Annotated in this window: 54 protein-coding genes and 1 other RNA gene (2 of these 55 only partly in view); 27 read left to right on the top strand and 28 right to left on the bottom strand. The window is 69.5% G+C overall.

What is annotated here, in order from left to right; translation table 11 throughout:
- Positions 1-709 carry the 3' portion of an SDR family NAD(P)-dependent oxidoreductase gene (locus tag T333_RS16035; protein ID WP_355000648.1) on the top strand. It extends 101 nt beyond the left edge of the window, so 709 of the gene's 810 nt are visible here — the last part of the coding sequence; its start codon lies off the left edge, out of view; it ends in the stop codon at positions 707-709.
- Between the two features lie 10 nt (positions 710-719).
- Here the strand turns inward: T333_RS16035 and T333_RS16030 are convergent, their stop codons facing one another.
- From T333_RS16030 to T333_RS16020, 3 genes are all read right to left on the bottom strand, one after another.
- Complete coding sequence (locus T333_RS16030; RefSeq protein ID WP_245910181.1) at positions 720-857, bottom strand: hypothetical protein; 138 nt, start codon at positions 855-857, stop codon at positions 720-722.
- 171 nt (positions 858-1,028) lie between these two features.
- Positions 1,029-1,544, bottom strand: coding sequence for a gamma carbonic anhydrase family protein (locus T333_RS16025; RefSeq protein WP_141812470.1), 516 nt, complete (start codon positions 1,542-1,544; stop codon positions 1,029-1,031).
- Positions 1,541-2,536: a GlxA family transcriptional regulator gene (locus tag T333_RS16020; protein WP_496424942.1), complete on the bottom strand. Its 996-nt coding sequence runs from the start codon at positions 2,534-2,536 to the stop codon at positions 1,541-1,543. The genes T333_RS16025 and T333_RS16020 overlap by 4 nt, the downstream gene beginning before the upstream one ends.
- Before the next feature lie 71 nt (positions 2,537-2,607).
- On the opposite strand from T333_RS16020, the gene T333_RS16015 reads away from it, so the two are divergent.
- The 3 genes from T333_RS16015 (at position 2,608) to ald (ending at position 5,106) form a co-directional block, all read left to right on the top strand.
- Positions 2,608-3,375, top strand: coding sequence for an MBL fold metallo-hydrolase (locus tag T333_RS16015; protein WP_496424941.1), 768 nt, complete (start codon positions 2,608-2,610; stop codon positions 3,373-3,375).
- A 301-nt stretch (positions 3,376-3,676) separates the two neighbouring features.
- On the top strand, positions 3,677-3,814 hold the full coding sequence (locus T333_RS16010) for a hypothetical protein (RefSeq protein WP_496424940.1): 138 nt from the start codon (positions 3,677-3,679) through the stop codon (positions 3,812-3,814).
- A gap of 176 nt (positions 3,815-3,990) precedes the next feature.
- Positions 3,991-5,106: an alanine dehydrogenase gene (gene ald, locus T333_RS16005; RefSeq protein ID WP_496424939.1), complete on the top strand. Its 1,116-nt coding sequence runs from the start codon at positions 3,991-3,993 to the stop codon at positions 5,104-5,106.
- A 148-nt stretch (positions 5,107-5,254) separates the two neighbouring features.
- On the opposite strand, the gene sigJ is transcribed toward ald, so the two are convergent.
- Complete coding sequence (gene sigJ, locus T333_RS16000) at positions 5,255-6,199, bottom strand: RNA polymerase sigma factor SigJ (protein WP_496424938.1); 945 nt, start codon at positions 6,197-6,199, stop codon at positions 5,255-5,257.
- A gap of 128 nt (positions 6,200-6,327) precedes the next feature.
- Here sigJ and T333_RS15995 point away from each other — a divergent pair, with 128 nt between their 5' ends.
- Positions 6,328-7,269 carry a cobalamin biosynthesis protein gene (locus T333_RS15995; protein ID WP_496424937.1) on the top strand — a complete coding sequence of 314 codons (942 nt, stop codon included), beginning with the start codon at positions 6,328-6,330 and terminating at the stop codon, positions 7,267-7,269.
- A 211-nt stretch (positions 7,270-7,480) separates the two neighbouring features.
- Here T333_RS15995 and T333_RS15990 read toward each other — a convergent pair whose 3' ends face one another.
- Positions 7,481-8,323, bottom strand: coding sequence for an alpha/beta fold hydrolase (locus T333_RS15990; protein ID WP_496424936.1), 843 nt, complete (start codon positions 8,321-8,323; stop codon positions 7,481-7,483).
- A 158-nt stretch (positions 8,324-8,481) separates the two neighbouring features.
- On the opposite strand from T333_RS15990, the gene T333_RS15985 reads away from it, so the two are divergent.
- On the top strand, positions 8,482-9,300 hold the full coding sequence (locus T333_RS15985) for a class I SAM-dependent methyltransferase (RefSeq protein ID WP_496424935.1): 819 nt from the start codon (positions 8,482-8,484) through the stop codon (positions 9,298-9,300).
- Between the two features lie 370 nt (positions 9,301-9,670).
- On the opposite strand, the gene T333_RS15980 is transcribed toward T333_RS15985, so the two are convergent.
- Positions 9,671-10,564, bottom strand: coding sequence for an SURF1 family cytochrome oxidase biogenesis protein (locus tag T333_RS15980; protein WP_496425309.1), 894 nt, complete (start codon positions 10,562-10,564; stop codon positions 9,671-9,673).
- Entirely contained in the window at positions 10,564-11,067 is a 504-nt protein-coding gene (locus tag T333_RS15975) for a low molecular weight protein-tyrosine-phosphatase (protein ID WP_355000636.1), read from the bottom strand. Before T333_RS15975 ends, T333_RS15980 begins: the two co-directional genes overlap by 1 nt.
- Positions 11,068-11,111: 44 nt before the next feature.
- Here T333_RS15975 and cobC point away from each other — a divergent pair, with 44 nt between their 5' ends.
- The 6 genes from cobC to T333_RS15945 all read left to right on the top strand — a co-directional run bounded on the left by cobC (position 11,112) and on the right by T333_RS15945 (position 17,906).
- Positions 11,112-12,155, top strand: a complete 1,044-nt coding sequence (cobC, locus tag T333_RS15970; RefSeq protein ID WP_496424934.1) for an Rv2231c family histidinol phosphate aminotransferase CobC — start codon at positions 11,112-11,114, stop codon at positions 12,153-12,155.
- Between the two features lie 359 nt (positions 12,156-12,514).
- Entirely contained in the window at positions 12,515-13,639 is a 1,125-nt protein-coding gene (locus T333_RS15965; protein ID WP_496424933.1) for a Nif3-like dinuclear metal center hexameric protein, read from the top strand.
- Positions 13,640-13,693: 54 nt separating this feature from the next.
- A complete protein-coding gene (locus tag T333_RS15960; RefSeq protein ID WP_496424932.1) occupies positions 13,694-14,338 on the top strand; it encodes a hypothetical protein in 645 nt (214 codons plus the stop codon).
- A 427-nt stretch (positions 14,339-14,765) separates the two neighbouring features.
- Entirely contained in the window at positions 14,766-15,503 is a 738-nt protein-coding gene (locus T333_RS15955) for a zinc ribbon domain-containing protein (RefSeq protein ID WP_357254609.1), read from the top strand.
- Between the two features lie 37 nt (positions 15,504-15,540).
- Positions 15,541-16,929, top strand: coding sequence for a bifunctional RNase H/acid phosphatase (locus tag T333_RS15950; RefSeq protein WP_496424931.1), 1,389 nt, complete (start codon positions 15,541-15,543; stop codon positions 16,927-16,929).
- Positions 16,930-17,216: 287 nt separating this feature from the next.
- Complete coding sequence (locus tag T333_RS15945) at positions 17,217-17,906, top strand: chymotrypsin family serine protease (protein ID WP_355001137.1); 690 nt, start codon at positions 17,217-17,219, stop codon at positions 17,904-17,906.
- Here T333_RS15945 and T333_RS15940 read toward each other — a convergent pair.
- Positions 17,820-18,734 carry a helix-turn-helix domain-containing protein gene (locus T333_RS15940; protein WP_496424930.1) on the bottom strand — a complete coding sequence of 305 codons (915 nt, stop codon included), beginning with the start codon at positions 18,732-18,734 and terminating at the stop codon, positions 17,820-17,822. The genes T333_RS15945 and T333_RS15940 overlap by 87 nt on opposite strands.
- A 108-nt stretch (positions 18,735-18,842) precedes the next feature.
- On the opposite strand from T333_RS15940, the gene T333_RS15935 reads away from it, so the two are divergent.
- Both T333_RS15935 and T333_RS15930 read left to right on the top strand, forming a co-directional pair.
- The gene (locus T333_RS15935) at positions 18,843-19,247 is read left to right on the top strand and encodes a hypothetical protein (protein ID WP_496424929.1); all 405 of its coding nucleotides are present in this window, start codon (positions 18,843-18,845) and stop codon (positions 19,245-19,247) included.
- Positions 19,244-19,756: an SgcJ/EcaC family oxidoreductase gene (locus T333_RS15930; RefSeq protein WP_496424928.1), complete on the top strand. Its 513-nt coding sequence runs from the start codon at positions 19,244-19,246 to the stop codon at positions 19,754-19,756. Before T333_RS15935 ends, T333_RS15930 begins: the two co-directional genes overlap by 4 nt.
- A gap of 198 nt (positions 19,757-19,954) precedes the next feature.
- Here T333_RS15930 and T333_RS15925 read toward each other — a convergent pair whose 3' ends face one another.
- A complete protein-coding gene (locus T333_RS15925) occupies positions 19,955-20,539 on the bottom strand; it encodes an NUDIX hydrolase (protein ID WP_496424927.1) in 585 nt (194 codons plus the stop codon).
- 87 nt (positions 20,540-20,626) lie between these two features.
- On the opposite strand from T333_RS15925, the gene T333_RS15920 reads away from it, so the two are divergent.
- On the top strand, positions 20,627-20,947 hold the full coding sequence (locus T333_RS15920) for a hypothetical protein (RefSeq protein WP_357254621.1): 321 nt from the start codon (positions 20,627-20,629) through the stop codon (positions 20,945-20,947).
- Between the two features lie 156 nt (positions 20,948-21,103).
- Here the strand turns inward: T333_RS15920 and T333_RS15915 are convergent, their stop codons facing one another.
- Together T333_RS15915 and T333_RS15910 are read right to left on the bottom strand one after the other, a co-directional pair.
- Positions 21,104-21,622, bottom strand: coding sequence for a TrmH family RNA methyltransferase (locus T333_RS15915; protein ID WP_357254623.1), 519 nt, complete (start codon positions 21,620-21,622; stop codon positions 21,104-21,106).
- Between the two features lie 144 nt (positions 21,623-21,766).
- Positions 21,767-22,654, bottom strand: a complete 888-nt coding sequence (locus tag T333_RS15910) for an alpha/beta hydrolase (protein WP_355000617.1) — start codon at positions 22,652-22,654, stop codon at positions 21,767-21,769.
- Positions 22,655-22,718: 64 nt separating this feature from the next.
- On the opposite strand from T333_RS15910, the gene rnpB reads away from it, so the two are divergent.
- Positions 22,719-23,134, top strand: an RNA gene (gene rnpB, locus T333_RS15905) — RNase P RNA component class A.
- A 113-nt stretch (positions 23,135-23,247) separates the two neighbouring features.
- On the opposite strand, the gene T333_RS15900 is transcribed toward rnpB, so the two are convergent.
- Positions 23,248-23,634 (bottom strand): hypothetical protein, encoded by a 387-nt coding sequence (locus T333_RS15900; protein WP_355000616.1) that lies wholly within the window; start codon positions 23,632-23,634, stop codon positions 23,248-23,250.
- Positions 23,635-24,050: 416 nt separating this feature from the next.
- On the opposite strand from T333_RS15900, the gene T333_RS15895 reads away from it, so the two are divergent.
- Both T333_RS15895 and T333_RS15890 read left to right on the top strand, forming a co-directional pair.
- The gene (locus tag T333_RS15895; protein WP_141812492.1) at positions 24,051-24,383 is read left to right on the top strand and encodes a hypothetical protein; all 333 of its coding nucleotides are present in this window, start codon (positions 24,051-24,053) and stop codon (positions 24,381-24,383) included.
- Between the two features lie 11 nt (positions 24,384-24,394).
- Positions 24,395-25,831 (top strand): RNB domain-containing ribonuclease, encoded by a 1,437-nt coding sequence (locus tag T333_RS15890; RefSeq protein WP_496424926.1) that lies wholly within the window; start codon positions 24,395-24,397, stop codon positions 25,829-25,831.
- A 162-nt stretch (positions 25,832-25,993) separates the two neighbouring features.
- Here the strand turns inward: T333_RS15890 and T333_RS15885 are convergent, their stop codons facing one another.
- The 4 genes from T333_RS15885 to panB form a co-directional block, all read right to left on the bottom strand.
- Positions 25,994-26,863 (bottom strand): CHAD domain-containing protein, encoded by an 870-nt coding sequence (locus T333_RS15885; protein WP_496424925.1) that lies wholly within the window; start codon positions 26,861-26,863, stop codon positions 25,994-25,996.
- A gap of 3 nt (positions 26,864-26,866) precedes the next feature.
- Complete coding sequence (gene pip / locus T333_RS15880; protein ID WP_357254849.1) at positions 26,867-27,829, bottom strand: prolyl aminopeptidase; 963 nt, start codon at positions 27,827-27,829, stop codon at positions 26,867-26,869.
- The gene (locus tag T333_RS15875) at positions 27,829-28,275 is read right to left on the bottom strand and encodes a hypothetical protein (protein ID WP_496424924.1); all 447 of its coding nucleotides are present in this window, start codon (positions 28,273-28,275) and stop codon (positions 27,829-27,831) included. The genes pip and T333_RS15875 overlap by 1 nt, the downstream gene beginning before the upstream one ends.
- A 160-nt stretch (positions 28,276-28,435) precedes the next feature.
- The gene (gene panB, locus T333_RS15870; protein WP_355000612.1) at positions 28,436-29,293 is read right to left on the bottom strand and encodes a 3-methyl-2-oxobutanoate hydroxymethyltransferase; all 858 of its coding nucleotides are present in this window, start codon (positions 29,291-29,293) and stop codon (positions 28,436-28,438) included.
- 208 nt (positions 29,294-29,501) lie between these two features.
- Between panB and T333_RS15865 the strand changes: the two genes are divergently transcribed.
- The 3 genes from T333_RS15865 (at position 29,502) to T333_RS15855 (ending at position 35,727) form a co-directional block, all read left to right on the top strand.
- The gene (locus T333_RS15865; RefSeq protein ID WP_496424923.1) at positions 29,502-31,034 is read left to right on the top strand and encodes an alpha/beta hydrolase; all 1,533 of its coding nucleotides are present in this window, start codon (positions 29,502-29,504) and stop codon (positions 31,032-31,034) included.
- Between the two features lie 305 nt (positions 31,035-31,339).
- A complete protein-coding gene (gene glnA / locus T333_RS15860; RefSeq protein ID WP_496424922.1) occupies positions 31,340-32,680 on the top strand; it encodes a type I glutamate--ammonia ligase in 1,341 nt (446 codons plus the stop codon).
- A gap of 35 nt (positions 32,681-32,715) precedes the next feature.
- Positions 32,716-35,727 (top strand): bifunctional [glutamine synthetase] adenylyltransferase/[glutamine synthetase]-adenylyl-L-tyrosine phosphorylase, encoded by a 3,012-nt coding sequence (locus T333_RS15855; RefSeq protein WP_496424921.1) that lies wholly within the window; start codon positions 32,716-32,718, stop codon positions 35,725-35,727.
- Between the two features lie 6 nt (positions 35,728-35,733).
- On the opposite strand, the gene T333_RS15850 is transcribed toward T333_RS15855, so the two are convergent.
- Positions 35,734-36,006, bottom strand: a complete 273-nt coding sequence (locus T333_RS15850; protein WP_357254641.1) for an HPr family phosphocarrier protein — start codon at positions 36,004-36,006, stop codon at positions 35,734-35,736.
- Between the two features lie 107 nt (positions 36,007-36,113).
- Here T333_RS15850 and T333_RS15845 point away from each other — a divergent pair, with 107 nt between their 5' ends.
- Positions 36,114-37,055 (top strand): endonuclease/exonuclease/phosphatase family protein, encoded by a 942-nt coding sequence (locus T333_RS15845; RefSeq protein WP_496424920.1) that lies wholly within the window; start codon positions 36,114-36,116, stop codon positions 37,053-37,055.
- Between the two features lie 272 nt (positions 37,056-37,327).
- Positions 37,328-38,782, top strand: a complete 1,455-nt coding sequence (locus T333_RS15840) for a neutral zinc metallopeptidase (protein ID WP_355000606.1) — start codon at positions 37,328-37,330, stop codon at positions 38,780-38,782.
- Between the two features lie 21 nt (positions 38,783-38,803).
- Here T333_RS15840 and T333_RS15835 read toward each other — a convergent pair whose 3' ends face one another.
- The 4 genes from T333_RS15835 to T333_RS15820 form a co-directional block, all read right to left on the bottom strand.
- Entirely contained in the window at positions 38,804-39,271 is a 468-nt protein-coding gene (locus T333_RS15835) for a 6,7-dimethyl-8-ribityllumazine synthase (RefSeq protein ID WP_355000605.1), read from the bottom strand.
- A 9-nt stretch (positions 39,272-39,280) separates the two neighbouring features.
- Complete coding sequence (locus T333_RS15830) at positions 39,281-40,120, bottom strand: alpha/beta hydrolase (RefSeq protein WP_355000604.1); 840 nt, start codon at positions 40,118-40,120, stop codon at positions 39,281-39,283.
- Positions 40,117-41,493, bottom strand: a complete 1,377-nt coding sequence (locus T333_RS15825; RefSeq protein ID WP_357254644.1) for a M20 family peptidase — start codon at positions 41,491-41,493, stop codon at positions 40,117-40,119. Before T333_RS15825 ends, T333_RS15830 begins: the two co-directional genes overlap by 4 nt.
- A gap of 87 nt (positions 41,494-41,580) precedes the next feature.
- Positions 41,581-43,230: a CocE/NonD family hydrolase gene (locus tag T333_RS15820; protein WP_355000602.1), complete on the bottom strand. Its 1,650-nt coding sequence runs from the start codon at positions 43,228-43,230 to the stop codon at positions 41,581-41,583.
- A gap of 375 nt (positions 43,231-43,605) precedes the next feature.
- On the opposite strand from T333_RS15820, the gene T333_RS15815 reads away from it, so the two are divergent.
- Positions 43,606-44,046 carry a TY-Chap domain-containing protein gene (locus T333_RS15815; RefSeq protein ID WP_357254648.1) on the top strand — a complete coding sequence of 147 codons (441 nt, stop codon included), beginning with the start codon at positions 43,606-43,608 and terminating at the stop codon, positions 44,044-44,046.
- A gap of 52 nt (positions 44,047-44,098) precedes the next feature.
- Here T333_RS15815 and T333_RS15810 read toward each other — a convergent pair whose 3' ends face one another.
- Positions 44,099-44,989 (bottom strand): tyrosine-protein phosphatase, encoded by an 891-nt coding sequence (locus T333_RS15810; RefSeq protein ID WP_357254650.1) that lies wholly within the window; start codon positions 44,987-44,989, stop codon positions 44,099-44,101.
- 285 nt (positions 44,990-45,274) lie between these two features.
- A complete protein-coding gene (gene glnA, locus T333_RS15805; RefSeq protein ID WP_141812510.1) occupies positions 45,275-46,711 on the bottom strand; it encodes a type I glutamate--ammonia ligase in 1,437 nt (478 codons plus the stop codon).
- A 310-nt stretch (positions 46,712-47,021) separates the two neighbouring features.
- Here glnA (T333_RS15805) and T333_RS15800 point away from each other — a divergent pair, with 310 nt between their 5' ends.
- Complete coding sequence (locus T333_RS15800) at positions 47,022-47,474, top strand: RDD family protein (protein WP_141812511.1); 453 nt, start codon at positions 47,022-47,024, stop codon at positions 47,472-47,474.
- Between the two features lie 289 nt (positions 47,475-47,763).
- Here the strand turns inward: T333_RS15800 and T333_RS15795 are convergent, their stop codons facing one another.
- The 3 genes from T333_RS15795 to T333_RS15785 all read right to left on the bottom strand — a co-directional run bounded on the left by T333_RS15795 (position 47,764) and on the right by T333_RS15785 (position 51,491).
- On the bottom strand, positions 47,764-48,315 hold the full coding sequence (locus T333_RS15795; RefSeq protein WP_355000599.1) for a dihydrofolate reductase family protein: 552 nt from the start codon (positions 48,313-48,315) through the stop codon (positions 47,764-47,766).
- 174 nt (positions 48,316-48,489) lie between these two features.
- Complete coding sequence (locus tag T333_RS15790) at positions 48,490-49,233, bottom strand: DUF4191 domain-containing protein (RefSeq protein ID WP_355000598.1); 744 nt, start codon at positions 49,231-49,233, stop codon at positions 48,490-48,492.
- 56 nt (positions 49,234-49,289) lie between these two features.
- Positions 49,290-51,491 carry an elongation factor G-like protein EF-G2 gene (locus T333_RS15785; RefSeq protein WP_496424919.1) on the bottom strand — a complete coding sequence of 734 codons (2,202 nt, stop codon included), beginning with the start codon at positions 51,489-51,491 and terminating at the stop codon, positions 49,290-49,292.
- Positions 51,492-51,911: 420 nt separating this feature from the next.
- Here T333_RS15785 and T333_RS15780 point away from each other — a divergent pair, with 420 nt between their 5' ends.
- Entirely contained in the window at positions 51,912-53,756 is a 1,845-nt protein-coding gene (locus T333_RS15780) for a vWA domain-containing protein (protein ID WP_496424918.1), read from the top strand.
- Positions 53,757-53,829: 73 nt separating this feature from the next.
- Here T333_RS15780 and T333_RS15775 read toward each other — a convergent pair whose 3' ends face one another.
- On the bottom strand, positions 53,830-54,279 hold the full coding sequence (locus tag T333_RS15775; protein ID WP_496424917.1) for a hypothetical protein: 450 nt from the start codon (positions 54,277-54,279) through the stop codon (positions 53,830-53,832).
- A gap of 287 nt (positions 54,280-54,566) precedes the next feature.
- Here T333_RS15775 and T333_RS15770 point away from each other — a divergent pair, with 287 nt between their 5' ends.
- A complete protein-coding gene (locus T333_RS15770) occupies positions 54,567-56,003 on the top strand; it encodes a nuclease-related domain-containing protein (RefSeq protein ID WP_496424916.1) in 1,437 nt (478 codons plus the stop codon).
- 33 nt (positions 56,004-56,036) lie between these two features.
- Here T333_RS15770 and T333_RS15765 read toward each other — a convergent pair whose 3' ends face one another.
- On the bottom strand, positions 56,037-56,217 hold the 3' portion of the coding sequence (locus T333_RS15765) for a hypothetical protein (protein ID WP_496424915.1). Its footprint extends 332 nt past the window's final position; 181 of the gene's 513 nt are visible here — the last part of the coding sequence; its start codon lies beyond the right edge, outside the window; its stop codon occupies positions 56,037-56,039.

The following is a 56,217-nucleotide window of genomic DNA, read 5'->3' as shown; positions in this document are numbered from 1 at the left end:
GCTGTCCGACAAGTCCGATCACGCCGTCGCGACGACTGGGAAGCTTTGCGCCGCAGTCGGTTTCACCCCGACCGTGACCGTCCTCGATGTCACCGACCGGGACGCGGTGCTGGCCTATGCCGAAGGGACCGCCGCGCACTACGGGCGGGTGGAGGCGCTGTTCAACAACGCCGGGATCCTGCACGTCGGCGGGGTCGCGGAATCCCCGTTCGCGCATTTCGAGCAGGTGATGGACGTCGACTTCTGGGGAGTGGTCAACGGCACCAAGGCGTTTCTGCCGTATCTCCAGGCGGCCGAGCGCGCCAACGTCGTCAATGTGTCGTCGGCGTTCGGTCTGGTCGCGGTGGCGGGGCACGGACCGTACAACTCGGCCAAGTTCGCGGTGCGCGGGTTCACCGAATCGCTGCGCCAGGACATGCGCGCCGCGGGCGGGCGGGTGCGGGTCACCGGCGTCTATCCCGGCGGCGTGCTCACCACCATCGCGCGCACGGCGCAGTTCGCGCCGGGCATCGATGGGGCCGCGGTGGCCAGGCGGTTCGAGGACGAAGTCGCGCGAACAAGCCCCGAGGCCGCCGCCCGCACCATCCTGCGCGGCGCTGCGCGCGGGCACGCGAAGGTGCTCGTCGGACTCGACGCGCTATTGGCCGACCTGGTCACCCGGTACGCCGGGTCCTGTCACGAACGGGTGCTCGACTTGGTCTTCCGTTGAAGTCGCGGGGTCACTGCCGGGGCAGATCCAAATCCGCCATTTCCTTCTCGATTGCGTTCGCGGCGAAATCCACCCCGCGGGAACGCAATTCGTGGACGCGGCGATGAAGCGCCTCGATCCCGCCCGGTTGGGCCGCGATGTCGGCCACGCTGATCCGCCCCTTCGGCCGGTGCATACTCGAGTACGACACCGTGATACCTCCTGCCTGTCACGCATCACGCTCGCCGTGCCGACGGTCTCGTCGAGCCGCCGCACGCCGAGCATGCAGGCAAAATGCTATCAGCCGTTCTTGCTGGACACTTGATCAGTGTGTGCTGTATCACAGCACTTTCGCGCTGCGGTGGTTGGCCATGTTGTGTAGGTAGACCGCGCCGTTGAGCCGGATGCCGTCCTGCTCCGCCTCGCTCAGTTCGCGGCGCACCTTGCCGGGCACACCGGCCACGAGCGAGCCGGGCGGGATCTGCGCGCCCTCGGGAATCAGCGCGTTGGCGGCGATCAAGCTGCCCGCGCCGATCACCGCGCCGTTGAGCACCGTGGCGCCCATGCCGACGAGCACGTCGTCGCCGACGGTGCATCCGTGCAGAATCGCGTTGTGTCCCACCGACACTCCGCTGCCGACGGTCAGCGGGAAACCGGGGTCGGCGTGCAGCACGCAGCCGTCCTGGATGTTGGTGCGCGCGCCGACGGTGATTTGTTCCAAGTCGCCGCGCAGCACAGCGCTGTACCACACGCTCACCTCGGCGCCGAGCCGCACGCGCCCGATCACCGTGGCGTTGGGGGCGAGCCAGGCGCTCTCATCGATCTCCGGCGCGAAACCGCCGACCTCAATCCTCATGCTGGCAACGTAGCCGCGCGACGCCCGCCGTCGCGCACGGGGGCGTCGGCCGCGGCGCGGAAGAGGGCGCGGTGTGCGGCGGGACTGGCGCCGAGCAGGCGGCGGAAGTGGTGGCGCAGGCTCACCGCTGTCCCGAAGCCGGTCTCGGCGGCGATGCGGTCCACGGTGTCGTCGGTGGACTCGAGGAGCAGCCGGGCGCGGTCGGCGCGCTGGTGCAGCAACCACTGCTGCGGGCTGCTTCCGGTGCGTTCGCGGAAACGCCGGGTGAAGGTCCGCCGCGCCATCACCGCGACCGCTGCCCACGCGTCCAGATCGATCGGGTCGCCGAGATGCGTTCGCGCCCAGACCATGGCGCGCTCGATCGGATCGTTCTCGGCTTGGTCGGGCACGGCCACCGGGATGTACTGCGCTTGTGATCCGCTGCGGTGCGGCGCGGTGACCAGCGCCCTGGCCAGCTCGGTGGCGGCGCGGCTGCCGTGATCCTCCCGGACCAGGTGCAGGCAGCAGTCCAGTGCCGCGGCCACGCCCGCGGAGGTGATGACGTCGCCCAGATCGGACCACAGCGTGTCGGCGCGCACCCGCACCGCGGGATAGGCGCGGGCCAGGTCGGCGGCCGTGGCCCAGTGCGTGGTGATTTCCCGGCCGTCGACGAGACCGCTCGCGGCGATTGCCCAGGCGCCGAGGCACAGGCCGACGATCCGGGCACCGCGCGCGTGCGCCTGCTGTAGCGCGTCCCGCAGGTTTTCGGAGATGCCCGCGCCGCGCGTCCAGCTGGGCACGACGACGGTGTCGGCGCGCTCGAAGGCGGCGAGGCCGTCGGCGACGTGGATGTCGAAACCGCCTGGAGTGCGCAGGATTCCGGGATGTTCGGCGCAGACCCCCACCGTGTAGGGCGCCCGTCCGCCCGCGCCGACCCGGCCGAAGACCAGACCGGGTACGGAGAGGTGGAAGGGACTGATCCCGTCGTAGGCGAGCACGGTCACCGTATGCATGGCCCGATATTAGCGGTCCAAGGCTCACGGGCCACTGTTTGCGCGATCGTCCGGCGGCGACGATCGACGTCATGACCGAAACGATCGAACGCGCCGCCCTGGAAGTCCTGCACATCGGCGGCCCGACCATCCGCTTCCGCTACGGCGGTAGCGTCTGGCTGACCGATCCCACCTTCGACGAACCCGGTGACTACCCGGGCCTGGTCACCCTGCACAAGCTGACCGGCCCCGCCGTGCCGGTCGAGGAGGTCGGCCCGGTCGACGTCGTGCTGCTCTCGCACGATCAGCACGCCGACAACCTGGACACCGCGGGGCGTGCCTTCCTGGCCACCGTCGACACGGTGCTCTCCACCACCGAAGCGGCCACCCGAATGAAGGGCGTTCGAGGCCTGCACAATTGGGAGAGCTTCCGGGTCGGCGCGGTTACCGTTACCGGCGTGCCCGCGCTGCACGGGCCGGAAGGATGCGAGCCGCTGAGCGGGCCGGTCACCGGTTTCGTGCTGGAGGCCGCGGGGGAACCGACCATCTACGTATCCGGCGACAACGCGTCGGTGGACGTGGTCGCCGAGATCGCGCAGCGGTTCCCGCGGATCGACATCGCGTTGCTGAACGTCGGGGCGGCGAACGTCGGACGGTTCGGCGACAGCGACCTGACCCTGAACGCGCGGACCGCGGTGCGGGCGGCGAAGTCGCTCGGCGAAGCGGTGATCGTTCCGGTGCATGCGGAAGGGTGGGCGCACTTCACGGAAACGCTCGACTACCTGGCGCGAGTTTTCGGGTACGCGGGTCTGGCCGATCGGTTGCGCGTTCCGGTGACCGGGGAGGTCATCAGCGTCTGAAGTGGATCGTCCTCGGGCAGCATCCCGTCCACGTCGACGGCCCCGGTCGATCCGAATTCCGGTGGTGGCGGATGTGTCGGGTTCCGGGCCGGGTGCCCGCCGGTCGATCCGACCACGCCGCCGGTCCCGACGGTCCCCGTCGATCCCAACCCCGGTGGCGGCGGATGTGTTGGGTTCCGGGCCGGTTGCCCGCCGGTCGATCCGACCACGCCGCCGGTCCCGACGGTTCCCGTCGATCCCAACCCCGGTGGTGGCGGTTGCGGCGGGTTCCGGGCCGGTTGCCCGCCGATCCGATCCGCCCGTGCCGACGCCGCCATCGGTGCCGACCGTGCCCTCCGTGCCGACCGCGCCGGTCGATCCGAACCCGGGTGGTGGCGGTGTGTGCGTCGGCATTCCGGTCTGCCCGGCCGCGCTGCCTGCCGCCCCGGCGATCCGCTGACCCCTCCTTCGGTAGCGGGAGCCGTGGCCGCCCGTTGATCGGACGGCGAACAATTTTCGGCCGTGGGGTCGCGATGGCGTGCGGAGCCGCGGTTCCGGGCGTGTCGGACGGAACTTCTCCGCCCGGCTATGCGCGCCGTCGTGGCGAACCGTCCGCGGGTGGGCCACGATGGCGATATGAGGATCGGAGTGCCGCGGGAGGTCAAGGAGCAAGAATTCCGGGTCGCGCTCACGCCCGCCGGTGCCGGGGAGTTGGTTCGGCACGGGCACCGGGTGCTGTTCGAATCGGGCGCGGGCGTCGGGTCGGGGTTCGCCGATCGACACTATGCCGACGCGGGAGTCACCCTGGTGGACGGACCCGACGCGGTGTGGGCGGACGCCGAGTTGATCCTGAAGGTGAAAGAGCCGATCGCGCAGGAATACCCGCGGATGCGCCGCGACCAAGTGCTGTTCACCTACCTGCACTTGGCCGCCTCGCGGGACTGCACCGAGGCCATTCTGCGCTCCGGCATCACGGCCCTCGCCTACGAAACGGTGCGCGCCGCCGACGGCTCGTTGCCATTGCTCGCGCCGATGAGCGAGGTCGCGGGCAGGTTGGGTCCGCAGGTCGGCGCGTATCACCTGATGGCGCCGCTCGGCGGGTCCGGCGTGCTGCTCGGCGGAGTGCCCGGCGTGCGGCCCGCCGAGGTGGTCGTCCTCGGTGGCGGCGTGGCGGGGACCAACGCCGCGACCATGGCCGCGGGGATGGGCGCGCGGGTCAGCGTGCTCGACACCAACCTGGTGAAGCTGCGCGAACTCGACGAGCGGTTCCAGGGGCGGATCACCACGGTGGCGTCGAATGCCGCCGAGGTCGAGCGCGCGGTGCTCGGCGCCGATCTGGTCATCGGGTCGGTGCTCGTGCCGGGTGCGCGCGCCCCGAAGCTGGTCAGCGAGGAGATGGTCGCGGCGATGCGGCCCGGCACGGTGCTGGTCGACATCGCCATCGATCAGGGCGGCTGCTTCGCGGGTTCGCGGCCGACCACGCACGCGGATCCGACCTTCCGGGTGGCGGACGCGCTGTACTACTGCGTCGCGAACATGCCGGGCGCGGTCCCGCACACCGCCACCGTCGCCCTGACCAACGCCACCCTCCCGTACGTGCGCGCCATCGCCGACCAGGGATGGCGCGACGCGTGCACCACCCACCCCGACCTCGCCCACGGCCTTGCCGCCGATGGTGGCCGCTTGCTTTCCGCCGAAGTCGCGGCGGCCCACGGCTATCCCGTCACGCCGACGGTCGGCCTCGCCGGTTGACCGAGAGAAAAAGCAGTGCCACTCCCGCACCACCCGCACGGTGCACGCGCGCGAATGCACCGGCGGCCCGCTCCCACACATCGGCCGCACACCTCACAGAGTCGATGCCTATGCGAGGCGTGCGGGGACTGTGTGGGACCAGCCGCGGCTAGCTCTGGTCCGGGCCGAGGAACCAATCGGGGGTGTCGGTTTCCGGGAGTTCGCGCAGCTTGTCCGGGTTGCGGACGATGTGCAGGGCGACGATGCGGCCCTCGTCGACGGTGAAGGAGAAGACGCCGGTGTGGGCGCCGTCGAAGACGACCAGGCCGGGCTGGCCGTTGACCAGCACCGAGCGGCCCCACGCCCCGCGCGCGGACGGCGCGTTGTACCAACCGAGCAGCAGCTTCGCCACCAGCTCGGCGCCCCGCACGCCCTTGCGGATGGCGGGCACCTTGCCGCCGCCGTCGGCGGTCAGGCTGACGTTGGCGTCGAGTACGCCGAGCAGCGCGCTGAGATCCCCGGACCGCCACGCCACCGCGAACGCCGACACCACTTTCTCCTGCTCGTCGGGCGAGGCGGGGAAGCGGGGCGTTCCGTCCTCGACCCGTTTGCGGGCGCGTGAGGCGAGCTGACGGACCGCGGCCGGGGTGCGCCCCACCACCTCGGCGACCTCCGGACCGCTCATCCCGAACACGTCTTGCAGGACGAACGCGGTGCGCTCGGCGGGGGAGAGGGATTCCAGCACGACGAGCAGCGCGGTGGTGACCCGCTCGTCCTGGGTGATCCGATCGGCCGGATCGTCCACGGTGGTGACCTCCGGCTCGGGCAGCCAGTCCCCGACGTACTGTTCGCGGCGGGCACGGGCCGAGCCGAGCTGGTCGAGCGCCAACCGGCCGGTCACGGTGGTCAGCCAGGCGCGCAGGTTGTCGATCTCGGCCGCGGTCCCTGCCTCGTGCTGGCGCTGCAACCGCAGCCAGGCCTCCTGCACCACGTCGTCCGCGTCGGCGAGGCTGCCCAGCGTGCTGTAGGCGAGCCTGCGCAGATACGGCCGATGCTCCTCGAAGCGGCGCGCCAGCTCGGCGGCGTCGAGGGGCTCGGGCTTCTCGGCTGTCACTGCAACCACCGTTCGGTCGGGCGGCCCCGTGGCGGGGTCGTAGCGGGCGTCATCGGTATGACGAGGCAGGACCACTGAGTGTGACATCCCGGCGGTCGCTGCGGTCGTGCGCCCGCTAGTCTCGCCAGGTGCACACGGGGATCTCGGCCGGTGGCGGTCTGCTGCTCGGCTTCGCGCTGGATCGCGCGTTCGGCGACCCGCGCCGGTGGCATCCGGTGGCCGGATTCGGTTCGGCGGCAAGCGCGCTCGAATCCCTGACCTACGCCGATCGACGGACGGCGGGGGTGTTGCACGAGGCGGTCGCGGTCGGGGCCGTGGTCGGTCTCGGGCTCGCGGCGCGGCGGGGCGGCATCGTCGCCACCGCGCTCGCCACCTGGACCGTGCTCGGCGGACGCAGTCTGGCGGCCGCCGGTCGCGCCATGGCCGATCATCTGGAGTCGGGCGATCTGACCGCGGCCCGCGCGCTACTGCCCTCGCTGTGCGGGCGAGACCCGTCGGCGCTCGACGCCGACGGATTGGCCCGCGCCGCACTGGAATCCATCGCCGAGAACACCTCCGACGCCACCGTCGCACCGTTGTTCTGGGGCGCGGTGGCCGGCGTGCCCGGTCTGCTCGGCTATCGGGCGATCAACACCCTCGACGCGATGGTCGGTTACCGAAACGACCGCTACCACCGCTTCGGCTGGGCGGCCGCCCGGCTCGACGACGTCGCGAATCTAGCTCCCGCCCGCGTCAGCGGACTGCTCACCGCAGGGCTCGCGCCATTGGTCGGCGGACGCCCCGGCGCGGTGCTGCGCGCTTGGCGGCGCGACGCGGCAAGACATCCCAGCCCGAACGCGGGCGTCGTCGAGGCCGCGATGGCGGGTGCGCTCGGGGTTCGGCTCGGCGGGCGCACGCAGTACCGGTACGGGACGGAACTGCGGCCCACACTCGGCGACGGGCCCGCGCCGACGGTTCCGGATCTGCGCCGGGCGGTGCGGATGTCGGAGGCCGTTCAGGTTGGGGCGGTGGTGTTCGCGGCGGGGGCGGCATGGGGTCTGCCGACGCTGCTTCGGCGGCTCTCGCGCTGAATTCTGGGTGCTCGGCCGTACGCCGACTTTCCGCTGCTGTGGCTTTCGCGTGTCCGCTTCGGTGGCCGAACCCCGAAACCCCTCGGCGTCGGATCTACCGACGGCGAGGGGCAAGCGATGGCATGTCACCGCGAAGAAGTCGAGGGACACCACAGCGGCTGTTCTATTCGGCTGGTCGTGCGCGAAGGCGCTGTCGCTGTGGTTCGTTCGCTCACGCGCCCGTCAGCACCTCGCGCAATCTGGCGTCGAATGCGACGGGATCACCCATGGGCGCCCCCGCGAAACCCGTGTGATCGCCGGGGAACAGGGTCGGTTCGAGGTCGAGCAGATCCGCAAGCGCCCGCGACGAGCGGTCGCAGAACTGCCCGGCGGATTCTTCGCCGATACCGATCACCAGGCGCGTCGGTATCGAGCGCAACCGCTCGAGGTTCGGCTCCCACGACGTGGTGCCGCGGATTTCGTGGTTGAACCAGTAACTCTCGCTGGCTACCTGAGCCGGATCTCGATCGCCGCCGAACATCTGCGCCAAGACCGGCTCGGGCATCGAGATATCGGCGTTGACGAAGAACTGTCGCCACGCGCCGATCACATCGCCGCTGCGGTAGCTGGCGATCAAGTCCTCGACACCCTGACGTAATGCGTCGCGATCATCGAGCACCGCGTTGAGCGGCGGTTCATGTGCGATCGCGGTGCTGACCAGTTCGGGATGGTCCTGCGCCAGCGCCAGCGTCGTCACCGCACCCCCGCTCGAGCCGAACACCACGGCGGGGCCCGCGTCGAGGTGGGTGATGAGCCGGGCCAGGTCGTCGGCGCGCAGCTCGGGCGTCGAATCCTGGTCCGGGTCATCGAGCACGCTCCCCTGATGGCCGCGCGGATCGGTGGTGAGCACCAGGTGTTCGGCGGCGAGCAGATCGGCCAGCGGCGCGAACGCTGCGGCGTCCATCGGCGCGCCGATCAGCACGATCAGCGGTCCCGCGCCGCGTACCTCGTAATGCAGGCGCGCACCGGGAACTTCGAGCGTCCGCACGGCGGCGGCAGTCGATGTGGGATGCATGGGTCCTCCTCGAGCGACAGGCATGGGTGTTCGCTTGGGTAGACCGCCGGTGCGGCGGAAATTCATCGCACCATCCGATTTCGTCCAGACCCATCCTGCTGCCGGGCGCCGGAAAATGACTTGCCCGCGCCCCCGAGGCCCCTCCTAAGATCGGCCGAGTGACCGATACCAGCGCCGCCGACCTGGTCGAGCAGAACAAACGCCACTGGGACGAGCGTGTCCCGATCAACGCCGCGAGTTCGTTCTACGACCTCGACGGGTTTCGCGCGGGAGACGAGGACTTCGATCGGTTTCAGCTGGACGAGGTCGGTGACGTCGATGGTCTCGATCTCGTTCACCTGCAATGCCATATCGGCCTGGACACCTTGTCCTGGGCGCGGCGTGGCGCGCGGGTCAGCGGTCTGGACTTCTCGGCACCGGCGATCGAAGCGGCAGCGGAGCTCGCCGACGAGATCGGCCTCGGCGACCGCGCCACATTCGTCTCGGCCGACGTATTCGACGCCGTCGACGTGCTCGGCGCCGCCGCGTTCGACCTGGTCTACACCGGCATGGGCGCGCTGATGTGGCTGTCCGATATCCAGCGCTGGGCACGCACCGTCGCCGGTCTGTTGCGTCCGGGCGGACGGCTCTACCTGGTCGAAATGCACCCCGTTACCGACGTCCTCGACGACGCCACCGGTACCACCGTCGCGGGCGACTACTTCGCGCGCGACGCCCGCACGTACGAATTGCGCGGCTCCTACGCCGATTGGAACGCGCAGACCACGCACAACACGGTCACCGAGTGGCACCACACGCTCGGTGATGTCGTCAGCGCCGTCGCGGGCGCCGGGCTGCGCATCGAGTTCGTGCACGAGCACGACGTGATCCCGTTCCGGCGCTACGGCACGCTCGTCGCCGACGGGCCGCGGTTCCGGTATCCGGAGCCTTCCCGGCGCTTGCCGCTGCTGTACTCGTTGGCCGCCACAGCCGTCTAGCGAGCGAGAGTCGTTGGGCGCGCACGGTGGCAAGACCGTGGTGCTGAACCGGCGGGAGAACGCGGGACTCGGCATCCTCTCCGCGCGCGTGGGCGGGTCCATACCGGGTTGTACGAATAGCCGTCGTGCGCCGATCCGCCGGTCCGGACTCGGCGCGGCTGTGCGGGCAACGAGCCGATCCAGATCAGCTGACCGTGATCCGAGCCGCCTCGGCCCGACCCGATGCCACCGCATCGCCAGTGTGATCGCATGCGTTCTGCACGAATTCGCGGCGAAATGGCGGGATGGAGTCGGCGGGCCCGGGTGGGGTTTCGCGGGCCGGGGCGCGCGGGCCGAGTGAGAGCGTGGCGGCTCGCGATGCCGATCGCGATCAGGAGCGGTTACGTCCGTAGCGGTCGGCGAGTCTGGCCTCGGTCGTCGGGAGTGCCGGAGCGGGCGCGTTGGATTCGGTCGCGGTGGGCTCGGTCGGCGTGGGCTCCGTCGGCGTCGACTGCGCAGCCGCGGCTTTCTCCCTGCGGCGTTCGCGAATTTCCGCGTAGACGAAGTACCCGAGGCCCAGCGGCGCCATGATGCCGAAGGCCAGCCACTGCAACCCGTAGGAGAGGTACGGGCCCGCGTCGAGTTGGGGGAGCGGGGTAGGGGTGAACGCGCCCGGCTGGTTCTCCGAGAGTTGGAGGTACCCGCCGCGCTCACCCGCGGGGATTGGGGTGAGCGGCTGACCGAGCACGTCGGATTCCTGCGTGGTGTCGATCGAATACACCTGGCGGTAGCCGTCCTGGGTGAGCGGCGTCTTGTCCGCGCTCACGCCCTCCGACATTCGGACCCGGCCCTCGAGGCGCTGCATGCCCGCCGGTGGTTCCGGGATCTGCGGCGGCCGCGAGGATCCGTCCACCCCGGCGACCAGACCGCGGTCGACGAGCAACGTGCGCCCGTCGTCCAAGCGGAACGCCGCGAGCACCGCGTAGCCGGGCGCGCCGTCCAGGTGCCGCAGGCGCACCAGCACCGTCGAATCGGGCAGGTAGCTGCCCGTGGCCGTGACGCGCCGCCATTCGGTGTGCTCGGCACCGGAGGCGTCGAGCACCGTGGTCACGTCGACCGGGTCGGCGCGCACCGAGTCGGCGATCAGTTGGTTGCGGTGCTCGGTGGCGGTGTTCTTGCCGAGCTGCCACGGCGCGAGCACGGTGAAGCACAGGTAGGCGAAGGCGGCCACCAGCGCGGCGAGGATCAGCCAGCTGGGGCGCAGCAGGAACGCCAGGCGGCGCATCACGGCCGCCCGTCCGCGACGGCGACTCGGTCCAGCGCCGCGCGCACCCAGTCCAGCAGGCCGGGGATCGCGGCCTCGATCTGCGCGCGGACGAGTTCGAAGTCGGCGGCGGTGCCGTAGTACGGGTCGGGCACGTCCGGGCCGTCGGCTGCGGGATCGAAACTGCGCAGCAGCTTGCGGCGATCGGACGGGACGCCGAGTCGGGCCAGTGCCCGCTCGTGCCCGGTGTCCAGCGCGATGAGCAGGTCGGCCTCGCGGTGATCGGCGCCGACGACGGCGGCCACGTGACCCGCCGGATAGCCGTATTTCAGCAGCGTCTCGGTGGTGCGCGGGTCGGCGTCGTCGCCGACGTGCCAGGAGCCGGTGCCCGCGCTGCTCACCCGCACCCGGTCGGCCAAGCCGGCGAGGCGCAAGTGGTGCGCGAACATCTTCTCCGCCATCGGCGATCGGCAGATATTGCCGGTACAGACGAACGAGACGTGCAGGTCACCCACGACAGCCATTCTGGCCGGTCACCCCGTACGCCCGCCACGTAGGGTGTGATCTCGTGCCCTCCGACACAGTCGACCCCGCGCTGCTTCGCCATCACGGCGACGTCGACGCGTGCCCGGGCATGCTCGATTTCGCGGTCAACGTGCAGGGCAGCGAGCCGCCGTCGTGGTTGCGCGAACGTCTCGCAGCCCGGCTGACCGACCTCGCCCGCTACCCGAGCGCCGCCGAGGACCTGGCCGCCCGCACCGCCGTCGCCGCCCGGCACGGCCGCCGCCGGGACGAGGTGCTGCTGCTCGCGGGCGCGGCCGAAGGGTTCGCTCTCCTGCCGAAGCTCGCTCCTCGTCTCGCGGCGGTGGTGCACCCGTCGTTCACCGAACCGGAACTGGCGCTGCGTCAGGCCGACGTCCCCGTCACGCGGGTGCTGCTCGAACCGCCCTACACCCTCGACCCCCTCGCCGTGCCGGAGGAGGCCGATCTCGTCGTCCTCGGCAACCCGACCAACCCGACCTCGGTCCTGCACCCCGCCGAAACTCTCCGCGCCTTGCGGCGCCCCGGCCGCCTCGTCGTCGTCGACGAGGCCTTCGCCGACGCCGTCCCCGGCGAACCGGAATCCCTTGCGGCCACCGCCACCCCCGACATCCTCGTCCTGCGCAGCCTCACCAAGACCTGGGCGCTCGCGGGTCTCCGCTGCGGCTACTTCCTCGCCGCTCCCGACGTGCTCGCCCGCCTCGACCACGGCCGCCCGCACTGGCCCCTGGGCATCCTCCAGCTCGAGGCGATCGCCGCGACCGCCTCTCCCTCGGCCGTCGCCGAATCCGAGCGTCACGCGACCGTCCTCGATGTTGCCCGTGCGGCGATGGTCGAACGCCTCACCGCGCTCGGCGTCCACGTCCACACGCCCGCGCACGCGCCGTTCCTCCTTCTGCGGGTCGCCGACGGCGAATCCTTGCGCAAGCACCTCGCCGATTCAGGAATCGCGGTGCGCCGGGCCGATACATTTCCTGGGCTCGGACCCGATTACCTGCGCGTGGCGGTGCGGGACGATGCCGCGGTGGACCGTTTGTGCGCTGCCATCCGCACCGCGCCCGGTCGCGTTTAGCGGGCGAGTTCGCGTGCGGCCCGATAGGTGACCAAGTCTTCGCCGGAGCGTGTACGGCGCGGGGCGGGCAACCGGTCCGATCGCGGTCCATCGGGCCGTGTGCTCCGCTCGACATGTCGATGGTGGAACTCGCGCTGGCCTCCACGCGGCGGTCGTACGACCGCTGGGTCATCTCGTTCGAGAACAAGGCGTCTGGAGCGCATTCGAGTCGATACGCCTGGTCTCCTCAGCAGAGACGAGGCGGCTCGTCCGAGTGGACAGAGCATCGGGTGTGTTGTCCGCGCCGAACTCCGAGGCTGGATGATGGAGGACGACCGGCGCCCGCCGGGACGGGAGTTCGGGAGGAGTGGGGTAGGCGGATGGTGACGACGCTGGCGGATCTCATCGGGGTGCTGGACGCGGCGTATCCGCCGAAGCTGGCGGAGTCGTGGGACTCGGTCGGGTTGGTGTGCGGTGATCCCGAAGACGATGTCACCAGGGTGTTGTTCGCGGTGGACGCGACCGCCGAGGTCGTCGACGAGGCCATCGATTGGCGCGCCCAGGCGTTGGTGGTGCACCATCCGCTGCTGCTGCGCGGCGTCGACACCGTGGCCGCCGACACCGCCAAAGGCGCTCTGCTGCACCGCCTCATCCGTTCCGGTTGCGCCCTGTTCACGGCCCATACCAACGCCGACTCCGCCGACCCCGGCGTCTCGGACGCGCTCGCCGCCGCGATCGGTCTGACGGTCACCGCGCCACTGGACCCGAAACCCACCGCCGCGGTGGACAACTGGGTCGTCCAAGTCCCGCGCACCCACACCGAGGCGGTGCTGAACGCCCTGTTCGCCGCGGGTGCGGGCGGTAGCGGGAGCTATCACGACTGCGCGAGCTGGGCGCCGAGCACCGGACAGTTCCGTCCCATGCCTGGCGCGAATCCGGCGATCGGCACGATCGGCGAACTGGAACGCGTCGACGAGGATCGCATCGAGGTCGTCGCACCGCCCGCCGCCCGCAGCGCGGTGCTGGCCGCCCTGCGCGCGGCGCACCCGTACGAGGACCCGGCTTACCACGTCACCGAGCGCGCCGCCCTGCCGTCCGGGCTCGGCATCGGACGCATCGGAACCCTGTCCGAACCGGAACCCTTGCGCGCCTTCACCGCTCGCGTCTCCGCCGCGCTCCCGTCCACCGTCTGGGGTGTCCGCGCCGCGGGCGATCCGGATCGGATGATCGAGCGCGTCGCGGTGTGCGGCGGCGCGGGCGACTCCTATTTGGCCAAGGCCGCCCGCCTCGGCGTCGACGCCTACCTCACCTCCGACCTGCGCCACCACCCCGCCGACGAACACCTGCGCACAGGCGGGCCCGCTCTCGTCGACGCCGCCCATTGGGCCACCGAGTTCCCCTGGTGCGCGCAAGCGGAAGGCATTGTCGCCGCAGCGCTTCCCGGCGTGGAGACCCGCGTCTCCACCATCCGCACCGACCCGTGGACCGTGGCCGCCGTCGACTGACAGTTCCGCGCCGTTCCCGGGAATCGAAGGGCCGGAAGCGGGTACAACTACCGCATGAGTTACCCGGTGGATTTCGGGATCGTGCAGATCGGGTTGATCCTGCTGATCCTGATCGCGGTCGCGCTGCTCGTTTCGGCGTTGGTGAAGGTGCGCAGGGTCGGGCCGCGGGTGCTGCTCGGCCGGGGTGCGGGCGGGCTCGTGCTCCTCGTCGTCGCGGTGCTGCTGCTGTGGGTCGCGACCCTCATGCAGACCTACCTCGGACTGAGCGGCGAGATCAAAGCCGCGCACGTGGTGGTGAGCGAGGTTGCGGGCGAGGACCATCAGCTCGAAGTCGACCTCACGCTCTACGGCGACGATGACAATCCGGAGCGCCGCGAGAAGTTCCGCGTCCAGGGCGATCTGTGGGTGTTGCAAGCCAACATCGTCGAGCTGGAACCCTGGGTGAACGCCCTCGGCTTCCACTCCGGTTACAAGGTCAGCCGCTTGTACGGCCAGCGCCTCGACGGCGTCGCCACCACCCAGAACCACATCTTCCTCAACGGCGACGACACCGGCTTCTTCGCCGACATGCGCGACGGAAAGTGGTGGACCGACCCCTTCGTTCGCTCCGCCTACGGCAACGCCGTCATCGCGACCCCAGGCGAATACGACGTCTACATCTCCCGCGACGCCATCAAGACCCGCGCGCCCGGAAGTTGAACTGCCGCCACCGCGCGGTTTGCCGACGATTTACGCCGTCTGTGTGCACCGGGCGTCACCACGCGTTCGTGCGCTCCCGGTTCACCACGTCGATTCGGTCCTGAAGTCGCCGGATGATCTCGTCGGTCAGGCCCGGTGCGATGCTGAAGTCGTTCCTGCTGTGGTCGACTAGCAGATACTGCCCGTGCAGACCGGTGTGTGTTCTCGCCGAGCGACACGCGATGTCGCCGGTCCCGGCTGTTTTTCCTGAGCGACGCGCGCATGTCCGACCTGATCAGGCGGCCGCGCACTCGCACCACGCGACCCGCACATTCCTCGGCCCGGTCTCGGAACCAACCGCCGCATGGCCGGGGTACGGTTGAGCACTGGCATTCGCCGCCCGGCGGATACCCCCGGCCCGTCCACAGTGTTCAGGAGTTTGTCCGCGTTGAATGTCGAACCACCGATCCAGGCCAAGCTGCTTCAGCTCGCGGCTGTCGACGCCGAACTGACGCGGATCGCGCATCGGCGCACCGTGCTGCCCGAGCTGCAGGAGGTGGCGCGGCTGGAGGGGGAGCGCAACAAGCACAAGGACGCCGCGGTGGCGGTGGAGATCGTGCTGGACGACCTCGATCGCGACATCCGCAAACTCGAGGGCGAGATCGAGGCGGTCCGCAAGCGCGAGGAGCGCGACCGCGGCTTGCTGACGGCCGGTTCCGTTAACGCCAAACAGCTTTCGGAGCTCCAGCACGAGCTGGGCAGTCTGGAGCGGCGGCGCGGCGTCCTGGAGGACGAACTGCTCGAGGTGATGGAGCGCCGCGAGGCGTCCGCCTCCGATCACGACCACGCGGGCGCCCGGCTGAGCAAGACCGAAGAGGAGCTCGCCGAGGCGCAACGGCTGCGCGACGAAGCGCTGGCGGACCTGGAGGTGGCGCAGGGGCGGTGTGCGGACGATCGCTCCAACCTGGTCGGACTGTTCCCCGCGGAGCTGCTGAACGCCTACGACAAGCAGAAGGCCGAGCGCGGTGTCGGCGCGGCGCTGCTGCAAGCGCGCAAGTGCGGCGCGTGCCGGATCGAGCTGGACCGCGGTGAGATCGCGCGTATCGCGAAGACGGCGCCCGACGTGGTGGTGCGCTGCCCCGAATGCAACGCGATCTTGGTGCGCACCAAGGAATCCGGTCTGTGACCTGCGGGTCCGATCGTCCGGATGCCGAGGAGGTCCGGTGAGTTACGAGCACGTGATCGTCGAGGCGGACGGTGGTTCGCGCGGCAACCCCGGCCCCGCTGGCTACGGTGCGGTCGTCTTCGCCGCCGACCACGTCGCGGTGCTCGCCGAACGGCGGGAAAGCCTCGGCATCGCCACCAACAATGTCGCCGAGTATCGCGGGCTGATCGCAGGCCTGGAGGCCGCCGCCGAGCTGGGCGCGCGCACGGTGGACGTGCGGATGGATTCCAAGCTGGTGGTCGAGCAGATGTCGGGCCGCTGGAAGGTCAAGCACGCGGCGATGATCCCGCTGGCCGATCGAGCTCGCCGTCTGGTCGCAGGCTTCGACCGGGTCGGCTTCACCTGGATTCCGCGCGCCCAGAACTCGCACGCCGACCGCCTGGCCAACGAGGCGATGGACGACGCCACCCTGGTCGACGAGGTGCGGGCGGCCCGCGAGGCAGGACAGGAGACCCCGCTGCGCGACACTGTCGGTCGCGCGCCAGCGGGGACCTCCGTTGGCACAGCGCACGGTGAGTCGGAAGCGGACGCCGCCGCGAGTTCGGCCGCCGTAGCCGAGCCAGACGCCCCGGTGTACCACGCTGCCGCCGCGGAAACCTCGCACGACCGCCCGGCGCTTCAAGCCAGCGGTGATCGCGGCCCTGCCGCTGAGCCTTCCGCCCACGGCGCCGAACAGAACGGCCCCAGCTGGATCGACGAAGTCCGAGAGGCTCGCGTAGACCCCGCGAACACCGAGGCCGCCTCCAGCAGCCCCGGCTGGACCGGCGCGATCGGCCGCCCTACCCGCCTGCTCCTGCTCCGCCACGGCCAAACCGAACTCTCAGTGCAACGCCGCTATTCGGGCCGCGGTAACCCGCCGCTCACTGCGCTCGGTCGCGAACAGGCCGCGCGCGCGGCGAAAATGATTGCGGCCAAAGGCGATATCGCCGCGGTTCTGAGCTCGCCGCTCGGACGCGCCCGGGAGACCGCGGAGGCCGCGGGCGCCGCGCTGAATGTGCCGGTGCGCACGCACGACGGGCTCATCGAGACCGATTTCGGCGCCTGGGAGGGCCTGACGTTTCTCGAAGCGGCGCAACGCGATCCAGAGTTGCACGCGCGCTGGCTCGGCGACCCGTCGGTGGCGGCGCCAGGCGGGGAGAGTTTCGACGAGGTGCGCGAACGGGTGGAGGCGGTGCGCCGCGACCTGGTCGCGCTGTATCCGGGCCGGAATGTGCTGGTGGTCAGCCACGTGACGCCGATCAAGACGCTGTTGCAGCTGGCGCTCGGGGTGGGCCCGTCGCTGCTGTACCGGCTGCACCTGGATCTGGCGTCGCTGTCGATCGCGGAGTTCTACCCGGACGGCGGGTCCTCGGTGCGTCTGGTCAACGACACCTCCTACCTGCCCTGAACGCCCCTTACCGACGCATCGGCGGCCGTCTCCGGGTACGGTGGCGCGGCACACATCGCATTGCGCGCACCGGCCGCTACCCCAACGCTGAGGTAGCCGACAGTCGACCGAGGACGCGTACTCGGTTCGCTCCGCCTTCGCGCGGAATGGGCCGGAACGAGCATCGCGTCACCGTTGATGTCGGTGCGATGCCGCACGATGTGTGGGGTGGGTCGATTCCTCGATCGAAATCGAGTGTCGGCCCGTGTCTTTCGAGAAGGAGAGTTTCTGCTGTGAGATTCAGGTGGATGGCGGCCGTGACGGCCGTCGTCGCGGGTGTGGGCGCCGCTGTCTCGGGCGCCGCGCAGGCCGCTCCGGGGAGTGCGGTGCTGGGCGGAAGCTCCGGCCTCGTCTTCGAGAACAACTCCGCGTGCTCGCTCACCGCCATCGGCCACGACAACGCCGGTCGTCTGGTGGGCCTCACCGCGGGCCACTGCGCGCCCGCCGGTACGCGGCTGGCCTCGGAGGCGGCGCTGGATGTGGGCGGAGTCGGTGTGGTGGCCTACTCCGACAACGGGGAGGGGCTGGATTTCGCTGTGTTGCAGTTCGATCCGGCGAAGGTGACGCCGGTTCGCACGGTCGGCGCCACCACGATCAACGGGATCGGCCCGACGCCGGGTCCCGGCACCACCGTGTGCTCCAACGGTCGCACCAGCGGCCCGGGCTGCGGTGTCGTCTGGGGCAACCTGGACGAGACCATCACCTTGAACCAGGCCTGCTCGAAGCCGGGTGACTCCGGCGGTCCCGTGACGGTCGGCGACCGCCTGGTCGGCATGAACCAGGGCAGGCTGACCGGCCTGGCGGGCATTGGCTTCGACGTGCCGTGCACCACCGCGGCCAACCCGATCCACTCACCGGCGTTCTTCGCGCCGATCGACGTGATCCTCGCCGCCGTCAACGCCATCGGTGGCGTCGGCGCCGGATTCCGTCCGATCTGAGTCGTTTCCGGCCGAACCGTTCACCGTCGCGTCCCCGCGCTGCTCTCCCAGACCGCGCAGGGCCGCGGCGGTGAATTCGTCCAGGGGGTAGAACAATTCGATGGCGAGCTCGGAGAGCGTCACGTCCGCGGGCGCCCCGAACGTCGCCATCGTGCTGAACATCGCCATCTCACCGAGCGGCGTCTCGATCCGGACCGGCACCTGGAACGGGCCCGTCGGCGCCGCGTGATCCGCCGCCGGATCGGGCGGCGCCGGGTAGCTCAGCACCTCGTCGTGCAGCGCGCGCAGGCGCTCGTCGCCGGTCGCGTCCGCCTGGCGGCCCAGCCGTTCCAGGAACAGCTCGCGCACCTGTGCGGGATTGGCCAGCCGCGCGATCAGGCCGTCCGGGTGCAGCACCAGCCGGTAGACGTTGGGACGCGGCGTCAGCAGATGCTCCGGAACGCCCGCCGTGAGCACCGACATCGCGGAGTTGCCGGTGACCACATTCCACCACCGGTCCACCACCACCGCCGGGTAGGGCTCGTGCGCGGCGAGCATGGTCGCCACCGCCGAGCGCACCGCGGTCAGCTCGGCGTCGTCGAGGCTGGACTCGCGGTAGGCGGGCGCGAAACCGGCGGCCAGCAGCAGCGTATTGCGTTCCCGCAGCGGCACATCCAGCGCCTCGCACAGCCGAAGCACCATCGCCCTGCTCGGCGCCGCGCGACCGTTCTCCAGGTAGGACACGTGGCGGGCCGAGCTGTCCGCGGCCAGCGCCAGATCCAACTGGCTCAGCCGCCGGCGCTGTCGCCAGTCGCGCAGCAGCGGGCCGATCCGGGAACCGTTCTCCACGTCAGCAGGGTAGCCACCGCCTCGCGCGCATGACCTCCGAGGTTATTGAGACGCTTACCGCGCCCCGGCATCGTGGTGGCGGACACGATCGACCGACAGGAGATGGACATGAGCACGGCAGCACTCGCCGCCCCACCCGCCGACCCGTTGCGCACCGCAGTGCGCGTCGACGGCTGGAGTACCGGGGCGTTCGGCGTCGTCATGCTGGGCGGAGCCGGCGCGCTGCGCGACCCGCTCGGGCTGCCGACGGCGTGGTCGATTCCGTTCGGGGTCGCGATGGTGGGCGGTGCGCTGGCACTCCTGCTGATCGCGGGGTATCCGCGGATCCGCGCGCGGCACGCGAAGGCGGTCGTGGCGGTGAATGCCCTGTCGGCGGTGGGAATGGTGACGTTGGCGTTCTCGGGGGTTCTCGAGCTGACCGGATTGGGTGTGGTGTTCATGCTGATCGGCGCCGCCGTGGTCGCCGCCTTCGCCGCGACCGAATACAACGCGCTGCGACGGGGCGCGCTGTGAGCGCCCCGGATGCCGAGCGTGCATCGAAGCGCGCGGCGGGGCGTTCGACGGCCGCGTCCTCGGATTCGGTGGAACGCACGGGGATCGCCGCACCGAACACTACGGATACGGCGGACGAAGGCCGATTGCTGGAACTGCTGGCCGCACAGGCCGCCGCCTGGGCCGCGGGTGACGGTGTGGCGTTCGCCGCGACGTTCACCGAGGACGCCGACTTCGTCTCGGTCATCGGTGAATTCGTCCGCGGCCGAGCCGAGTTGGCCGAGGTCATGCAGCAGGGATTCGACGGCTTCATGAAGGGCACGCGCCTCTCGTCTCCGCGGGAAGCCACGATCCGGTTTCCGGCGCCGGATGTGGCCGTGCTGGTCACCAATGGCGTCTGTGTGCTGCGGGATGGCGCGAATACCTGCCGCCCGGAAGACCTTTCGATCCAAACCCGCATCGCAGTGCGCGAGAACGGAGAGTGGTTGTTCACGTCCTTCCAGAACACCCGCATCTGGCGAGCACCCTGACACCGGCCACAGTCAGGATTCGTCACGCGGGAGGTGACCGAGACCCTCGCCCAGCCGTCGACCGACCGCGAGGCCCTGCCCCGTCGACCTAATGGACGAGGCGGGACGCGCGGTCGGTATCAGGCGGGACTTCGCGAGCGGGGGTATGGTTCTCGCCAACCTGGCGACCCGAGTAGATCCCGGCCGATCGCCCAAGATCTACGCCGGGACGGGGTCCGAGTCCGGTCCGAGGACCGCTTCCAGCTTCGTGAGGAAGCGGACGAAATGCGGATCGGACTCCGGAACCGCGAACCGGTCGATATCCCACCACCGCCCACCGGCGAACTCCCGCGGGTCGAGCCGGTACTCGTGGGTGCGCTCGCCGCGAATCACATACCAGAGGCTCACGTCCTCGTGACCACCGCCGATCCCGACGGTCGTGGTCACGGTGAGGAACAGCGGCGCGGAACCCACCACGTCGAATTCGGCGGTGATACCGAGTTCCTCGCCCGCCTCCCGCCGGGCCGCGTCGAACGGATGCTCGCCGGGGTCGAGATGACCACCCATCGGCAACCACAAACCGGCCAGCCGATGCCGTCCGAGGAACACCGCACGCGACGCCGGGTCGACCAGCACCGTGTACGCCACCAGATGCCGCGGTGGCACCGCCGGTTTCTCCCTGCGGAACACGTCGTCGGTCGACGCCAGCCAGTCCAGGGTCGTCGCGATGTCCTCGCGCTCGAGCTTGTCGCACGGGTCGATCCCGCGGACGGTCTCGGCGACCGCGGCAGTCGCTGCGTTCATGGCCCGCGACTGTAGCGGCGGGCACCGACAACCTGTTTGTTCCGCCCCCACCCGGGTACGCGACCTCGAAGCGACAAGGAGGTACCCATGGACCCGCGACGCCCCACCGACCCGGACACCGACAAGCTGCACGACCTCGTCGACACCGCCAAAGACAAGGCCACCGACGCCAAACACCGCGCCGAGGACCGCAGCGCGGCGGCCGCGCTCGCCGCGACCGATCTGGTGGACCGTGCGAGGACCCGGGTCCGCGACGCGGCCGAGCACGGCGAGGAGGCGCTGCCCGAACCGGTCGCCGAGCGCGGTCGCGACATCGCCGCCGCCGTCCGCCAACAGCCACTTCCGTTCGCGCTGGCCACCCTCGCCGCGCTGCTCATCCTGTGGCGGACCCTGCGCCGTTCACGCTGACGCACCGGTCACCGCACGTGGGTCTGCTCATCCTGTGGCGGACCCTGCGCCGCGCACGCTGACACGCCGGTTGCCCTGCGCCGGACTGCTTGTCGATGGCGAACGCAGCGCACCTCACGTCGACGCGGCCGACACCTGCGCCCACGCGATCGTGCATCAGCAAAGTCCCGCAAGCTTGTACAGCACCAGCGACCCCGCCACCGCCACGTTCAAACTGTGCCCGGTGCCCACCATCGGGATCTCCACCGCCACATCGAGCAACTCCAATCCCTCGGGTGGAATCCCGTCGAGTTCGTGGCCGAGCACCATGACCGTGCGCTTGCGGGCCGTCGGCAGATCGGCCAGTCGGATGGATTCGTCGGTGAGCTCCACACCGACCACGGCCGAACCGCCCGCCCGTTGCCGAGTCAGCCAGCGGTCCACGCGCCCGTCCACCCAGTGCACACACTGCCGGTGGCGCAACGTGTTTCCTTGATTCAACGCGTCGGGCACCCACGGGCGGCGCGGCACGGCGAGGCACGCGCCGACGGCGTCGCAGGTGCGCAACAGGGTGCCGAGATTGGCGCCGTGCTTGGGCCACAGCGGCGCGGCGATCAGATGGTTCCAGCAGCCGTGCGCGCGTTGTCGCCGCTGCTGGCGCAGTTCCGGGCGGGTGCGTACCCGCGCGGCGCTCATCGGTGGACGGGAAGACCCTTCCCAAGGGGGACAGAGAGTTTCATGACGACGATGCTTCGCGGCGCACCGGGGCCATCGCAGAAGGAATCCGGTTCCAGAAACGATACCCGCCCCGGCGCACCGAAAGTGCGCCGGGGACGAGACTCACGGCCGCAGTACCGAGACCAGGAAATCGGTCTGGTCGTAGACCGCCTGCTCGAAGACGTCGTCGAAGTACACGTCGAAATGCCCGACGGGATAACGCTTCACGACCGCGTGCTTGGTGCGTTCGGCCGCCTTCAACGCGGGCTTGGCAGGCGCGATGGAATCGTTGTCGGCCACCGCGTAGAACACCGGCATCTTCAGTGCCTTGGCATGCCGACCCGGTGAGTCGAAGAGCGCGGGAAAGGCCACGCGCGCGGCCACTTTCGGGTCGTAGGTCTCGCTCTCCTCGGCCAGCCTGCCGAAACCCTCCGGCACGTCGGTGGCGCTCATCAGCGCCGCGGACCGCTTGCGCCCGGCCAGCCGGACGCGAATCGGCTTGCGCCGCAACGGCCCGATGAGCAGATCGGTGGCGGCGAGGGTGGCGACCTTGGTCATGCTGATCGGCCCCTTGGCCCATGCCGAAGCCCACCCGCTGGTGAACGGCACCTGGGCGACCACGGCGGCGATGTAATCGTCCTCCGGCGCCACCGTCAGCACGTGACCGCCGCCGAACGAGGTGCCCCACAGCGCGATTCGGGTCTTGTCGATGCCGCGCAGCGTGCGCGCGTACGCGATGGCCGACCGCCAGTCCTCCCGCTGCCGCGCGATGTTCAGCAACTGGCGCGGATCACCTTGGCTCGCACCGAAATGTCGGTAGTCGAACACCAGCACGGCCATGCCCGCCGCGGCGAATCGACGGGCGTACCTGTCCAAACCCATGTCCCGCGTGCCCCCCAGACCATGCCCCATCACCACGAGCGGACGGGGCTTGGGGACGCCTGCGGGAGGGTACAGCCAGGCGGCGCATTGCTGGCCACCTGAGGGAAAACTGACCTCGAGACGTTCCATGACGTCTAACCGTACTGGCGCGAGCGGCCGCTCACCTGCCGGGGAGTATCCTGGCACGCGCGGACGAGTTGGTCGGGCGGCCGCGGCGATGGGAACGGGCACCTCGGTGCCGCCGCCTGTCGCCGAGGAAAGTCCGGACTCCAGAGAGCAGGGCGGTTGCTAACGGCAACCCGGGGTGACCCGCGGGACAGTGCCACAGAAAACAGACCGCCCGTGTCCCTTCGGGGACGCGCGGTGAGGGTGAAACGGTGCGGTAAGAGCGCACCAGCGCCCCGGGTGACCGGGGCGGCTCGGTAAACCCCGCCCGGAGCAAGGTCGAAGGTCGCACTTCTCGGAGTGCGGCTGCGCAGGCGTTCGAGGGCTGCTCGCCCGAGCCTGCGGGTGGGCCGCTCGAGGCACCCGGCGACGGTGTGCCCAGATGGATGGTCGCCGCCCGGTGCGAACCGGGAACAGGATCCGGCTTACAGACCAACTCGTCCGCCACACGCCCGGGTGGCCCGTGCCGAGCCGCGAGGATCGGCGTCGACGGAACGAAGTCGAACCGCCGGATGCGGGCCGCGCCCTGGGCTCCGGGCCCGCATCGGCGGCGCGGTTCAGCAGAGGTACTTGGCCGTGGTGAAGATGGCCTGGGCTTCTTCCTTGCTCGCGGCGGTCGGGCCGGACTTGGTGCGGTCGACGGTGGACTGCACGATGGCGTCCTCGGCCTTGCCGTCCTCGAGATCCTTGCAGGTGGCGGTGAAGATCTCCGCGATCTGCGCGTCGCTGCGGCCCTCGGCCAGCTTCGGGAAGGCGCTGCGGTAGCTCACGACGAACATGCCGGCCTTGGCGCTGTCGGGCACGGCGGCGCCGCTGGGCTGAGCGGCGGGGGAGGCGGAGGTGGACGACGCCGCGGCGGTGTCCTTGTCGTCGCTGCTGCAACCCGCGATGAGCAGGGCGAACAGGGTGGTAGTGACCGCGATCGCGGCGGAAGTTCTTCTCACGGTGCCGGATGCTATCGGCACCGGACGAAAGTCGCCTTCCGTACGGTTAACGGAAGGCGACCGGCGTGTGGCGTTCTTTGTGAGATCAGGTGGGATCGACCATGAAGACCTGCGCCCAGTATGCGGCCTGCTCCGGGCCGAGCAGCGGCATCAGGTAGTCGAAGATGATCGATGACATCAGTGCATAACTCCCAATTGTCGACGTACGGGGTCACTTCGGAATGGGCGGCGAGATCACGGCCCGCACCGGCCCCGAACAGTAGCAGTCGATCGCGACACGACGAGTCGGGCCGGGCGATTTGTACGGAACTGGCCTAGATCGTGACCGACGTCATACAGTAGTCGCCGTTGGCAGGCCCGATGCCGGGCAGCAGCGGGCCATTCATACTTCGATTGCGGAAGCAGGTCTCAACTCTATGCGGGTAGTTCGTTCATTGGTCGCCGGTGCGCTCATCGCCGGGGCCGCATCGGTTTTCGCCGCGCTGGGCGCCGGGTCCGCCAATGCGGTCGCGGTGACTCCGCTTCCCGGCGGGGTGCAGGTCGATCTCAGCCCGGCCGACACCAGGTGGGTGGCCGACAACAATTTCGGCCGCACGCTCGCCGGTCTTCCGCACCCGTCGGCGGCGTCGTTCGGTGAGGCGCTCGACGCCGCGGCCGACCTGTCGTCGACCTACCCGACCGGGCGGGTGACGTTCACGGTGTTCGGTCCGTTCAACGAGCTGAACGGCACGATGCTGGCACTGCAGTAACGTATTTCTACGTGGAACTGCACCAGCGGATCATCTCGGCGCCGGTCGATTTCGGCGCCATCCGATCCGAATTCGGTCTGGCCTCGGCGTACCCCGTTGAGGCCACCGTGGAAGCCCGCGGCGCGGTGGACGCGTTCGCGGGCGACCGGATCGATCGCACCGACATCGAGCTGGTGACGATCGACCCGCCGGGCGCCCTGGATCTCGACCAGGCCCTGCACCTGGAGCGCACCGGCTCCCGCTTCACACTGCACTACGCGATCGCCGACGTCGGCGCCGTGATCGCCCCCGACGGAGCGCTCGCCAAAGAATCGGGCGTCCGGGGCCAGACCTTCTATCTCCCGGACGGCACGGTGCCGTTGCATCCGACCGTCCTCTCGGAGGGCGCGGCGAGCCTGCTGCCCGACCAGACCAGGCCCGCGGCCCTGTGGACCATCGAACTGGACGAGAACTGCGAACCGCTGACCTACTCGGTGGTGCGCGCGACCGTCCGCTCCCGCGCGCGACTCGACTACGCGGGCGTCCAAGCCGACGCCGACGCGGGCACCCTGCACCCCTCGATCGCGGCCCTGCCGGAATTCGGCACGAGGCGCATCGAGGCCGGACTGGCCCGCGGCGCGATCGGGCTGCGCCTGCCCGCTCAGAGCGTCATCCGCGACGACGCGAACGACGGGCATTGGCGGCTCGTCGTGGAGCCGCGCACCGCGGCCGACGACTGGAACGAGCAGGTCTCCCTACTGACCGGCATGTGCGCGGCGCGCATCATGCTCGACGGCGCCGATACCGACGGGCGGCGGATCGGCCTGCTGCGCACCATGCCGCAGCCCTCCGAATCCGCCATCGCCTCCATGCGCCGCACCGCCGCCGCGCTGGCGGTGGCCTGGCCCGCGGATCAGCCGGTCGGCCGCATGCTGGCCGGACTCGATCCCAATAGTCCCGCCGCACTCGTGCTCATGTCGGAGGCCACCGGCCTGCTGCGCGGCGCCGCGTACACCGTGGTGAACGGGTCGACGCCGGAGATTCTGGCGCACAGCGGGATCGGCGCGCCCTACGCGCACGTGACCGCTCCGCTGCGCCGCCTCGCCGACCGCTTCGCCACCGAGATCTGCCTGGCCCACTGTGCGGGAACCCCGGTGCCGCAATGGGTTCGGGACGGGCTCGAGCCGACCGCCGACACCATGAAGCGCACCGACGGCGTCTCGGGCAAGGTGGACCGCGCCTGCATCGACCTCACCGAGGCCAGCCTGCTCGCCCAACGACCCGACGCCGTGTTCGACGCGGTCGTCATCCGCGAGGCCAACGGCAACCGGCCCGCGGTGGTCTTCATCGCCGACCCTCCGGTGCTCGGACCCTGCACCGGCAGCCCGAAGGAAGGCGCGTCCGTCCGCGTGCGGCTCGTCTCCGCCGACCCGGTCACCCGCAAGGTCGGCTTCGCCTTCCCCGCTTGACTGCTCGCAGCGCGTTCACCGACGCCGTCACGGGCCTTCAGCGCCCTGCGCAGTCGTTGTCCCCTCGCGGACCGTTCGCGCTCTGCGCAGTCGCTGTTCCTTCGCAGACGGTTTGCCTGCTACGCAGCCGCTGTCACCGCGGCGCGCGCCGGAGTCACGAAGTCACCAGAGGCTGGTCGAAAGTGCTTCGGCGGCTTCAGGGTAGCGGGCAAGGGCGCGGTCGGCCGCGGCGTTCTCCGCGACGGTGAGACGGCGATAGACGTCCATGTCCTCGCCGGCGGCCTCGGCTTCCGCCGCGCGCTCGATGATCGCCGCGCCGGATTCGACCGCGTCGCGGTGGTCGCCGAGCACGGTTTGCAGGCGCTTGGCGCGACCGCCGAGATCGGCGGCGGACTCGCCGATGACCTGTTCGGCGGCCTCGCACGAATAGCGTAAACGCTTGGCGCTCTTGCGAATATCATGCAGCGCCTCGATGCGTTCCGGACCGGGCACCGTCGGCTCGTGCCGGATGAGCGCCGCCACCCGTTCGTGGTCGCGCAGCAGCACGACGCCGAAGAAGTCGGCGGCGGGCGCCGCGGCGCGGGCGGGGCGCAGTGGCGGGTCGGTGCGCCAGCGGGTCAGTCGCTCGCGCAACGCGCGATAGCGGTCGGTGTCGAGTGCGGTGAGCACCTCGGCGTGCGCGGCGTCGTAGCGTGCGCGTTCGGCGCCGACCAGGCGCTCGGCGACCACCTCCGGCACTTCCTCGCCCTGCTCGTCGAGCAGGTCGGCGAAGCGGTCGGCCCGCACCTCCGCGTCACGGGCGACGCCGAGGAGGGTAGCCAGCCACTTCAGCTCCGCGCCGATCTCGGCCGCCGGAGCCTTCTCGAACACGCCGCGATACGACCGGAGTACGCTGCGCAGCCGTCGGGTGGCGACCCGCATCTGGTGCACCGAATCCGGTGCGTCCGCACGCACCTCGGGCTCGGCGGCCAGCAACCGGTCGACGTCGTCCCGCAGCGCGGCGATCAGGGCTTCTCCGGCAGCGGCCGCCACGGCTCAGCCCACCTTCGCGAAGCCGTCGGTGGCGCGCACCAGCCGGTCGACGATGCCGGGCTCGTTGGCCGCGTGCCCCGCGTCGTCGACGATGTGCAGCTGCGAGCCGGGCCAGGCGCGGTGCAGATCCCAGGCGCTCACGGCCGGGCAGACGATGTCGTGGCGACCCTGCACGATGACGACCGGCAGGTGCGAGATCGCGTCCACATCACGAAGCAGCTGCCCTTCTTCCAGGAAACCGCCGTGCCGGAAGTAGTGGTTCTCGATGCGCGCGAAGGCCAGCGCGAACCGCGGCTCGCCGGTCTCGGCGACCCGATCCGGATGGGGCAACAGCGAACTGGTGGAACCCTCCCACACCGACCACGCGATCGCGGCGGCCGTCGCCACCTCGGGATCGGGGGAGTGCAGCAGCCGGTGATAGGCCTCCACCAGATCCCCGTCGCGCTCGGCCTCCGGCACCGGCGCGAGGAACTTCTCCCACTCGTCCGGGTAGACGTAGCCCGCGGCGCCGTTGTAGTACCAGTCGATCTCCTTGCGTCGCAACAGGAAAATGCCGCGCAGCACCAGTTCGGTGACCCGCTCCGGATGCTTCTGCGCGTACGCCAGCGCCAGCGTGGAGCCCCACGAGCCGCCGAAGACCTGCCAGCGGGCGACGCCGAGATGTTCGCGCAGCGCCTCGATGTCGGCGACCAGGTGCCAGGTCGTGTTGAGCGCGAGATCGGCGCCGTCGGCGATGTGCGGGGTGGACCGGCCGCAGCCACGCTGGTCGAACAGCACGATGCGGTAGGCCGACGGGTCGAAGAACTGCCGGTGGAACGGCGCGGTGCCGCCGCCGGGGCCGCCGTGCAGGAACACCACCGGCTTTCCCTCGGGATTGCCGCTGACCTCCCAGTACACCGACTGACCTTCGCCGACGTCGAGCATGCCCGACTCGTACGGCTCGATCGGGGGATACAGGGTGCGCATCACAGGCCGACGATGATCGAGGCCAGGTCCGGCGTCTGGAGCGCCTCGATGGCCTGCTGGCGCACGTCCGGGCAGCTCTTGGTGGTGACGGTGTCGACGACGGCCTTGTTGCCGAGCACGTCGATGCCGTTCTGCAGGCCCCACGGGTGCACGATCAGGTTGAGGCCGACCCGGCCCAGCGTGGGGCCCTGCACCCGGAAGTTGGACAGCTCGGGGCGGATCGCGTCGCACAACTGTGTGGCGGCGGCGTCGGTGACCGTCGGGGTCGGCTTCTGGGTGCTGGTGGCCTGGACGGTCGTGGTCGCCGACGTGGGCGCCGAGGTGGTCGATCCCGTGCTACCGGTGGGCTCGGGGTTCCCGTTCGTCCCGCACGCGGCCAGTGTCGCGGCGGCGAACGCGGCGACCACCAGCGAGGTGCTGCGGAAAATCCAACGGCTGTGCGGCATCGGTACCTCTGCTCGTGTCGAGAATGTCGGCATCGAGTCTGCCATTGTTTGCCGCGCGCGGCCCGCACCGCTCGTTCCCGCGCCGCCCGACGCAGGAGCGCCGCCTACAACGAATCGAGCGGCGGGACAGGCGGTCCGCGCCGCTCGACCGGTCATTCGATCAGAAGCTGTGTTCGGGTCCGGGGAACGTTCCGCGGCGCACCTCGTCGGCGTAAGCCGCTGCCGCGGAGCGCAATTGGTCGCCGACCTCGGCGAAGCGCTTGACGAACTTGGCGGTCTTGCCGCTGGTGTAACCCGCCATGTCTTGCCAGACCAGCACCTGGGCGTCGCAGTCGGCGCCCGCGCCGATGCCCACGGTCGGGATGGTCAGCTTGCGGGTGACCTGCCCGGCCAGCTCGGCGGGAACCATCTCCATGACCACGGAGAACGCGCCCGCCTCCTGCACCGCGATGGCGTCGGCGATGAGCTGCTCGGCGCCGTCGCCGCGGCCCTGCACCCGGAAACCGCCGAGAGTGTTGACGCTCTGCGGTGTGAAGCCGATGTGCGCCATCACCGGAATACCGGCCGAGGTGATCAGCGCGATCTGCTCGGCGACTCGCTCGCCGCCCTCGAGCTTGACCGCGTGCGCGAGGCCCTCCTTCATGAACCGCGTCGCGGTCGCCAGCGCCTGCTGCGGGGAGGACTCGTAGGTGCCGAACGGCAGATCGGCCACCACCAGCGCGTGCGGTGCGCCGCGCACCACGCCGCGCACCAGCGGGATCAACTCGTCCACGGTGATGGGCACGGTGGTGTCGTAGCCGTACACCACGTTGGCGGCCGAGTCGCCGACCAGCAGTACGGGGATGCCCGCCTCTTCGAACAGGCGCGCGGAGGAATAGTCGTAGGCGGTGAGCATCGCCCAGCGCTCACCGTCGGCCTTCATCTGCTGAAGGTGGGGGACACGCGTCTTGCGCCGCGCCTTCTTGGTCTCGGCCGGAGCCGCGCCGTAGGCAGGGGTTTCCGCATCGGATACGGACATCATCGTCCCTTTCGTGTTGTCGCCTCGAGGCCCTGGCCGGGTCCCCGGGTCTTCTGACGGTTCCAGTGTGCCACCCGTCTCGGCGGTCGCTTAAGGGCGTCGATCGGTGCGATTGGTCACAGCGACGTGCGGTGGTTCGGGCGCACATGGCCGCTGTTCGCGGATGGGGGAGAAACCGCTCGGCAACCCCTCCTGGCAGGATCGGAGTATGGGATTGCGGCGTGGGCGTGGTGTGCTGGTGGCGGCGGTGCTGAGCATGGTCGCGGCCGGGTGCGCGATCGAGCGCGCGGAGCCGCGGGGGCCGATGCCCGCACCGCAGGCCGGGTTGGAGCGGTTCTACCAGCAGACGCCGGAGTGGGGGGAGTGCGCGGGGTTCGCGAGTGCGGATGATCGGTTTCCGCCGAACGCGCAGTGCACACGGATCACGGTGCCGGTGGATTACGCGGATCCGGCGGGGCCGACGGCGCAGGTCGCGCTGAGCAAGGTGCCCGCGTCGGGGGCCAAGATCGGTTCGCTGCTGATGAATCCGGGCGGGCCCGGGGTGTCGGGGTTGTCGATGTCGAGCATCGCGAATCGGACCCCGCTGTCGGAGCGCTTCGACCGGGTCGGGTTCGATCCACGCGGTGTCGGCGCGTCGACGCCCGCCATCGCGTGCCTGACGCCGCAGGAGGCCGACGCGGAGCGCGCCGAGCGCCCCGAGGACAACACGCCCGAAGGCATCGCGGCCTCGGAGGCGGAGAACAAGGAGTACGCGGACAAGTGCGTCGAGCGCACCGGTGACGAGCTGCTCGCGCACGTCGGCACCCGCGAGGTGGTCCAGGACATGGACGTGATCAGGGCGGTGCTCGGCGACCCGAAACTGACCTACCTCGGCTACTCGTACGGCACCAAGCTCGGCTCGCTGTACGCGGAGAAGTTCCCGGACCGGGTGCGGGCGCTGGTGCTGGACGGCGCGGTCGACTCCTCGCAGGATCCGGTCCAGGAGTCGCTGCGCCAGGCGGCGGGCTTCCAGACCGCGTTCGACGCTTACGCCCAGGCCTGCGCGACCGAACCGGACTGCCCGCTCGGCACCGACCCGGCCCAGGCCGTGGCCCGTTTCCGCGACCTGGTGAACCCGCTTGTGGACAGGCCCGCCGAGACCACCGACCCGCGCGGTCTCAGCTACAACGACGCCATGACCGGCGTCACCCAGACGCTCTACTCCGACGACCTGTGGCAGGTGCTGACCCTCGGCCTGGACGAACTGCGCGACGGCCGCGGCGACACCCTCCTGCAACTGGCCGACATGTACGACGGCCGCCGCGACGACGGCACCTACAACAACACCCAGGACGCCTTCAACGCCATCCGCTGCGTCGACGATCCGCGGGTCACCGATCCGGCGGTCGCGGGCCGCCAGGACACCGAGTACCGCAAGGCCGCCCCGTTCCTCGACGACGGCCGCGGCACCGGCCAGGCCCCGCTGGAGCTGTGCTCGAGCTGGCCGGTGCCCAACAGCGGCAACCCGCACCGGATCGCCGTCGAAGGTCTGCCGAAGGTCGTGGTGGTCTCGACGACCGACGACCCGGCCACGCCGTACCAGGCGGGCGTCGACCTGGCCGCCCAGCTGGACGCCGCGCTGATCACCTTCAACGGCAACCGCCACACCGCCGCGCTGGTGGCGGGCAACCAGTGCCTCGACTCCGCCGTGATCGCCTACCTGGTCGATCTGAAGGTTCCCGCGCCCGGCCTGACCTGCTGACGTCAAGTCGACTTGTCGCCACCCTCGGTGCCGGTCGGCGGCCGCACCGAAGTCGCCGGGGGTGTCCGGTGCGAACGGAGATCGGTGGTCATACTGTTCCGTGCGCACCCGCAGACGTTGTCGCTACAGCACTTCCGGAACGATCGGCGGCGAACGTCCCGGCGAACGCCGAATCCCGGGAGACTGCTCACCGACCGGTCCGCACGCCTGCGAACTTCGTCCCGAACGGCCCCTCGCGGACCCGAAACGCAATCCCGAGGCCGTACGTAACACGGATTTAACGCCAGGTGCTTACGCTCGCGGACATGGATCGCCAGAAGGAATTCGTGCTGCGGACGCTCGAAGAGCGGGACATCCGCTTCGTGCGGCTCTGGTTCACCGATGTCTTGGGCTACCTGAAGTCCGTCGCCATCGCTCCCGCCGAGCTCGAGGGCGCCTTCGAGGAGGGTATCGGCTTCGACGGCTCGGCCATCGAGGGCTTCGCCCGGGTGTCGGAGGCCGATATGGTCGCGCGTCCGGATCCTTCCACTTTCCAGGTGCTGCCCTGGGCCACCAGCAAGGGCCACCAGCACTCCGCGCGCATGTTCTGCGACATCACCATGCCCGACGGTTCGCCGTCCTGGGCCGACCCGCGCCACGTGCTGCGGCGGCAGCTGAACAAGGCGGGCGATGTCGGGTTCAGCTGCTACGTGCACCCCGAGATCGAGTTCTTCCTGCTGAAGAACGGCCCGCAGGACGGCACGCCGCCCGAGCCCGCCGACTCCGGCGGCTTCTTCGACCAGGCGGTGCACGACTCGGCCCCCAACTTCCGGCGCCACGCGATCGATGCGCTGGAGTCGATGGGCATCTCGGTGGAGTTCAGCCACCACGAGGGCGCGCCCGGTCAGCAGGAGATCGACCTGCGCTACGCCGACGCGCTGTCCATGGCCGACAACGTGATGACCTTCCGCTACCTGATCAAGGAAGTGGCCATCGACGAGGGCGTGCGCGCCACCTTCATGCCCAAGCCGTTCGCGCAGTACCCGGGCTCGGCGATGCACACGCACATGAGCCTGTTCGAGGGCGAGAACAACGCCTTCGCCGACCCCGACGACCCGATCAACCTCTCCGAGACCGCCCGCGCGTTCATCGCGGGCATCCTGGAGCACGCGCCCGAGATCAGCGCGATCACCAACCAGTGGGTGAACTCCTACAAGCGGCTCATCCACGGCGGCGAGGCCCCGACGGCGGCCTCCTGGGGCCGGTCGAACCGCTCGGCGCTGGTGCGCGTGCCGATGTACACGCCGAACAAGTCGTCCTCGCGGCGCGTCGAGATCCGCAGCCCAGATTCCGCCTGCAACCCCTACCTGGCATTCGCGGTGCTGCTCGCCGCGGGTATGCGCGGCATCGAGAAGGGCTACAACCTGCCGCCGGAGGCCGAGGACGACGTGTGGGCGCTGACCACCGCCGAGCGGCGCGCGATGGGCTTCCGCGAGCTGCCTGGCACCCTTGACGAGGCGCTGCAGGCGATGGAGCGCTCGGAGCTGGTCGCCGAAACCCTCGGCGAGCACGTCTTCGACTTCTTCCTGCGCAACAAGCGCCGGGAGTGGGCCGACTACCGCAGCCAGGTGACCCCGTTCGAGCTCGAGGAGTACCTCGGACTGTGACATAGACGCGCGGCCGGGGCATGTAGTTTAAGACTATGGTCCGGCCACCGTCTGCGCGCTCCGCTGTTCCCGGTGTCGGTCGGCTCGGATTGCTCGAGCCGACGGCCGCAGCCTCGCTGCGCGAATTGGGCTGGGACAACGTCGAAAGTATCCCGGTTCTCTGGTCGTTGTCCAGGGCGCCCGATGCCGACTTGGCACTGAGCACCCTGATGCGCCTCCGCGAGGGGCTCGGAAGCGACTGGGCCGCAGTGGATTCCGCGCTGCGCACCGATAAGTCCTTGCGCGGCAGGCTTTTCGCGCTGCTCGGCTCGTCGAGCGCCTTCGGCGACCACATGGTGGCCGAGCCCGCCTCGTGGCAGCTGCTGCGCCGCGGGGACCTGCCGAAGCGCGAGGAAATCCTCGCGGATCTGCTCGACGCCGTCGACGCGGTGCCCGAGGAAGGGCCCTACGCGGGCCCCATGTTGTTTCGGGCTGGGATCGCCGGACCCGAAGCGGTGGCGCTGCTGCGCAGGCGCTACCGAGACCAGTTGATGCTGCTCGCCGCGCTGGATCTGGCCGCCACCGTCGAGAACGAGCCGGTGCTGCCGTATCAGACCGTCGGCAGGCATCTCACCGATCTGGCCGACGCGGCGCTCACCGCGGCGCTCGCGGTCGCGGTCGCGCGGGTCTGCAAGGACGGGCCGTGCCCCGTCCGGCTCGCCGTGATCGCGATGGGCAAAAGCGGTGCGTGCGAACTGAATTACGTCAGCGACGTGGACGTGGTGTTCGTCGCCGAACCCGCCGACGCCACCGCGACCCGGCTGGCCGCCGAGACGATGAGCGTGGGCAGCCTCGCCTTCTTCGAGGTGGACGCGGCGCTGCGCCCGGAGGGCAAGCAGGGCGCGCTGGTGCGCACCCTGGAATCGCATATCGCCTACTACAAGCGATGGGCGCGCACCTGGGAGTTCCAGGCGCTGTTGAAGAACCGGCCGATGACCGGCGACCTCGAACTCGGACATCAGTACCGGGACGCGGTGATGCCGATGGTCTGGACCGCCTCGGAGCGGCCCGATTTCGTCGCCGACGTGCAGGCGATGCGCCGCCGCGTGGAAGACCTGGTCCCCGCCGACCTGCGCGAGCGCGAACTGAAGCTCGGCCACGGCAGCCTGCGCGACGTCGAATTCGCCGTGCAACTCCTGCAATTGGTGCACGGCCGGGTGGACGAGTCGTTGCACGTGCAGGGCACCGTCGAGGCGTTGACCGCGCTCGCCGCGGGCGGTTACGTCGGCAGGGACGACGCCGCGAACCTCACCGCCTCCTACGAATTCCTGCGCCTGCTCGAACACCGCCTCCAGTTGCAGCGGCTCAAGCGCACCCACACGCTGCCCGCGGCCGACGACGAGGAGGGGATGCGCTGGCTGGCCCGCGCCGCGCACATCCGTCCCGACGGCAGGCAGGACGCGGTCGGCGTGCTGGCCTCCGAGATCCGCCGAAATGCCGTGCGGGTGCGTCGATTACACGCGAAGCTATTCTACCGTCCGCTGCTGGACGCGGTCGCGCGGATGGACTCCGCCGCGCTGCGGCTGAGCCCGGACGCCGCGATCCGGCAGCTGGCCGCGCTGGGTTACGCGGCGCCGGAGAATGCCCTCGGCCACCTCAAGGCGCTCACCGGCGGGGTCTCCCGCAAGGGCCGCATCCAGGCGCTGCTGCTGCCCACCCTGCTCGAATGGCTCGGCGACACACCGAATCCCGACGCGGGCCTGCTCGCCTATCGCCGAGTGTCGGAAGGGCTGGACGACCAGATCTGGTTCCTGCGTGAACTGCGCGACGAGGGCGCGATCGCGCAGCGGCTGATGATCGTGCTCGGATCCTCCGAGTACCTGCCCGATCTGCTGATCAACGCACCGGAAACGATTCGCATGTACGCCGACGGTCCCGGCGGCTCGCTGCTGCTCGGACCGCAGCCGGAAGACGTCGCGCGCGGCATCCTCACCGCGGCCGCCCGCTACGAGGATCCGAAACGCGCTGTGGCGGCTGCCCGTTCGCTGCGCCGCCACGAACTGGCGAGGGTCGCGTCGGCGGATCTGCTCGGCATGCTCGAGGTCCCTGAGGTGTGCCGTGCCCTGTCCTCGGTGTGGGTTGCGGTGCTGGAAGCATCGCTGGCGGCGGTGATCCGAGCGAGTGAGGCGGAGACCGGCGCGCCGGCGCCCGCCGATTTCGCGGTGATCGGCATGGGCAGGCTCGGCGGTATGGAGCTCGGTTATGGCTCCGACGCCGACGTGCTGTTCGTCTGCGACCCGCGTCCGGGCGAGGACGAGACCAAGGCCGTCAAATGGGCCATCGGCGTCGCCGAGAAGGTGCAGCGCCTGCTCGGCGCACCGAGCACCGACCCGCCGCTGCACGTCGACGCGGGCCTTCGACCGGAGGGCCGCAACGGCGCGCTGGTGCGCACCCTCGCCGCCTATCGCGCCTACTACGAGCAGTGGGCGCAGCCGTGGGAGGTACAGGCGCTGCTGCGCGCCCACCAGATCGCGGGCGATCAGGAACTCGGGTTGCGCTTCCTGCACGTCATCGACAAGGTGCGCTACCCGGTGGGCGGCGTCTCCGCCGAGGCGGTGCGCGAGATCCGCCGCATCAAGGCCAGGGTCGATTCCGAACGTCTGCCCCGCGGCGCGAACCCCGCGACGCACACCAAGCTGGGTCGCGGCGGTCTGGCCGATATCGAATGGACCGTGCAGCTCATGCAGCTGCGCCACGCCCACGAGGTGCCCGCGCTGCACAACACCTCCACACTGCAATCGCTCGACGTGATCGAGGAGACCAAGCTGCTCGACGCCGAGGACGTGGCGCTGCTGCGCGACGCCTGGCTCACCGCGACCAAGGCCCGCAACGCGCTGGTCCTGGTGCGCGGCAAGGCCACCGATCAGCTCCCCGGCCCGGGGCGTCTGCTCTCGGCGGTCGCGCGCGTGGCGGGGTGGCGCAACGACGACGGCAGCGAGTTCCTGGACAACTACATGCGGGTCACGCGGCGGGCGAAAGCGGTGGTGGAGAGGGTCTTCGGGGCCTGACGCAGGTCACTCGTCGACGTGCTGCATCCGGCAGACGAAATCGCGCAGGGCCTGGCGGTCCTCCTCCGGTCCCTGCCGTCCTCCCTCCACTGTCACCGTCACCCGGCTGCCAGCGGTCATCGGCAGCTCGTCCCATGCGACCGGCAGGACCAGCGCGTGCACGTCGCGCCCGCCGCAGCTGACGGTGATGCGCGAGCTGTAGCGACCCGCGATGTCCGCGAGTTCCTGGGCTTCGTCGGCGGACAGCGGCCCGGCGGCCGTGAATTCTTCGACGTACATCTGCAACCCCTTCCGCGATGATGCCGCCAGTGTAGGAATTGTGCGGATCCTGTGGCGTTATGCGGCGCGAAAGGTTTCTCCAGGAGAACCCGCCTAGGGTCGGTCGCATGCGTGTTTGGGTGAACCGGGTGCTGCTCGGTCTGGGCTGGTGTGCCCTCGTCGTCGGAATCGCGGGTGTCGTGCTCTACTTCAGTTCCTGGCAGCGGCGGCTGCCGGTGCTCGTCGCCTCGGGGGCGTCGTATCTGATGCTGGGCGCGCTGGTGGGACTGCTGCTGTTCGTCGTGGCGCGAGGGTGGCGCAGCGCGGCCGCGGCGGGCGTCGTCGTGGTCGGGGTGTTGTGGACGCAGCTGCCGCTGTTCGTACCGGACGGGCGGGCGGCGAGCGGGCCGGAGATTCGGCTGCTCCAGTCGAATCTGCTGTTCGGTGGCGCCGACCTGCCCGTGGTGGTGCGGGAGGTGCGCGAGCGCGGCGTCGACGTGCTCACTCTCGAGGAGCTGACACCCGAATCGGCCGCGCGGCTGACCACCGAATTGGCCGGTGATCTCCCGTACCACTACCTGGAACCCGGGAAATGGGGCACGGGCACCGGCATCTTCAGCCGTTACCCGTTGCGCGACACCAGGAAATACGACGGCTTCGTCATGAACAACCTCTCGGCGATCATGGAGCATCCGCAGCGCGGGCCTGTCGCCGTCTACGCCTTCCACCCGATGCCGCCGCCGCTGGACTTCGCGGCGTGGAGCTGGGAGATGCGCCGCATCCGCGAAATCCTCGACGCCCAAACCGGTCCGGCCGTAGTCGGCGCGGATTTCAATGCGACACGGGATCATTCGGCCTTCCGCGACCTGGTGCGCGGCCGGTTCGACTCCGCCGCCGACCTCGCGGGCGCGGGCCCGCTGCCCACCTATCCCACCGACCGATCCTGGGGACCGGTGATCGGGATCGACCACATCCTGGTCGCGGGCGGTACGGCCGAGGAGATGGAGAGCCTGTCGATCCCCGGATCGGACCACCGCGCGGTATTCGCGCTGCTGCGCCTCGACGCCTGAGCATCCAATCTGCCGTTCCCACACCCCGTGTGCACGCCCCACATAGGCGTCGTCTGTGTGAGGCGTGCGCAAGGTGTGTGGCATCGCACCGGCGCGTAGGTGGTGCGCGCGTGGATGCTTGTGTGGTCGCGCTTGAAGTCTGGGCGCGCAACGGGATACGCGTGCGCGGGAATCAGCGATTACCATGTGAACGCTCGACCGGCGGTGTGGGTAGACCACCGTCCGGCGGCGGCGCGGGCGGGTGCCCGCGCAGGACCGGGGAGGAAGACCTGATGAGGACCAAACGGCTGCGGTTCGCCGCTATCGCGGTGCTGGCGGCGGTCGGCGCGACGCTCGCGGGGTGCGGGAGTTCGCAGAACACGACGAGCTCGGAGAACGCCGCCGCCATCGATCCGAACAACCCGTGGATGGTCGCGGGCGCGGCCACCAGCACCGGGCCGAGCGGCCCGCGTCCCGGCGTCCCCGACGCGCCGCTGACCGCGGAGAACGGCGACGGTGGACCGGTCGACCGGCTCGCCCTCAATGCCATCGCCGACATCGAGGAGTTCTGGAAAGCCGAGTACGCCAAGACTTTTCCCGGCGCCTTCAAGCCGGCGAACAAGTACATCTCCTGGGACGCGCGCGCCCCCAAAGAGCAGTCGGTGAAGTTCTGCAAGACCGACACCTACAAGCTGGTCAATGCCGCCTACTGCGGGCTCGACCACACCATCGGCTGGGACCGCAGGGTGCTGCTGCCGCTGCTGGAGGACAAGTACGGTCCGATGTCGGTGGTGATGGTGCTCGCGCACGAGTACGGCCACGCCATCCAGGGGCAGGCCAAGATCGCCGGTCTGTTCACCGGCGGACTGGTCAAGGAGCAGCAGGCCGACTGCCTGGCGGGTGTGTTCCTGCGGCACGTCGCCGAGGGCGATTCCCCGCACTTCACCATGAACATGACCGACGGATTGGACGGCGTGCTCGGCGCCACCATCGCGGTGCGCGACACCGATCCCAGCGATCCCGACAACGTGCACGGTTCGGCGTTCGAGCGGGTGACCGCCGTGCAGCTCGGTTACACCGACGGCGCCGAGGCGTGCAAGAAGATCGATAGGAAGGAGATCGAGCAGCGCCGCGGCGGTCTGCCCGTGACCTTCGAGGTGGACGACGAGGAGAGCCAGCAGCTCCCGGTCGACCAGGCCTCGCTGACCAGCGTGAGCCAGGCGCTGCTGAAGAACTTCCCGATCGCCGACGCGCCGCAGTTCGATTACTCCGGCGTGGTGCGCAACTGCTCGAAGGTCACCACCACCGAACCGGTGTCGTACTGCCCGAGCTCGAACAAGATCGGTACCGATGTTCCTGACCTGGCCGAACGCGGCGGTCCGCTCGACGGCGACGACGAGCCGTTGTCGGCCGTCGTGCAGGGCGATTACAACGCCTTCGTGGTGTTCGTCTCCCGCTACATGCTCGCCGTCCAGCAGGACCGCAAGCTCTCGCTGACCGGCGCGGAGACCGCGGGCCTGCGCACCGCCTGCCTCAGCGGCGCGTTCACCACCAAGCTGAGCGAGCCGACCAGCGACCCGCGCCTGTCGGCGAACGACCTCGACGAGGCCGTCTCCGGCCTGCTCGCCGACGGGCTCGCCGCCGCCGACGTGGACGGCAAGGTCGTCAAGAGCGGCTACCAGCGGCTCGAGGCGTTCCGCACCGGCGTGCTCGACGGCGAGCAGGCTTGCATGACGAAGTTCAAGTGAGCCGTTCCGCCGCGGCCGGACCTATCCGGTCGCGGCGGGCAGCGCGCGCAGCGAGCTGAGCGTGGTCGCCAGCGCGCGGGCGGCCTCGGCGCCCTTGGTCACGAAGTGCCCGGTGAAGTAGTCGACGTGCTCGCTGTGCTCATGGAAGTGGTGCGGGGTGAGCACCACCGAGAAGACCGGCACGTCGGTGTCCAGCTGTACCCGCATCAGCCCGTCGATCACGGCCGAGGCCACGAAATCGTGCCGGTAGATGCCGCCGTCGACCACCAGGGCGGCGGCCACGATCGCCGAGTACTTGCCCGACTGGGCGAGCCGCTTGGCGTGCAACGGAATCTCGAACGCGCCCGGCACCTCGAACACATCGATGGTGGCCGGGTCGAAGCCGAGGTCGGTGTACTCGGCGGTGAAGCCCTCCAGGGCCTTGCCGACGATCGAGCTGTGCCAGGTGGCGCGGACGAACGCGACGGATCCGGTTGGTGTGGTTCCCATGACCGGATCTTACGGCTGAGTAACGTGCGCCTCCAGCCATGCCACCACATCGGTGAGCACTCGATCCTGCTCCGGCTCGTTGAAGATCTCGTGGTAGAGCCCCTCGTAGCGGATGACGGTCAGGTCCTTCGACCCCGCCTCGCGCTCGATCAGATCCGTGCTGGACGGCGCGGCGAGGGCGTCCGCGGTGCCGTGCATCACCAGCAGCGGAACGGTGAGCTTGTCCAGCCGCCCCTTGACCGTGGCGGTCGCGTTCAGGATCTCGGTGCCGGTGCGCGCGGGCAGCTTCCCGCGGTAGACCAGCGGGTCGGCGTCGTAGGCCGCGACCACCGCGGGGTCGCGGCTGATCATCGACGAATCCAGTTTCAGCACACCCAGATTCGGCGTCAGCTTGGACAGCACCGGCGCCACCAGTCGCTGCACCGGGTTGCCGACCTCGATGTCCAGCGGCGGCGCGGAGAGCACGATGCCCGCCACGTCGATCGGCGCGCGGGTGGCCAGGTAGAGCACGATCAAGCTGCCCATCGAGTGCGCGAGCAGGAACCTCGGCACGTCGGGGTGTTCGCGGGCGGCGATGTCGAGCATGCCCTCGACGTTGTCGGCGGAGCCGTCCATCGAGCCGATGTTCGCCTTGCTGCCCGCCGACTTGCCGTGGCCGAGGTGGTCGAGCGCGTAGACCGCGAAACCCGCTTCGGCCAACCGCTTCCCGACGTGGCCGTACCGGCCGGAATGCTCGGCGATACCGTGCACCAGCACGATCGCCGCCTTGGTCGTGGTCTCGGGAAGCCAAGCGCGCCAAGCGATCCGGCTGCCCGTGCCCTCGAAATCGCCATCCTCGGTGCGGGTCACCTGCGCTCCTCTCGGGTCGATCCGTGCGCGAGTTCCTCGATCAACCGTCGATTGAACTCGATGAGCCGAGCGTAGTTCACCCGGGAGATGCGCTCGTCCGTTCCGTGGATTGTCGCCAGGTCGGCCTGGGTCAGCACGATCGGCGCGAAGTTGCACCGGGTGGCGGCGAGGTCGTCGTAGTGGCGTGAGTCGGTGGCGCCGGGCACCAGGCCGGTGGTGACCGCGATGCCGGGAACGATGCGCTCGGCGAGCTTGGCGATCAACTCGAACGCCGGGCCCGGCGCGGTGGTCCGCGACGGTTCCGACGACATCCCGACCAGCTCGAGCTGCACGCCGGGATCGCGAATCACCTTGCGGCAGTGCGCGAGCACCCCGGCCACCGAATCGCCGGGCAGGATGCGGAAGTTGACGAGCGCCTCGGCGCGCTGGGGCAGCACGTTCGCCTTCACCCCGCCGCTGATCACGGTCGGTGCGGTGGTGGTGCGCACCAGCGCCTCGGTCTGCGGACGGGCGGCCATGATCCGGGTGATCATGGGCCCCGCGAGACCGGCGATCCCGAGCAGCCGCCTGCGCGTCTCCGGCATCGCCGCGCGCAGGCGGGACAGCATGTCGGCGATCACCGGCGTCAGCCGCAACGGCATCGGATGGTCCTGGACCCGTCCCACCGCCCTGGCGATCCGGCCGACGGCGGTCTGCCTGCCCGGCATCGAGGAATGCCCGCCCGTCTCCTGGACCCGCAGCCGCACGGTGGCATAACCCTTCTCGCCCAGCATGATCGAGGCCACCGGCCGGTCCACGCCGTCGGCGACTCCCTCGGTGATGACACCGCCCTCGTCCAGCAGCAGATCCGCGCGGACCCCGCCCTTCCGCAGGTGCTCCGCCATCCGGACGGCGCCTTCGTCGCCGAAGATCTCCTCGTCGTGCCCGAACGCGAGGTAGACGGTGTGCCGGGGTCGCAGGCCCGCGGCCAGCGCGGCCTCCACCGCCTCCAGGATGGCGATCAGCCTGCTCTTGTCGTCGATGGCGCCGCGACCCCAGACGAACTCCTCGTCCACGACGCCGTCGAACGGCGGGTGCGTCCACCGGCGCGCGTCGTCGACCGGCACCACGTCTTGGTGGGCGAGCAGGATCGCGGACACCCGATCCGGCTCCGCGCCCGGCCAGCGGTAGAGCCTGCTGTGGCCGAAGAGTTCGAGTTCGAGTTCCGCGTGCACCAGCGGGAACGAGCGCTCCAGATGCGCGGCGAGCTGTTCGAAGGCTTCGTCGGCGGCGCCGGTCGAGTCCTCGGTGGAGACCGTGGCGCAGCGCAGGGCCGCGGCGAGCCGCTCGGCGACGCGGTCGTCGACGTCGGCGGGGGTGGTCTCCGGCGTCATCGGGCGCCGGTGGGGTTCGTGAGCATCACTGCATTCTTCAACACTCGGAGCGGGAAGGCAGACCGGCCGGTCGGTGTGCCTTCTCGGTCACCGTGTCGTCGGCAGGTCGATGGCGGTAGCCGGGTTGTTCAAGAGGTCCGGGTCGATCGGGAAGGTCTTCTCCGCGCGCCACCTGGCGTGCCAGTCGGGTGTGCCGCCAGGGAGGTCGGGGCTGCGCGGTGTGGTGAGCGCTGGCAGTTCGAGTCGCGCGGAATGCACGGTGACGACCGCGTTGCTCGGCGCGTGCGACCACACGTCGTCGATCACGTCGGTGATCTTCGCGCCGAGCCGGTGTCCCGCGGCCAGGGGCCAGTCCTGGCCCAGCAGCCGGATGTCGGTGTCCGGACGAACCGGGGCGACGCCACGGGTGATGATGGTGGCGCGGCCGTCCGGAGCGATGTCGTAGAGCTCGACGGTGACCGTGGCGGACTCGGGACCCGCGAGCTGGAGCTTCGCCGTCGCCACGCCGGACAGGTGCGTCGGTTCCGTCAAAGGTTGTGATACCGACCAGATCTCGCGGTCGCGGCCCGGCAGCAGCCCACGGTCGGTATAGGAGCCGGTACGCAGCTGCACGGTGACGCGCTCGGAATCCGTGGGTGGCCAGGCGGTTTCGGAACGCCACCCGCCGTCGAACTGGTTGACCCTGATCCTCGGCCCGGGCACCTCGACGTCCTTGCCCGCGACGTGCCGGTCGAAGAACGCCATGAGCTCGGCGTCGAAAAACGGTGTGCCGCACTTCTCGTGGCAGTCGGTGTGACCCCACTGGCCGAACCAGGCGCGGTGTTCGCCGGGGCCGAGGCCCTGCCACATCTCGAAGACGCGATCCGCCCGCGTGTTCCCGTCGAGGAAGCCCTGGCTGACGAACAGCGGAATGGTGTTGCCGCGCAAATCGTCGACGAGGTCGCGCTCGATCCATCCGGGATTGGCGGCGTCGTGGTCGGTGGTGAGGTCGACGTAGCGCTCGGCGCAGCCCGGCGGCATACTCACGGCGTTGGCCTGGTATTCGGGGGAGTCGCCCCAGTGCGCCGGGGTCGAGGCGATCGCGAGATGCTCCAACCCGACCTGGTCGGCGGGACGGATGCCGTTGTCGGTCACCGGTTTTCCGGAGAACTTCCAGGAGACGCCGCGCATGTACAGGTAGGAGTACGGGTCGACCACCGGCGCGAACGCGGCCACCGCCGCCAGCCCCTTCGGCTTGGCCGCCAGCGCCAGCATGCCCGTCCATGCCTCGTAGGAGGTGCCGGTCATGCCGACCCGCCCGGTCGACCACGGCTGGGCAGCCGCCCATTCCACCGCGGTCGCCACATCCGACCGCTCGCCGGGCCCGCCGTAGTCCGGACAGCCGTTCGAGCCGCCGAACCCGCGCAGATCCACCAGCACGTAGGTGTAGCCCGCGCGCAGCGCCTGCTCGACCGGCAGGTTCTCGACCGACGGCCCGCCCTCGGGCAGCGGATGGGTCAGGTAGGCCAGGTGCGAGCGGTACGGACTCACCGTGAGCAGCACCGGCGTCTTGGCGTCGTCGGCGATGCCGGGTGGACGCAGCACGTCGGCATGCAGGCGAGTGCCGTCCGGGGTGGTCAAGTACGTCTGCCACCAGGTGAACGGAACGTCGGGCGGCTCGGCCACGGCGGGCATCGCCATCCCAAGCATCAACGCCACCCCGGCTACGACCCGCGCCACCACAGAACCCACTCGCACCAGAGGACTATGGTGTGTCACCTGGGCTTGCGTCCAGCCCCGGAATCTGGGGTGCGGAGGGAAATGTCGCCGTCCAGGTCGAGTCAGCGGTGGCGGGTGCCCGAGACCCGCCGCGGAAGGTTCTCCGAGGGGCACCGGCTGGTCATCGCCCGCGATCGGCAGCTGCCTGGCGGCCAGTGCAGGCGTCCAGCCGTCGCAGAGCCGGCGGGGTCGTCGAGATCACCTGCGGCGTCATCCGGCGGCGAGAGTTGTTGCCGAAGTGCATCAATCTCGCGAACCTTGCGTCGCGCCAAAAAGATTCACTCTGGTGTCTCAGCCAGGTCGGCGTATGATCGTGCTCCAGTGCGATCGACCGGGGGAAGTATGAGCGAGCCGGTGACCACGGATTGGGACCGATTCGTGCAGGCACTGGCCCGTTGTCTGGCCCAACTGCCCTCGCGCGCGACGCTGATCATCGCCGCGCCCGGCAACCGCTACGTCCAATTCGTGCAGTACGACATCAAGCTGTCCGCCGAACTCGCGGGCAATCGCTATCTGGACCAGCCGATGTCGTCGGACGCCGAGCGAATGCTGCGCGAACTCGGTTGGCAGGAACCGGTTTCCCGGCGCGAGATCGACAACTGGCAGCGCAGCCTCTTCTGGCCGCTCGCCGACAACGTGCTGCTCGAATTCGCCCGATCCGTCGCCCTCGGCCTGCACCACGCGCTCGGTGTCGCAGCGCCCACCGAACTGCGCGCCATGGGCTGGACCGAAGCCTCCGGCGACCTCGATCTCACCGTCCTCGGCCTCGTTTCGAAACCCAGCACGCACAACTGAACACCACCGAGCCCCCGCCACCCGTGTGGCGAGGGCTCGGGATCGGGACGTGTCAGCTGACGAGGTTCTTGCGCAATTTCAGGATCGTGCCCGGATCGAGGCCGAGTCCCTGGGTGAGGAACTTGCCGAAATCGCCGTAGCTCTGCTCCATCTGCTGGATCGCGGTGTCCAGGTAGGCGTCGCGCACCTCCTGCAGCGGGATCAGCAGGTCCGGATTCTGCATCAGCCCAGCTTGTTTCACCTGCTCGCGAAGTTTGGCGTCGGCGGCCGCGCGGTACTGGTTGGACAGCAGGTAGTCCTGGCGCGCGGTGCGTTCCGGCACGCCGACCGCGCGCAGCACCACGTAGGTGAGCCAGCCGGTGCGGTCCTTGCCCGCCGTGCAGTGGTAGAGCGTCGCCCGGTCGGAGTTCGCCAGATCGCGGATGGTCTGCCCGAATGCGTTGCGGGAGGCATCACTCAGGAAGCTGCGATACACCCCGGCCATGATCTGCTCGGCCCGTCCGTTGCCGAGCAACTCCTCCTGCTTCTGCGGATCCCGCGACTGGATCGCCTGCAACATCTGCTGGAACAGACCGGTGTCGTCGATCGGCCGCGCCACCGCCTGGACTCCCGGGGGCAGCTTGTCTCGTCCGGCGAACTGCACCTCGGCCGGAGTCCGCAGATCCACGGCCGCACGCAAATTCAGCGTCCCGAGCTTCTGCACGTCCGCGTCGGTCAACTTCTCCAGCGAATCGGCCCGAAACGCCTTGCCCGACTTGACCCTTGCCCCGTCATACGTCCGATACCCGCCGATATCCCGAACATTGACGGCCCCCTGCAAGTCGATCCGCGTCGCCGACGCCTCCACCGTCGGCTCGGCCACCGCGCTCGGCGGAAGGGGAGTGGAAACGAGGGCCAGCGCACTGAACGCCGCACCGATGAGAGCAATGAAAGAAATCTTCATGCGAGGCGACACTAGAACGCGTTCTAAGGAACCTCTTAGCTTCCCGCCCAACCCACCCACTCACCGGGAACCCCAACCCGCCCAACGGGATCGGGTGTTTCCGCCACACAGCCGCGCCGCTGCCCGGCTACTTCCAGGCACACCTCCGCGGTTGTCGCCGCTATCGGCTTGGAGCTTGCGCGGACTCTTTCGCAGCCGTCAGCGACAGGACGATATCCCGGAAACGGGACGAGCCCTCCCGCACCGAAGTGCGGAAGGGCTCGAAACGTCTTGCCGTACGACGACTTACACGTCGAAGTAGAGCTCGAACTCGTACGGGTGCGGACGCAGGTTCACCGGCGCGATCTCCTGGGTGCGCTTGATGTCGATCCAGGTCTCGATCAGGTCCGGGGTGAAGACGTTGCCCTCGGTGAGGTAGTCGTGGTCCTGCTCGAGGCGGTCGATGACCGACGCCAGGCTGGTGGGGGCCTGCGGGATGTTCTTGGCCTCCTCCGGCGGGAGCTCGTAGAGGTCCTTGTCGACCGGGGCCAGCGGCTCGATCTTCTTCTTGATGCCGTCCAGGCCGGCCATCAGCATGGCGGCGAAAGCCAGGTACGGGTTGCCCGAGGAGTCCGGCGCGCGGAACTCGATGCGCTTGGCCTTCGGGTTGTTGCCGGTGACCGGGATGCGGACCGCGGCGGAGCGGTTGCGCTGCGAGTACACCAGGTTGATCGGGGCCTCGTAGCCCGGAACCAGACGGTGGTAGGAGTTCACGGTCGGGTTGGTGAACGCCAGCAGCGACGGCGCGTGGTGCAGGATGCCGCCGATGTAGTGACGCGCGATGTCCGACAGACCGCCGTAGCCGGCCTCGTCGTGGAACAGCGGCTTGCCGTCCTTCCACAGCGACTGGTGCACGTGCATGCCCGAGCCGTTGTCACCGAAGAGCGGCTTCGGCATGAAGGTGACGGTCTTGCCTTCCTGCCACGCGGTGTTCTTCACGATGTACTTGAACAGCTGCAGGTCGTCGGCAGCGTGCAGCAGGGTGTTGAAGCGGTAGTTGATCTCCGCCTGGCCCGCGGTGCCGACCTCGTGGTGGCCGCGCTCGAGCTCGAAGCCCGCGTTCTGCAGGTTGGTCGAGATCTTGTCGCGGAGGTCGACGTAGTGGTCGTACGGCGCGACCGGGAAGTAACCACCCTTGTTGCGGACCTTGTAGCCGCGGTTCGGGGTGCCGTCGAGGTTGAACTCGGCGCCGGTGTTCCAGGAGCCGGAGATCGAGTCGATCTCGTAGAAGGCGCCGTTCATGTTCGACTCGTAACGGATCGAGTCGAAGATGTAGAACTCGGCCTCGGGGCCGAAGTACGCGGTGTCGGCGATGCCGGTCGACCGCAGGTACTCCTCCGCCTTGCGCGCGATGTTGCGCGGGTCGCGGGAGTAGGCCTCGCGGGTGAACGGGTCGTGGACGAAGAAGTTCAGGTTCAGCGTCTTGGCGGCGCGGAACGGGTCGATGCGCGCGGTGGTGTAGTCGGGGAGCAGGAGCATGTCCGACTCGTCGATCGACTGGAAGCCGCGGACGGACGAACCGTCGAACGCTAGACCCTCTTCGGCAAGGTCGGCCGTGAAGGCCTTGGCCGGGATCGAGAAGTGCTGCTGCACACCGGGAAGATCGCTGAAGCGGATATCGACGTACTCGATGTCCTCTTCCTTGATGTACTGGATGACCTCATCGGCCGTGCTGAACGTCACTTGTTCTCCTTACGGATCGGTTCCCAGCCAGTGTCGATTGCATGGGTTCGTCGCGACCAGACGCTATGGATGCGGTGTTTCCCTACAGTCAAGGCTGTGTTTCGCCAGTGTTACACGTGCGCCTGGTCGAGTGGCGATGGCCACCCGGGCTCGACAAGCATGGTAGTCCTGCTGTTCGCGACGCGTCCTGTGAGGCTGAACTCCCGTCGGCGAACCGCGGTAGCCGCATGTCAGGCGCCGTCGGACGCAGTACGTCCACAAACCTGCGCCGGGCCGAGGGCGGGGGAGGCGGCAGCCTATTCTGGAGGCCATGGCGCGTATCACCGGATCCTGGCTTTCCGGACCTTCGGCGGACCCCGGTGACCCGGCTACGCCCGAGTTTCCCGGCGAACACCTCGGTCTGCCCCGCGATGGCGCCGGTTCGCTGGCCGGGATGGGCCGCCGGATCGCCGCGCTGTTCGTCGACTGGATGATCGCCGTCGGCGTCTCGGCGCTGATCGTGCGCGGGGTGAACGCCAACCTCCCGCTGCTCATCTGGTTCGTCATCGGCGTCGCCGCGGTCACGCTGTTCGGCTTCACGCCGGGGCAGTACTTCCTGCGGTTGCGGGTGGTGCGGATCGATGCGGCCGCGCCGGTCGGGTTCGTGCGAGCGTTGGCCCGCCAGGTGTTGCTGATTTTCGTGGTGCCCGCGTTGTTCACCGATGGTGACGGCCGGGGTATGCACGATCGGGCGACGGGGACAGCGCTGGTGAAATCGCGCTGAAGCGCAGACGCTCAGGCCAGCGCTGGGTCAAGGCTGACCCTGCCGCTGAGGCGAACGCTTGCGGATCGGCGACCAACGCCCCCTGACCTGGGCTGGTCGTGACGAACGGCTGTTTCGGGCCGTCGCCAATGTCATCCGTCTCAGCTGCCCGCTGCTTCCGGCCCGCGTTCGCTACTACCGCCGCGCATATGACGGCAACCAAAAGGCGAAGGCGGCGGGCTGGAGCGCGTGAACGCGGCGGGCTCGAGGCTAGGCGGCGGCGGAGGGGTGCTGCTGGGTCGAGCGGACCTCAGTCGACGAGATAGCGCAGCATCACCGCGGTGTCGAAGTGCCTCGTCTCGGCCAATCGAAGCGGGATGCGTTTGTCCAGTGCTGGGAACAGCGGTGTGCCGCCGCCGAGCACCACGGGCAAGACGAACAGCTGGTACTCGTCGATGAGCCCGTGCGGCATCAGCGAGGCCGCGAGGCTCGCGCCACCGACTTCGATGACGCCCTCGCCTCCGGCCTTGAGCCTGCGGACCTCCTCGACCACGTTTTCGCTGATCAGCGTGCTGTTCCAGCGGACCTCGGTGAGCGTCCGGGAGACGACGACCTTCGGCTTCTCCGTCCAGAGCCTGCTGAACTCACGCTGGATGCGTGGCGCGTCCTCGGGCACGTGCGGCCAGTACTCGGCCATCAGCTCGTACAGGCGACGCCCGTGCAGCGAGATCTCGATCTCGCGGTAGCGGTCGTTGTGGAACTGGTGCAACTCGTCGTCCGGGTTGGTCCAGTCGATGCTGCCGTCGCGGTCGTTGATGTAACCGTCGAGGGACACGCTGAACCCGTAGATCAGTTTCCTCATGACGGGTAGACCTCCTACGCGCTCGAAACTCATCGGCGTTCACCGGACGATTGGCCGCCCGGTCGCGCGGAGTGACCGCTGCCGAGTTCAGTCTCCAGCGCGTGGTCTCGAGACCACGGAAATGGCGAAGGCCCGCGTCCCGAGCTGTGGAACGCGGGCCTCTCGAAACCGAACTCAGCGCCTGCGAATGGTGCGCTGCACCCCGCGCATCTTGGCGCCCGCGGGCATCGGACCCTTCGGCAGCGCGGGCCCGCTGCGCGAGCTGAGGGCGGCGAGCCGACCCTCGATGTTGTCGATGCGCTTGGTGTCGATGTTGCGCGGCAGCTTGGTCAGGTAGCGCTGGAGTTCCTTCAGCGGGACCTGGCCCTCCTCGTTGCCGATGATGACGTCGTAGATCGGGGTGTCGCCGATGAGCCGCGCGGTGCGCTTCTTCTCCTGGGCGAGCAGCGCCTTGAGTCGCTGCGGCGAACCCTCACCGACGAAGATCACGCCGGGCAGGCCGATCACGCGGTGCACCGCGTCCAGCTGGGTGGTCGCCGCGACGCCGTTGCTGACCCGCCACTTGCCCTGCAGGTTGTCCAGCACCCACGCCGCCGCGCCCGCTTGGCCCTCGGCCTTGGCGTAGACGTTCTTCTGCACGCGACGCCCGAAGACGATGAACGCCACCAGCACGCCGAGCAGGATGCCGACCGGAAGCAGGAACCACTGCAGATCGAAGATCAGGCCGATCACCAGGAACAACACGGTGATGCCGAGCACCGCGCCGATCATCAGGGGCAGCAGGAGCTTGTCTTCCTTGCGCTGCATCTGGAACGCCTGCCAGAGCTGCTGGCGCCGCTCCTTCGACGCCTTCTTGCGCGCCGCCTTCGCCGCGGCCTTCGCTTCCTTCGACGGGTTACCGCCCTTGCCTGCTGCCATGTGTTTCAGAATAGTGGCCGCCGAGCCCACCATTTGCGCCGGGACGGCGGTCGGATTCAGCCCTTGCCGTTTTCCCGGAGCGCCCCCGCGATCTGCGATGGCATCGCCTCGTGCCGCGCGTAGGTCCGGCTGAAATCCCCGGTCCCGTGCGACAGCGATCGCAGGTCGATCGCGTAGCGGCTGAGTTCCAATTCCGGCACCTCGGCGCGGATCCTGGTGCGACCGGTCCCGTGCGGTTCGGTGCCGAGCACCCGTCCGCGGCGGCTCGACAGATCGCTCAACACCGGCCCGAGGTAGTCGTCGGAGACCACCACCCAGACCTCGGCGAACGGCTCCAGCAAATCGATGCCCGCGACGGCCGCCGCCTCACGCAACGCCAGCGCGCCCGCGGTCTGGAACGCGGCGTCGGACGAGTCGACCGAATGCGCCTTGCCGTCGAACAGCGTGACCCGCACGTCCACCAGCGGATACCCCGCGGCCACCCCGCGCGCCGCCTGCGCACGCACGCCCTTCTCCACCGAAGGGATGAACTGGCGCGGCACCACGCCGCCGACCACCTTGTCCACGAACTCGATCCCCGAACCACCCGGCAGCGGCTCCACCTCGATCTCGCACACCGCGTACTGCCCGTGCCCGCCGGACTGCTTGACGTGCCTGCCGCGCGCTGTCGCCTTGCCCGCGAACGTCTCCCGCAGCGCGACCTTGTGATCGACGGTGTCCACCTGCACTCCGAACCGGGTCCGCAGCCGCTCCAGCGCGACATCGCGATGCGCCTCGCCCAGACACCACAGCACCAATTGATGTGTCTGGCTGTTGTTTTCGACGCGCAGGGCCGGATCCTCCGCCGCCAGCCGCGCGAGCCCCTGCGAGAGCTTGTCCTCGTCGGCCTTGCTGTGCGCGCGAATCGCGATGGGCAGCAACGGATCCGGCATCGGCCACGGTTCGATGACCAGCGGCTTGCCGGTGCCGGAGAGGGTGTCGCCGGTCTCCGCGTGACCGAGCTTGGTGACGCACGCGATGTCACCCGCGATGGCCTCGCCCAGCGGGCGCTGCTGCTTGCCGAAGGGCGCCGTTACCGCACCGACGCGCTCGTCCACATCGTGATCCGGGTGCCCGCGATCGGCCAGTCCGTGCCCGCAGACGTGCACGGTGTCGTCGGCGTGCAGGGTGCCGGAGAAGATCCGCACCAGCGAGATCCGGCCGACGTACGGGTCCGACGCGGTGCGGATGACCTCCGCGGCAAGCGCGCCGCTCGGGTCGCAGGCCAGCAGGGTCGGTGCTGCGCCGTTGGTGGCGGGCGCCGCCGAGACGATGTGCTCGGTCGGGGGCGGGAAACCGCCGGTGATCAGGTCGAGCAACTCCATCGTGCCCAGGCCCTGCCGCGCGCCCTCCGGCGCGGGTGCGCCGAACAGCACCGGGTGGAAACTGCCGCGCGCCACCGCGCGTTCCAGATCGGCGACCAGTGTGTCGAGCTCGATGGGCTCGCCGCCGAGGTAGCGCTCCATGAGCGACTCGTCCTCGCTCTCGGCGATGATGCCCTCGATGAGCCGATTGCGCGCCTCGTCCAGCTCCGCGGCCTGCTCCGCCGACGGCTCGCCGCGCACTCCTTCACCGGAGGCGTAGTCGGCCACGCAGTTGGGCAGCAACTCGATCAACCCTGTCACCGGCCGATGACCGTCCGCGCCGCGCGGCCCGTATACCGGCAGGTGCAGCGGCAGGATGTTCTCCGACGCTCCGCCGCCGAGCACGTCACGGCACGTCTGCACCATCTCGTCGAAGTCCGCGCGCGCGGTGTCCAGATGGGTGATCACGATCGCCCGCGGCATGCCGACGGCCGCGCACTCCTCCCACAGTGCGCGCGTCGCCCCGCTCACCCCCTCCGCGCCCTCGGCCGCCGAGATGACGAACAACGCCGCGTCCGCCGCGCGCAACCCGGCCCGCAACTCGCCGACGAAATCCGCGTATCCCGGCGTGTCCACCAGGTTGACCTTCATCTCCTGCCACGCCACCGGCACCACCGACACCTGCACCGACCGGTGCTGCCGATGTTCGATCTCGTCGTAATCCGACAGCGACGTGCCGTCCTCCACCCGCCCCGCGCGATTCACCGCGCCCGCCGTCAGCGCCATCGCCTCGACCAGCGTCGTCTTCCCCGCCCCGCTGTGACCGACCAGGACCACATTTCGAATGCGTTCCGGCCGATCCACCGTCACCACTCTGCCGTTGCCTCCGGCAGGTCCACTCGATTTGTCCACCATGTGTCACGCTTCCTCGCCTCGACACCGCGGTTGTATCGAGCTTCCCATCATCGGGAGGTGTGCGTCCACGAATCGGGGGAGAAGGGCGATGAGCTGTGCCGAAGGTCCGTGGCGATCGACGATCGCATCGGTTCCTTCCGCCGATGGACTCGTACCCGACAGCCGTCGCAGCGCCCACTCGGCGCGACGGGCGGGCCGCAAGGTCGCTGATGGCGGCAACTGGCCGCTCGTACCGCACTTCGGCCAGGTCAGGGAACGAGCGGCTCTCGCGGATATGTGCGGCTGGGACGCGCCCGCGGAACTGGACAGTGTCGATTTCGCGCGCAAACGTGGCTCCTGCCAACTGTTTTGGGGGTAGAGGGTGGGTCACGCCACCGGTAACGTCTGTCCGGTTTCATTCGGTAGACGAAATCGAGGACAATGTCGAGATACCGCACGCTGACCGCGGCCCTGACCGTCGCGGCGCTCACCTTCGCGCCCGCGGCGCTATCGGCCGTCGCGCACGCCGAACCCGCGCAGTACGCCCCGACCATGCTCATCCTGGACGCATCGGGGTCCATGCAGCGGCCCGATCAGGGCGCCACGATGATGGATTCCGCGAAGCAGGCTGTGCGCACCTTCGTAGACTCGGCGCCTGCCGAGGCGAAGGTCGGGCTCACCACCTACGGCACCGGCACCGGCAACGACGAGGCCGACAAGGCGGCGGGCTGCCGCGACGTCCAGATCCTGCGGCAGCCGGACACCGTCGACAAGCCCGCGCTCACCAGCGCCGTAGACGGTATCCAGGCCCGCGGCTGGACGCCCATGGGCACCGCGCTGCGCCAGGCCGCCGACGCCCTGCCGTCCTCGGGGCCGCGCTCGATCGTGCTCGTCTCCGACGGTGACGACACCTGCGCGCCGCCCGATCCGTGCGACGTCGCCAAGGAACTGAAGCAGAAGGGTGTCGACCTCGTCGTCCACTCGATCGGTTTCGCTGTCGACGACAAGGCGCGCGCCCAGCTGACCTGCATGGCCCAGGCGACCGGCGGCAGCTACAGCGACGCCGCCGACGGCGCCGCGCTGAAACGCATTCTGCCCCGGGTGAGTTCGGCCGCCCTGCGTAACTACCAGGCCACCGGCACGCCCATCACCGGCACCGACGGCTATCAGACCGCGCCGGTCGCGAAGCCGGGTCAGTACCTCGACACCATCGGCCAGCACGAGAAGCGTTTCTACGCCGTGGATGTGCCCGCGGGCGCGACCGCCTACTTCACCGGCATCGTCTCGTTCCCGCGGACGATCGGCGTATCCGTCACCGACGACATGGGTGTGCTGGAACTGCGCGTCTACGGTCGCGACGGCACCGATTGCAATGTCAGGGAACGAGAGCTGGAGTCCAGGGCCAGCGACGGTGTCGCGATCACCGTCAGCAGCACCTTCGAGGGTGCGGCCGCGACACCGTCCGGTGGCAGCTCGGACAAGTGCAAGGGCGGCGGCCGGTACTACTACGAGCTGCACTGGGACATCGCACCGCAGGGTGCACCCGCGCGCCTGCCGGTGGAGATCCTCGTCGGCATCGAACCCGGCGTCACCGATCCGGGGCCGTCCACGATCGGCGCGGCCACCACATTCACCGATCCGGCCGGAGCCGTGCGGCCGGTCAGCGGTGGCGGGTCGTTCACCGTCGCCTCGACGCTCGAGGGCAGCGGCAAGTACACCGACACCGTGCAATCCGGCGAGTACGTCTTCTACAAAGTGCGGTTGGACTGGGGCCAAGGCCTGGCCTACCGGGTGCGCTTCGGCGAGACGGGAGGGGCGGGATACACCTCGGCCACGAATGTCGAGACCACGCTGTACTCGCCGCTCGGCCGCCGGGTCGACTCCGACACCGGCGCCTACACCGGCCGGACGGCCGCCGAGCTGGAACTCGCGTCGGTGCCGATCCGCTACGCCAACCGGGAGGCCAACGACGCTGAGGTGCAGCGTCAGTCGGTGGCCGGGTGGTACTACATCGCGGTCAAGGTGGGTCTGCCATCCGGCGCGAAGGCGATGCCGCCGACTCCGGTCGAGCTCGATCTGACCGTCGCCGGTACCCCGGAAGCGGGGCCGATCTACACGACCGGCAGCGCCGACGTCCTCGGTGAGCAGTCCGGGCCCGGCACCGAGAAGCCGGTGGCCGTGAGCGGTTCGAACTCGAACACGTTGGGGGTCGCCATCGGTATCGGCGTGGTCGCTGTGATCGGCATCGGGGTGGCGATCTGGTTCGTCGCCCGGCGCCGCGCCTGATCCGTCCCGAACCCGCTGGCGCCCGAATTACCTTGATTGCCAGCGGGTTCAGTGTTTCCGGGTCCGACGCTTTTCAGGCCGAGATCGTCCCACTCCAGGATGTGAACGACCGTCCCTTCGACTGGCAGCCGAAGCTGCCGTGGAAGCCGACCGAACACCGCGCCCCCGCGTACTCGACGAAGGGACCCCACTGCCCGTCGCCGGTTTTCACGTCGTTGATCGACGGATTGCCGCCGGGCAGCGTGTACGACGTTCCGGCATCGAACATCGGGTGTGCGGGCAGCCACTGCTGGTCGATCACGATCTCGTTCACGGTCAGCAGGAAGGGCAGGAAGCTGTACTGCAACCGCGTCGGGGACCCGAGATCGCACCCGACAGTGCCGTTGTCGTGGATCGCGCAGTTGGTGCCGCCCACGCTGAAATACAACGGCCCCGGATCCGCCTGCGCGGTCGCCGCCACCACCACCGGCGCCACAGCGGCGGCCGCCGCGACCCCGGCGATCTTCCTCACGATGCGTTTCATACGCGAATACTCCTCGGACTCGATGTGGCCGAACAGGTCGTTGGGTCTGTCGAACTCGGGGAGGTATTCGTTTCAGTCGGCAGGATCGGACGGACCTGGTCGGATGTGGGCGAGCTCCCGAACTCCCGGCCGGGGAAGCGCGGGCGTGTCCTGCCGACACGCTGCCCTTGTCTGCCCTGGCGTCGCCAATCCCCTGTTCTTGCAGTGCCTTTCGATTCGCTGTGTGGCGCGGCGGCGAATAACGTTGAACCGTCGATTGGTCTGGGACGCGATGGAGGTGGCCGCCGATGTTGGTCATCGACGAACGAACGACGATGCCGGGCAGCGAGCAGCGTGTGCTCGAGTGGGTACGGACTTGGACGGGTCAGTACGTCATTGTCGGACTGGCCATCTCCGGCTGCCCCCTTCCGCAGGGTGATCCCGAGGGTGACGCGCTGGAAGCGGACCTGGTGGTGATCACGCCCCGTGCGGTCGTGGTCCTGGAGACCGTCGACATGGTTCCCGAGGCGAGTTCCGGAACGCTCACCGTCGAGGCCGACGGCCGCTGGCGACTGTCGGGGTTCGAAGGGGATCCGATTCGAGACCAGAGCCCATTCGACCGAGTCACGGACAACGTCGCGAGCCTGAAGGCGTTGGTAGACCGTCGCCATCCCGAAGCGTTCGTCGACGGCATGGTCGTCGTCGTGCCGCCGCGGGAATCCACCGTGCTCTTGGACGTCGAATCGCGGCCGCAGGGCTGCGGTGTCGTGCTCGGCTCCACGCCGAGCGAACTGCGTGCCTGGTTTCACCGCACCGCGGGCAGGAGGTTCGTGTGGACCGCCGAGGATGTCCACGCTTTGCTGGCTGAGCTGAATGTCGGTGCGTGGGTCATGGTGGAAGACCTTGTGGCCGAGGGTTTTCCGAAGGAGCGAAAGCAGCTTCCCGACGCGGTGTCGGATCGGCGGCCGCGCGAACAGCAACCGCCGTGGATCGAGCCCGACCCCGACGTCGAACCGATCCCGCAGCCACGCAGGTCCGGAATCGGCACCGGACACGCGCCCTTGATCGAACCGGAGGACGTGGACCCGCCAGAAGACGAATTCGCCGAAGCGGAAGAGGTATCCGCGCCTGTTGTCCCGTACGCGGTGGATCTCCAACGGTCTTCGCGTTCCGACGAGGTCGAGATGCCATCGTCGCCGGGGCCCGCGGTTCTGGTCGAGGACGCCCCCAATCCCGTAAGCGCCGACGTTCCCGCTCCCACGCCCCCGGAGAGCGCCTCGGAGCCGCAGTTCACGGACCGTTGGTCGTCCTGGATACTGCCGGAAACCGAAAGCCCTGCCCGGCCGCTTGCCACCGCCGCACCCCTTCCCCGCCGAACCTGGGCCACACCGAAGATCGAACCGAAACCGCTACGCCGCGTCTCGACACCCGCTCCGGAAGCTCGGCAGAGCGCGATGGTCCTCGGCCGGACGATTTCTCCTTCGCGCACATTCGAGTCCGTCAGGGGTTCGATACCGCTCGAGGGGCATCGTCTCCAGCAACTGGCCGCCTGTGCCGTCATCGCGGCGACTCTCTGCGCGGTCTGGCTCATGGCCTCCACCTGCTCCGCGCGGACCGGAAACGCCGTCGAAGCACCCCAGCCTGTTCCGCAGTCGGAAGTCGTCCCGCCACCGCCGCAAGTCGTCGAGCAGTCGGGCGCGATGCCCTGGCCGCCTTTGTGTCTCCCGTTCCCTCCGGACTGCTGACGGTTACCCGAGATTGCCCGGGGCAAGTACCTTTCAACCTTCCGCGTCCGCGGCCAAAAACACCACACGGTCGACCTCGGGATCGAACCCGAGTATCGGAAACTCGCGAAACCCTTCCGCCGTCATGATCACCGGCTTGCCCAGCCGCCGCCCGACCGCACTCAGGAAATCGCACAGGATATCCAGTCGATCCTGCCCCTGAAGTTCCCTCAGG

The organism is Nocardia sp. CNS-044 (genome assembly GCF_059570515.1).
Note: the sequence above shows the minus strand (reverse complement) of the source record. Positions and strands in the feature narration are given on the sequence as shown.

Coding starts and splice junctions, on each gene's coding strand:
- T333_RS15925 (WP_496424927.1), bottom strand. CDS start 20,539: ATGAACGCAGCGACTGCCGCGGTCGCCGAGACCGTCCGCGGGATCGAC.
- T333_RS15825 (WP_357254644.1), bottom strand. CDS start 41,493: ATGACGCCGGAGACCACCCCCGCCGACGTCGACGACCGCGTCGCCGAG.
- T333_RS15850 (WP_357254641.1), bottom strand. CDS start 36,006: ATGTACGTCGAAGAATTCACGGCCGCCGGGCCGCTGTCCGCCGACGAA.
- T333_RS15910 (WP_355000617.1), bottom strand. CDS start 22,654: ATGGAACGTCTCGAGGTCAGTTTTCCCTCAGGTGGCCAGCAATGCGCC.
- T333_RS15790 (WP_355000598.1), bottom strand. CDS start 49,233: ATGGCAGCAGGCAAGGGCGGTAACCCGTCGAAGGAAGCGAAGGCCGCG.
- T333_RS16020 (WP_496424942.1), bottom strand. CDS start 2,536: ATGCATACGGTGACCGTGCTCGCCTACGACGGGATCAGTCCCTTCCAC.
- glnA (WP_496424922.1), top strand. CDS start 31,340: ATGGATCGCCAGAAGGAATTCGTGCTGCGGACGCTCGAAGAGCGGGAC.
- T333_RS15875 (WP_496424924.1), bottom strand. CDS start 28,275: ATGCCGCACAGCCGTTGGATTTTCCGCAGCACCTCGCTGGTGGTCGCC.
- T333_RS15945 (WP_355001137.1), top strand. CDS start 17,217: ATGGCGGCCGTGACGGCCGTCGTCGCGGGTGTGGGCGCCGCTGTCTCG.
- T333_RS15920 (WP_357254621.1), top strand. CDS start 20,627: ATGGACCCGCGACGCCCCACCGACCCGGACACCGACAAGCTGCACGAC.
- T333_RS15935 (WP_496424929.1), top strand. CDS start 18,843: ATGAGCACGGCAGCACTCGCCGCCCCACCCGCCGACCCGTTGCGCACC.
- T333_RS15845 (WP_496424920.1), top strand. CDS start 36,114: ATGCGTGTTTGGGTGAACCGGGTGCTGCTCGGTCTGGGCTGGTGTGCC.
- T333_RS15965 (WP_496424933.1), top strand. CDS start 12,515: ATGGTGACGACGCTGGCGGATCTCATCGGGGTGCTGGACGCGGCGTAT.
- T333_RS15865 (WP_496424923.1), top strand. CDS start 29,502: ATGGGATTGCGGCGTGGGCGTGGTGTGCTGGTGGCGGCGGTGCTGAGC.
- T333_RS15800 (WP_141812511.1), top strand. CDS start 47,022: ATGGCGCGTATCACCGGATCCTGGCTTTCCGGACCTTCGGCGGACCCC.
- T333_RS15895 (WP_141812492.1), top strand. CDS start 24,051: ATGCGGGTAGTTCGTTCATTGGTCGCCGGTGCGCTCATCGCCGGGGCC.
- T333_RS16015 (WP_496424941.1), top strand. CDS start 2,608: ATGACCGAAACGATCGAACGCGCCGCCCTGGAAGTCCTGCACATCGGC.
- T333_RS15840 (WP_355000606.1), top strand. CDS start 37,328: ATGAGGACCAAACGGCTGCGGTTCGCCGCTATCGCGGTGCTGGCGGCG.
- T333_RS16025 (WP_141812470.1), bottom strand. CDS start 1,544: ATGAGGATTGAGGTCGGCGGTTTCGCGCCGGAGATCGATGAGAGCGCC.
- T333_RS15975 (WP_355000636.1), bottom strand. CDS start 11,067: ATGGCTGTCGTGGGTGACCTGCACGTCTCGTTCGTCTGTACCGGCAAT.
- panB (WP_355000612.1), bottom strand. CDS start 29,293: ATGTCCGTATCCGATGCGGAAACCCCTGCCTACGGCGCGGCTCCGGCC.
- T333_RS15855 (WP_496424921.1), top strand. CDS start 32,716: ATGGTCCGGCCACCGTCTGCGCGCTCCGCTGTTCCCGGTGTCGGTCGG.
- T333_RS15810 (WP_357254650.1), bottom strand. CDS start 44,989: ATGAAGATTTCTTTCATTGCTCTCATCGGTGCGGCGTTCAGTGCGCTG.
- T333_RS15795 (WP_355000599.1), bottom strand. CDS start 48,315: ATGAGGAAACTGATCTACGGGTTCAGCGTGTCCCTCGACGGTTACATC.
- T333_RS15980 (WP_496425309.1), bottom strand. CDS start 10,564: ATGCGCCGCCTGGCGTTCCTGCTGCGCCCCAGCTGGCTGATCCTCGCC.
- T333_RS15775 (WP_496424917.1), bottom strand. CDS start 54,279: ATGAAACGCATCGTGAGGAAGATCGCCGGGGTCGCGGCGGCCGCCGCT.
- T333_RS15780 (WP_496424918.1), top strand. CDS start 51,912: ATGTCGAGATACCGCACGCTGACCGCGGCCCTGACCGTCGCGGCGCTC.
- T333_RS15960 (WP_496424932.1), top strand. CDS start 13,694: ATGAGTTACCCGGTGGATTTCGGGATCGTGCAGATCGGGTTGATCCTG.
- T333_RS15915 (WP_357254623.1), bottom strand. CDS start 21,622: ATGAGCGCCGCGCGGGTACGCACCCGCCCGGAACTGCGCCAGCAGCGG.
- T333_RS15770 (WP_496424916.1), top strand. CDS start 54,567: ATGTTGGTCATCGACGAACGAACGACGATGCCGGGCAGCGAGCAGCGT.
- T333_RS15785 (WP_496424919.1), bottom strand. CDS start 51,491: ATGGTGGACAAATCGAGTGGACCTGCCGGAGGCAACGGCAGAGTGGTG.
- ald (WP_496424939.1), top strand. CDS start 3,991: ATGAGGATCGGAGTGCCGCGGGAGGTCAAGGAGCAAGAATTCCGGGTC.
- T333_RS15835 (WP_355000605.1), bottom strand. CDS start 39,271: ATGGGAACCACACCAACCGGATCCGTCGCGTTCGTCCGCGCCACCTGG.
- pip (WP_357254849.1), bottom strand. CDS start 27,829: ATGCGCACCCTGTATCCCCCGATCGAGCCGTACGAGTCGGGCATGCTC.
- T333_RS15990 (WP_496424936.1), bottom strand. CDS start 8,323: ATGCATCCCACATCGACTGCCGCCGCCGTGCGGACGCTCGAAGTTCCC.